This window comes from Burkholderia sp. TSV86 (genome assembly GCF_001522865.1).
GTDB lineage: Bacteria > Pseudomonadota > Gammaproteobacteria > Burkholderiales > Burkholderiaceae > Burkholderia.
In genome coordinates, this window is record NZ_LOWB01000132.1 from 1 (window position 1) to 57671 (window position 57671).

Genomic DNA, 57671 nt, shown 5'->3' on the forward strand with positions numbered 1-57671 from the left:
TCTCAAGGCCACCATCGAATTCGCGCTGCGGCACCCCGAAGTCAAGGACGAGTTCGCCGCTTATCTGCGCGAGCGCGTACCGCTTGCGCCACGAAATGCGCCGGTTGCGCCGGCCGCAGCGGAACGCTTGCCTGTCGAATCGGTTTGACGTCTAATCGGCATCAGCCGGAGCGCGGGGCCGCCGCGTCGCGGCCCCGCGCAGTTTATCCGCGCCCGCCGCGAGGCCGGCCGCGATGATCGCCGCGCCGACGATCACGCCGCCCGCGGCAAGACGGCCGAAAAATCGAAACGATCGCGTCAAATTTTCCAACATGATGATTCCATCCGCATCGATAATGGACCGGTGTCTCACGTCAAGCGCAGCGATCTCGAACCCGGCTCGACAGGCCGCTGCTGCGCTGCCTCCCGCCGCCGATACAGCCAATACCGCTGCCGACACCGCGGCGGGCCAATGCCGCATGCGCCCGCGCACGCGCTCGTTTGCGGGGCGAGGCAGGCTTGCGGCGCGTGTCGCCGCGCCGCTCGTGTTCGCGGCGACGCAGGTGCACGCGCAGCCGCCAGCATTCGCGCCGAACCAGCCGCTGCAAGTCGGCGTGCAAGTCAAGCTCGGCGAATTCAGCCCGACCGATGCGACGCGAATCCATGCGGCCGGCTTCGACTTCGTCCGCCTGGGCGTCTGGATCGACCGGCTAAGCGACGTAGCGTACCAGAGCCGGGTGAAGGCGGCATTCGCCAACGCGCGCGCGGCCAGTCTGCCGGTATTGATGACGGTGCGCGCGGTGGACTCCGTCTCGCCGGCCGCCGCCTCCACGCCGGCGGCGCTCGAACAGGCGGGCGCGAAATTCGGCGCCGCTGCGGCGGCGCTCGCGCGCACTTATGCGTCGCAGTTGCTAGCCGTCGAACTATGGAACGAGCCCGATCTCGGCAAGTACTGGCCGACCGGCAACGTCGAGCAAAACTTCGCGCCTTACATGCGCGCCGCGTGCCAGCAACTCGGCCCGCGCGGACAAAGACCGGCGCCTGTCATCGGCTTCGGCTTCGCGCACGCACCGTCGCCGGGCTCGCTTGCCGACGCGCTGCTCGGCCAGGTCGCCACGGCCGCGCCCGATTGCCTGGATGCGATCTCGTACCACGCCTACGGGATGACCGAGCAAGCGATCCGCACCGCCAGCAACGACGCGCATACGCGCTATCGCCTGCCCGCCGTAATCACCGAATGGGGCACGCCGTCGCTGCTCATCAACGGTGGCGACGACGCGCAAGCCGATCGGCTCAAGGCGTTTCTCGCCGAGCTTCCATCGGTCGGCACGCCCGTCGTGTCGATCTACGAATGGAAGAACACGGCCAACGGCGGCAATAGCCGGGAACGCAATTTCGGATTGGTGACGTCGAGCGGCACGGACAAGCCCGCGCTGAATGCCGCGCGCGGCGAATTGCGGATGCTGCTGCGCGATACCGGCGCGGCATCGGCCAGCAACGGCAACCGTTGACCTGCAGCGAAAGGCTCATGCACTGCTGACGGCGAGGCGCGCCGTTCACGCGCTGCCCCGCGCGCTGCCGCGCATTTTCGCCAGTGCCGCGCCTATGGCGGCTCGACGGCCGCATCCATCGCACCGCCAGTACTCCAACGGCGGGCTCCCCGGCACGCCAATCGGCAATCGATCCGAAAACCGCTCCAATGGGCGCTGGGCGGGCTCGCGCCGAGCGCCCGCAACTCGGCTTCACCGCCGTCCTGCATCAACATGCCCGCGAGCAGCCGAGCGCGACGGCCTACGGCATCCGCACTGCCGGCGAACGCCGCTCGCGCACTGATGGCCTGAATCGGGCGCATTTCAATGGGCGGTAAGCTATAGATCTTTAGTGTTCGACGAAACCGAAATATCAAAACCCTCCGCCAGCCCATCATTGCTGCCCTGGCGCAGGCCGTCAGAAACTCGTCTTTCGCACAGCCATATGCGGTTTCGCATTTAAAGAACCGTGGAAATCGGACTTGGGTATTCTGGCGACACCTATCGATCCTATTATTTTCAGGAACGGTAAAAGTCAACTCGAGGACCAATCGGCATGATTAATTTTCACGGAGTCAGCGCACACAATACGGCCGGCCCGCTTCCGGCGGGCTCGGCGCTCATCGGCAACTACAATTTCATCGGCTCGTATCTCAACAACAGCGCGTTTGCGGCCGATGTAAAAAACGCCGCCCAGTCTCCCTCCGCCACCGAGCGCGCAAAAATAATAAACGGCTATGCGAATATCGGCGCTGCGGGCCTGGTCGGAGACGGCGCCGGGCTTCACGGCGTGAAGTTGAGTACCGATCATGGATCGATCCAAGCGCAAATGGATCGCGACGGCACGCTTTTCAACAAGAAAGGCGTGAGTATCGGCAAAATGAACCCCGATGGCTCGATCGTTCTGAACAAGGCGAACAGCCGGGAATCCAGCATTCTTTCTGGAACCGAGGATCGGAACACACCGATTCATTCGGTCTTTCAGCTTCTCAGCCCCGCTTGGACGCTCGCCGGGCTGGCAAAATACGCCTTTCACAAATTGTTCGACAAAGAACCGCCTCCCGGACGGCGGATTTTCGATGCCGCGGAAATCACGGTGTCAGGCGGCGACCTGCAAGGCACTAGCGCAGACACCCGGGATACCTATGGAACCTTTGCCAATGCGCCGTGGATCGAACTGGTAGGGAACAACGATGCGTCGCGGGCATTTTAAAATCGCGCGTCGCGGGCAAAGATCGGGCGCCTTGCATTGACGTCCGGCTGGCCGGGATTCGAACCGCCGAGCGGCATTGCCAATACCGCGCCACATGCGGGCACTGCCCCGGCGGCCGGAGCCGACGCCAAAACCGAACTCAATGCCGACAACAACGCCAGCGCAGCACGCTGCCGGCGTCCGATGCTGCCGGTCAGCCAGCACCGGGCGCCGCCGCGGCAGGCGAGTTGCCCTCCCGCCGCCGCGCCACGCTCAACACGGTCATCGAATACAGCGCAACGCTCGACAAGTGGCGCGTATAACTGCCCAGATCGGGTTCGAACAACATCGACACCGCGACATGGCCGATCACGAAGCAGCCGAGCAGCGTCTGCGCGCGCGACGCCTGCGGCTTACCGAGCGCCGGGCCGACGGCCAGCACGATGAAGAGTTGCATCGCCAGTTCCTTGATGCCCGGCGAAAACAGCCAAGCGAGATTGAGCCGGCCGAGCGCGTATAGATAGTCGCCGACGAAGCCTGCGAACGACGACGGATCGAGCGGGTTGTAAAAGCTCGTGCGCGCACCGTAAGGCGATTGGTAGACGAGATAATCGACCGCCATGTCGCGCGAGTGAAGCAGCGCGACATAGATGTTGCCCGGCAACAGAAACACGGCGAGCAAAGCCGTCGCGGCCCCGGCCAGCCTCCATTGCAGCGGAAAATTCCGCCACGCATACGCGCCGAAGCCGATCGCGGCGATTAGCGCGAAATAGCTGCGCACGAGTGCGGCATAAGCGCCGTAGCAGAGGAGCGCCGTCAGCATCGCGCGCCGCGGATTGCCCCGGCGCGCCGCGTGGGCGACGAACAGCGAAATCAGCACGACGAGCGTGTCCTTGCTTGCGACGAACAGATTGAAAAACACGCAAGGCACCGATAGCACCACCGCCGCCGCCATCAGGCCGGGCCGGTTCGCGCGGCACAGCATCGCCCAGATGAAGCAGGCACCGATCCCGATCACGAGCGGATCGACGAGCGGACCGAACATCGCATAGAACCTGCCGACCGCGTCGAACGACGTGCCTGCGTAAGTGTCGGCGCCGCCCATCTGCGCCTGGATCTTGTCCGCGTCACGAAAGATGAATTCGGGCAGCAATGCGCCCGCCTTCGCATACACGAGCGCGTACATCAGCACGTACAGTGCCGTGACCGTGCGCACGACGCCGCGGCTCAATACCGGCCCGCCCATCAGCCATTTACGCAACATGCCGTCCCTCCTGTGCTTCGCGGCGCGCGGCATCCAGCGCGGCACGCCCGGTCTGCGCGTCACATGCGGTGCAACCGGCGCACGCCGCCGTTCCCGCCGTTCCCGCCGTTCCCGCCGTTCCCGCCGTTCCCGCCGTTCCCGCCGTTCCCGCCGTTCCCGCCGACGCGCGCGGCGCGCGGCGCCGGATCACCCAGGCCAGCCAACCCGCTATCGCCACGCTCGCGCATAGATGGGCGAGCGCCGCGCCCGTCGCACCGAAACGGCCGATCAGCAGGCAATCGTTCGCGATCGACAGCGCGCCCAGCACGGCCATCCCGGACGCGACCCGCCGCCCTTCGCGCAACGCGACCGCCGCGGCCCACGCGATATCCGCGATCGAGCGCACGACGAACGATGCGAGCAAAGCCGCGAGCACGAGCGCGCCGTCCGGCCCCGGCGTCTCGTGCGCGAGCCGGAAAATCGGCGCGCTGAGCGCGGCGATGGCCACGCTCAGCGCGAGCGCCAGCGCGCCGGTGCGGCCGACGAAGCGCACCACGAGCGGCATGAACTTCGCGGGCGCATCCGTTGCCGCGCGAGCCAGCACGGGCGCGGCCATCACGACGAGCACCGCATACGATACGGTCTGCACCGAATTGGCGATCGACCAGCCGAACACATAGCGACCGAGCGCGTCGTGTCCGAGCAGCCGGTCAGCGACGAAACGCTCGCCGTACTGCATCGCCGACAGCAGCACCGCACCGACGTAAAACGCCGCGCCGTCGCGCCACAGGCGCCCTGCCGCCGCCGCGCCGCGTTTCGTATGCCCGGCATGCCCAGCGCGCGAACCGCCCGGCTGCGCCGCGCGCGCGAGCCGCGCGATCGCGGCCCACGCCCAGACGATCACGACGGCGTTCGCCCCAGCCCACATCCACAACACCGTCTCGATGCGGCCGATCCAGCCCGCGGCGAGCGCCGCGATCGCGAACGCGGGCCATAGGCCAGTGCGCACGAACATCATCCGGGCGCCGGCGTCGGTTCGGTGCAGTGAGAACACGTAGGAATTCGCTTCGAACGCGTAATGCTCGGCGATCACCACCGCGAGCACGGCTGCGCCCGTCGACGCCGTCGAGGCGCCGAACCACGCATACGCATCGGTGCAAAGCGCGCCGGCGGCTGCGACGAGCGCATAAAACGCGGCGTACACGCCGCCGATGCGGCGCGCGTCGCGGATCGCCTCGCGCGGCTCGGCAGCGGCCAGACGCCGGTTGATCTCCGCGCTGAAGCCGAGCCCGAACAGTTTCGATGCGATCACGGACGCAGCCACCGCGAGCCCATAATCGGCAACCGCGCCGAAACCCAGCACTCGCGCGACGACCAGCGTCAGCGCGAACTTCGCGCCGAGCGCCGACACCCTGAGCAAAAGACGCGTCAACATGCAGCCGCGCGCTCCCGCGTGCGCGGCTGCGACACGCGCGCCGCATCGCGCAGTGCCGCGACGATGCGCTCGCGTTCAGCGCGGATCGCGCCCACGCGGCGCGCCGCGGCCGCCCAAAACCGCTCGATCGCCCCGGCCGCGAAGATGCGCGCGACCACCGGCATCGCCGCAAAATCCGCCGCGTTGACGACCCAGTCGTCGACGCCGAGATCGCCATACGCGCCGAACCCCTTGCGCTCATAGCTCAAATGGAACGCGGGCACGCCGTCGAGAATCGATTCGAGCGCGCCGTGCAGCCGCACCGAAATCACGACGTCCGGCCGGTCGTGCGTGAGCAGGTGCCGCAGCGACGGCGGCTGGTCGATGCCGAGCCGCCGGTAATAAGCCGCGTCGTCATTGCCGCGCCCGGTGCTCTGCACGGCGAAGCTCACGCGGCAGCGCGCCTGCAACGCCGCGATCAGCTCGGCACTGGAGCGCCGGTATCGATCGAGTTGCGCCGCGTTCCAGCTCGGCGCCTCGCGCAGCACCATCGCGACGTGGCCGACCGGCTCCGCCGCCGCGCGCGCGGCCCGCTGCTTCAGCGCGCCGCCGCGCGCGCCGAACTCCAGCACCGCGAGATCGGGCGCGCGGCGCGTGTTGGCATTGCCTTTCAAAAACTCGAACGAGCGATCGTCGCGCACGAACACGCTCGAGAACCCGCCGAGCAGGCCGGCCAGATGCTGGCCGAGCGCGCGCGACACGAACTCCGAGCCCGCGTGCGCCGGCCCGATGCTCTGCGGCAGATACACGGCCGGCTTGCCGGATGCGCGCGCGGCGCGCATTTGCAGGATATGCCCGGCCTCCAGCTTGAGCGCCTCGGTCGCGTTGCGCGCGCGCAGATAGCCGCCGCCCACGCCGACGATCAGATCGACCGAATCGAGCAGCCGCGCGAGCTGCCGCGCGCCGCGCGTGGACGCGCACGCCAGCAGGTTCGCCGACGCGACGACCCGCGTGAAGCCGCGATCGGCAATCACCGGCGCGCCGAGCACGGAGTCGTAATCGGCGAACGAAGCAGGATCGGCCGCGACGATCGTGACGCTGACGTCGTCGCCGAACGCCTCGCGCAGCAGCTTGACGGACAGGTCGACGAGCAGGCCGTCCCCCGAATTACGCCTGCTATATGCGTGCAGCAGCGCCACATGCTTGACTCGATTCATCGTGAACCTCCATTGAGAACGTCGTGATACAGCTCGAGGGTGCGCCGCACCATGCCCGAGGCGGAAAACCGCGCCATCGCGCGCGTGCAGTTCGCGGCCATCCGCGCGCGCGCCGTGCCGTCCTCGAACAGCGTGCCGAGCGCGCCCGCCAGCGCGGCCGGATCATCGACGTTGTCGACGACGATGCCCACGTCGTGGCGGCCGACCACTTCGTCCGCGCCCGCCACCCGCGTGGTGACCACCGGCAAGCGCGCCGCCATCGCTTCGAGATACACATAGGGAAAGCCTTCGTAACGGCTCGGCAGCACGAACGCATCGAACGCCGAGAAGTAGCGCCGCGCATCCTGCACGCGGCCGATCAGCTTGAGATTCGCGCTCATCGCCGCCGCGCCGCGCCCCGCTTGCGCGGCGAAATCGCCGATGCCGATCACCGCGATCTGCAAGCGCGCGCCATAGCGCTCATCGAGCAGCGCCGCCGCGGCGACGAGCCGGTCCACGCCCTTCTGGAACGAAAAGCGGCCGACGAAACCCACGATGAACGCATCGCCCGCGATGCCCAGCGACGCGCGCGCGGCATCGCGGCTCAACAGCGCGAACCCGGGCACGCCGTTGTGAATCGTGCGTACCGCGCGCGCCGGAATGCGCAGGCTGCCGGTGGCGTGACGCGCCTCGTCGTCGGACACGGCGATCACGCGATCCGTGCGCCACTTTCCGAACAGCGTCTCGATCGAGCCGTACAGCCAACGCGAGCCCGGCGACAGATACGGATTGAGCGTGTAGAACGCGTGCGGCGTATACACGTGCCGCCACGCGCCGAGGCATGCGCGCGCCAGCACGCCCGCCTTCGAGCTGTGGCTGTGAACGATATCGGGCTCGATGCGCGCGAGCGCGCGAAACACGCCGACATAGGCGCGCGCATCGCGCCACGACACCGCGCGCTGCATCGGCACGCGCACGACCGACGCGCAGCGCCGCAAGATTGCGTCATGGAGAATGCCCGTGTCGAAACGCGCGCCCGTCGGGCCAATCAAATGAACCTCGACGCCGGCGGCAGCCAGCCCATCGATCAAATCGGCGACATGCACGGCCACGCCACCGCCCGCCGCCTCGACGACGAGCGCCACGCGCAGCCGCCGCCCCGCGCGCTGCGCGACGCGCGCGGGCCCGCGCGCGGGCGCGGCCTTCGCCCGCGCGTCGGCCTGCTCGGCCGCCTCCACATGCAGCCGGCCGCTCATCGCGCGCCTCCGCCCGAAAGCTTGCGTGCGATACGCCGCAGGACGCCCGGCGCCGGCGCGTCGGCGGCGTAGCGATATTCGACATAGCGATAGTGCCCGTAGCGCCCGCCGTAGCGCCCCAACGATGGCGTGAGCCCGTTCATGACGACGCCGTGCGGCCGCAAGCCGCCGTGCGCGAGCCGTTTGAGCGCTTCGCGCAGGTCGCCCAGCCGGGTCTGCGCCGCACGCGCGACCAGCAGCACGGCCGACGCATGACGGGCGAGGATCGCCGCATCGGTGGCCGCGAGCATCGGCGGCGCGTCGATCAGCACATAGTCGTAACGCTCGCGCAGCGACGCGATCAATGCGCCGAGCCGCTCGCTGAGCAGCCATTCGCCCACGCGCGGCAGCAGCGCGCCCGTCGCGATGAAATCGACGTTCGGCACGACGCCGCGATGGATCACGTCGTCGCCGTCGAGCCGGCCTTGCAGCACGGTCGACAGGCCAGGCTCGCGGATCACGCCGAAATACTGGTTCAGATAGCCGCGCCGCAAGTCCGCGTCGACCACGATCACGCGCTGGCCGCCCGCGCCGAGCACCGCTGCCAGATTCGCGAGCACGAACGACTTGCCCGCGCCCGGCTCGGCGCCCGTCATCACGAGCGCGGTGCGCTCGCCGTTGAGTTTGGAGAAACGCAGCGCGGTACGCAGGCTGCGCAGGCTCTCGATGGTCGGATCGTCCGGCGCCGCGCTCGCAAGCAGATGCGTGCCGGCCAGCTTTGCCTGCGCCGCGCGGAATATCGAACGCTGCTCGGCCGATAACGGCACCGCCGCATAGACGTCCAGCCCGAGCGCGCGTTCGATCTCGTCGGGCGAATTCACGCCGCCGAACAGCAGATCGCGCGCGAAGGCCAGCACCACGCCGAGCACCAGCGCGCCAAGCGCCGCGCCCGCGATCACGAGCGGCCGGTTCGGCTTGACCGGCTCCTGCGGCACGATCGGCATATCGACTACCCGCACGCTGCCGACCTTGCCCGCCTTGACGAGCTGAAGCTGCTGCGTGTTGTTCAGCAGCGCCGTGTAGAGATCGGTGTTGACGCGCACGTCGAGCATCAGCCGCGCGGCTTCCTGCTGCAAATCCGGCAGGCGCTTGATTTGCGCGTCAAAGCCGCCCGCCTGTGCGTCGAGCGTCGCGATCTGCCGGTCGATCGCGACGAGACTCGGATGCGCGGAATTGAAACGCGTCGCAAGCTCGTCGCGCTTTTGCTGGAGCAGCAGCCGTTGCGTCTGCGCCTGCGCGCTCTGCTGCAGCGCGAGGCGCGCTTCTTCCGGCAGATCGACCGTGCCGTTCGCGTTGCGCAGCTTCGTGTAGCGCGCCTCCGAGCGGTCGAGCTGCGCCTTGAGCACCGGAAGCTGATCGTTCAGGAAGGCGAGCGACTGGGCCGCGTCGGCGGATTTGCGTTCGATGTTCTGCCGCACGTATTGCTCACCGATCTCGTGCAGCAGCGCGCTGACGCGCACCGGATCGTCGCCCGCGAGCGTCGCGATGACGACGCCGGATTGCTTGATCTTTTCCTGCACGTCCAAACGGGTCTGCACGTCGTCGATCGTCTGCGCGCGCGAGTTGCGAATCAGCATGAAGCGCGTGCCGGGCTGCGCATCGAAGCGTTCGACCTTCAGCACCGCGGCGCCGTAGCGCGTCGGCACGGCCGTCAGTTCACCGACGCGGCCGCGCACCGGCCGCGCCAGATCGTCGCCCGTGAGCATCCACGCGCCACCCGGCTCCACGCTCAGCGCGAACGTGTCGCCCTCGGCGTCCTTGGGCACGTCGAATCGCTCGATCGCCGCCTGCTCGCCGCCCCACGCGTAGCCGCCGAGCCCGAACACGCCCGGCGCCGTCACGCCGCTGTTCAGGCGCGACACGAAATCGCCGATCACCGGAAAGCGCTTCGGCTTGACGTCGATGTAAAAGCGCAGCCGGTCCACCGCGCGCGTGACCACGAGACGCGATCCGACGATCTGCGCTTCGGCCGCCGCCGACGATTTCACGTCGAACAGCGACGACACGTCGCCGAGCAGGCTCTTGGCGGCCGACGTATCGGGGCTGTCCTCGATCTGGATCATCATGTCGGCCTGATACTTGGGATGCGCGAGAAATGCATAGGCGGTGCCGAGCAGCAGGCCGAGCACGGTGATCGCGGCGATCGACCAGCGATGCGCGAGCAGGATGTCGAGCACGCCGACCAGATCGAGTTCGTCGCGCGCGTCGTGACTGTCGTGGCGGGTCTCTGGAATGGATGACATAAGTGGATCGATTAATCGGTTCGTTCGGTTCGTTCGATGCGAAAGCGTGACGATGAAAGGCGATGCCGGCGCGCGTCACGTGACGCGCAACGCGCCGGCATCGAGCGTGCCGATGCGCGCGCGCCATGCGTCGGCGCAGCGGCCGAGCCGCGCGAGGCAAGTGTCGAAGCCGCTGCGCGGGCCGCCGTGTGGATCGGCGATGTCGGGCGGCCCGCCGTCGAACAGCGCGAAGCGAAACGTGCGGCCACGTGCGTAGGGATAGCGCGATTCGATGAAGCGCTGCTGCTGCGCGTCCATCACCAGGATCAGATCCGCGCGCATGCATTGCAGCGAGCCGAGCTGCGTGGCGCGGTGCGCGGACAGATCGAGCCCGAGCACGCGCGCGGCCTCGCACATCTGCGGGTCGGCGCCCGCGCCGGCCATCGCGCGCACGCCCGCCGACGCGACGTCCACGTCCGGCAGCGCGCGCGCAAGCAGCGCGGCGGCGGCCGGGCTGCGGCAGATGTTCGCGTGACAGACGACGAGTACGGCTGCGATCATCGTCAGCCTCCCGATGCGCGCTGAATGTTGTACGCGGCTGCCGTGCCGCCGACGAGTTGCGAGATCACGCGGTTCCAGCGCACCACGCCGGCCGCGTCGACGAACACCACGTCGTCGGGTTCAAGCTCGACGCGTTGCGCCAGCGCCATCGCTTGCGGCGAGCGCGCGTCGAAATGGAAGACCTGGGCCTGCGCGCCCGGCTGCCCCACGCCGGCATTGCCGCGAGCCGCATCGGTGCCCGCACGTGCGGCCGCGGCCGCACGTGCCGGACGAACCAGATAGATGCGCGACGGATCGCTCGTCACCTGATTGATCTGCGCCGCGCCAAGCGCCTGCGACAACGTGAGCCGCCCGTCCGAGCGCAGCGGCAGCGGCCCCGGCTTGAGCACCTCACCCATCACGAACACGCTGTAATCGCGCGCGGGCGGCACGCGCAGCTCGTCGCCGTCCTGCAGCACGATGCGCGCCGCGTCGAGTCCGCTCTCGGCCAGGCGCGGCAAATCGATCCGGTAGCGACGGCCGCCGCGCGTGAGCGCGATATGGCTCGCGTCGCCGCTGTCGAGCACCCCCGACGCCTCGTTGAGTGCATTCGCGAGCGTCATCGGCACGTCGGTGATCGGTTTCACGCCCGGCGAGCGGACTTCGCCGTTGACGTACACCTTCTTGCTGCGAAAGCCGACCACGCGCAGGGAAACCTGCGCATCGCGGACATACGGCTGTAGCGCGCGCGCCAATCGCTGCTGGGCGTCCGCTTCGCTTAGGCCCGCGACCGCGAGCCGCTTCACATAGGGAAACTGAATGCAGCCGTCGGCGCTGACCAGGTAGCCTGGCACGCTCTGACCCGCCATCCCCGCGCTCGGCGGCTGCGCACCGGCCGTCGAGCCGACGTCGTAGGTCAGATTCGGCATCACGAGTTCCGGATGGTCCCAGACGATGATCGACAGCACGTCGGCCGGACCGATCCGGTATGCATCGCGCGCGCCCGCGCGGGCCAGCGCGGCGGTATCGGCGGTATCGGCAATCGCGCCGTCGGCGCGATGCTTGCGCGCATCGTTGAGCGCATCGATCTGCCGGCTATCCAGTTCGATCACGGGCACATCGGCCGCGGCGAGCGGTGCGCGCCCGACAAAACTCATGCCCGGCGCGAGCACGCTACAACCGGCAAGAAGGAACGCAAGCGACAGCAGGCACAACACGAATCGCCCGCGCGGGCGGGCAAGGACGAAAGACTGCATGGGCTCTTTTAAATCGGAGTCGACGAATATCCGCGCGGCCGGCAAACCGCACGGGGCATGAGATGCTGCACGGGCACGATCCGTGCGGATCGGCGCGCAACGGCCGATGCTCCGGCCGGCGCGGTCAATAGGCCGCCGGGCCGGTAAATCCCCGCAACAGCGTGAGAAACACGATCTTCAGGTCGAACCAGAAATTCCAGTGGCGGATGTAGTACAGGTCGAACTCGACGCGCCGCTCCATCTTGTCGACCCGGTCCGTCTCGCCGCGAAAACCGTTCACCTGCGCCCAGCCGGTAATGCCGGGCTTGATCCGGTAGCGATACATGTAGTTGCGCACCAGGTTCTTGTAGAGTTCGTCGTGCTCGGTCGCATGCGGCCTCGGGCCGACCACCGACATCTCGCCCTTGAGCACGTTGATGAACTGCGGCAGCTCGTCGAGGCTCGTGCGCCGCAGAAACGCGCCGATTTTCGTGATCCGCGGATCGCCCTTCGTCGCCTGCGTGACGGGGCCCGGCTCGTCCGCGTGCAGCCGCATCGAGCGGAACTTGTAGATACGGAAATCCCGGCCGTCGACGCCCATGCGGCGCTGCCGGAAGAACACCGGGCCCGGCGACGACAGCTTCACCGCGCACGCGATCGCGGCGAGCAGCGGCGAGCACGCGACGAGCACGGCGAGCGCGAACAGCCGGTCGAACACCGCCTTGGGCAGCCGCTGCCAGTCGCGCAGAGGCGACGTGACGACGTTGATCGCCGGCAGCCCGAGCAGCTCGGTCACGCCGCCGTTGGCGAACGGCAGGCGATCGAGTTCGGGAATGAAGCGGATATCGATGAAGTCATTGCGCAGCGCATCGACGAACGGCTCGATCAATTGCGTCTCGCCCGGCTGCGCGACGATCCACAGTTCGCGCACGCGCTGGCGGCGCAGCGTATCGATAAACGGTTCGAGCCGCCCTACCACCGGCACGCCGAACACCTCGGTACGCTCGACGCATTGCGCATCGAACACGACCACCGGGCGGAAACCCGGCTGCCCGCCAAGCGCGATGCGCTTCACGATGCGCCGCCCTTCGGCATGGCCGGCGGCAATCGCGATCGTCTTGCATTGGCGCCCGAACGCGCGCGCGCTCGACAAGCGGCGCACCGCGATGCGAGCCGCCACGAGTGCGAGCGCGGCGAGCGCCGACCAGCCGGCAAACCACTGCCGCGGCACCGCCGATGCGCCGCCGAGCGCGACGACCACCGCGAACGTCAGCGTCTGCGCGAGCGCCCAAGCGGCCAGCACGCGGACGGCGAGCGCCGCGAGCGGCTGCTCGCGCCAAGCGCGATAAACCGAAAACCACGGAAACACGGCGAGCACAAGCGCGGCATCGAGGCAGACGGTCGCAAACCGCATGTCGCCGACGGCGGCGAACGCATCGTTGCCGGACGGCGCGCCGAGCGCCGCCGTGACGACGAGCAACACGTCGATCAACTGAAAGAGCGAAGGCATCATCGCACCCTCCCGTCAGCTGTCGTGACAAACCGCGCGGCAACAGCCGCCCCTGCCCCACTGGCACTGATGACGTCGAACATCGAATCCTCGCTTGCGAAAGTGGCGAATGTCGTGGCGTTGGGGAGTGATTAGCCCGCTGCCAGCCAGCGTGCGGCGGCCCGGTATTCGGTGGGCGACATCGACAGGCGCCGCCGAAACACCTTGGCAAGGCGCTCGCCGTTGCCGAGGCCCGCGCGGCGCGCGATCTTGTCGACCGGCAGATCCGACTCGGTCAGCAACGAGCAAGCCCGTTCGATGCGGGCTTGCAGCAGGTATTCCGATGGCGTTACGCCCATTTCGAGCTTGAAGCGCCGCAGGAAATTGCGCTCGCTCATCGCGATGTCCTGCGCGACATCGGCAATCGAGATGGTCTGGTCGCATTGTTCGGCAAGCCGCTGCGCGACCTCGCGGATCAACTCGCCCGCACGCTTGATCGCGCGGTCGTGCGCGTCGGCGCGCGGCTCGGCCGGCGCGTCGGACGCGGAGCCGCGCGCAAGCGGCTGCAACGCCTCGGAAGAAAAACCGAATGCGCCGGACGCGAGGCTCGCCGACGACAAGCGCCGCAACGGCAAATTGGCGGGCGCCGGCTGCACGCGCGGCGGCAGCATGCATGCATCGGACCCGGCCGCGGCGATGATGTCGCCGCCGTCGCGACGCATCGAGTACACCTGCACTTCGCCGCTGCGTGCCGCATCGTGCAGCCATAGATGCAGCGCATCGTCGAGCGTCGCGGCCGGCGCGCCTGCGCCGCCCGCGACCAGCACCATGTGAAATTCGCCGCCGCTATGCAAGCCGATGCTTTCGGTCCAGATCTGCACGCCCGACATCGACGTCACGCAGCCGCCGGCACTCGACAGCATCGTGAGCGCATAGCGCTCGACACTTCCGACAAAAGCGGTCCGCCGCCGATTCACGCAATCGAGCCATTCCGTTATGCCGCTGACTTCAGTCAACGAAAACTGATCGAACAGCACGATCCCGATTTGCCGGACGGCCGGCACCGAGCCAACAGGGCGGCATGGGCGGCGTTGCTGATGACGGCACATATCGTTTAGGCGACTCATGTCGAAAGTCCAATAACCAAGGTTTTCAATTCAAATCAAAGTTTAGTCGCGCACATTATCTCGATTAAACAAAATGAAATGTAAGGACAATTGTAAGAATGTCTGAATTCACCATGAGATTGGCGGATTAAACCAAAACCGCACGCTTATTATTCGTCTCACAGGTCTAATCAATATATCGATCAAATGAATAACATAAGCTTCCGGTTTATCAATTATTCAGCCATGCGCCTGCCTGCGCCGAGTCAACGTCAGCTTGAATGCCGAAACCGTCATTTCACTTATTTATCATGCATTTTCCTGGGATGTGCGCTCGAATGCCGATGATCGTTTGGCGTGAAAGATTCGCGGCGCTCGCGGACTGGTTGCCTGCATGCGTTCGCGGGCAGCGCATCGCCGCGGGCGATCGGGTTCGCCTGCACTCCGGCGGCATGACGATGACGGCGACTTGGGCCGGACGCGTCGCCTTCGCGCCAGGACGCTGGGTTTGCGCTCAGTGGTTCAACGCAGACGGTGAACTGAAGCAGGAGTTTTTTCCGCAGCGCGCCCTTCGGCGCGCATCGCGCCGAGACGATGCTTAAGCGGCCGCCAACGCGCGCCGCGCGGATTCATGGATAGTCGGATTTCGATCACCCCATGACCAATGCCATTCGAATTGATCGAATGACATACCGGCATCGGTATTCGTTATTTCCGAAATCGCAATAGATTCGCTCATCCATCGAATGTGCCGTTATTGGCCCGAAGGCAAACTGCGATCTGATATTTCAGACGACCGACGGAACAGTGGATATATCAAAAGAAGATCGAAGGGGCGCCAGGAGTGTAACAATTAGTTTCGAGTTCCAATCGGCAAGCCGCATTCGGAAGATCGCATTGATGACGGCAGACCGGCATTCTCGTTACCGCATATTTTCAGATGCGTCGCGCAGCGGCAGCTATTACCCGGAAGCGGTTATTATTCGGCAATAAATACCTTCCGATATTGATCGGCATCACGAACTTTCGGCCCCAAAAAAGAAGACGGCCGGGTAGCGTTCCGGCCGTCTTCGTCTCGCCGCCGAACGCGGGCGATGACCCCGCATTCGATATGGCTGGCGCACCGCCCGCCGGCGGCGCGCGATGCGTCTACGCGATTTCGAACAGCCCCGCGGCGCCCTGCCCGCCGCCGATGCACATCGTCACGACGACATATTTCGCGCCGCGCCGCTTGCCTTCGATCAGCGCGTGGCCCGTCATCCGCGCGCCCGAGACGCCATACGGATGGCCCACCGCGATCGCGCCGCCGTTGACGTTGAGACGATCGTCGGGAATGCCGAGCGTGTCGCGGCAATACAGCACCTGCACCGCGAACGCCTCGTTCAGCTCCCACAGATCGATGTCGGACACCTTGAGGCCCGCTTGCTTCAACAGCTTGGGCACCGCGAACACCGGACCGACGCCCATCTCGTCGGGTTCGCAGCCCGCGACCGCGAAACCGCGGAAGATCCCGAGCGGCGCCAGCCCTTCGCGCTCGGCAACCTTCGCGTTCATCACGACGCACGCCGCCGCGCCGTCGGAGAACTGGCTCGCATTGCCCGCGGTGATCACGCCGCCCGGCAGCACCGAACGGATTTTCGATACGCCTTCGAGCGTCGTATCTGGCCGGATGCCCTCGTCGGCCGCGACCGTCACCTCCTTGGTGGCCAGACGCCCCGTCGCCTTGTCGGCAACGCCCGCGCGCACCGTGATCGGCACGATCTCGGCGTCGAAGCGGCCCGCATCGCGGGCAGCGCTCGCGCGCAACTGCGAATTCACGCCGTATTCGTCCTGACGCTCCTTCGCGATGTTGTAGCGCTTCGATACGTTCTCGGCCGTCTGCAGCATCGTCCAGTAGATCTCCGGCTTGTGCTCGGCAAGCCAGCCCTCCTGGATCATGTGCAGGTTCATCTCGTTCTGCACGCACGAGATCGATTCGACACCGCCCGCGACGAACACGTCGCCCTCGCCCGCGATCACCCGCTGCGCGGCTAGCGCAATCGTTTGCAATCCGGACGAACAGAAGCGGTTCACGGTCATGCCGGGCACGCTTACCGGCAGCCCCGCGCGCAGCGCGATTTGCCGCGCGATGTTTGCGCCGGTCGCGCCCTCGGGGTTGGCGCAGCCGATCAGCACGTCCTCGACGCGCGCGGGATCGAGCTTCGCGCGCGCCACGGCAGCCGCCACCACGTGGCCGCCGAGCGTTGCGCCATGCGTCATGTTGAATGCGCCGCGCCAGGATTTTGCAAGCCCGGTGCGGGCGGTCGATACGATAACGGCTTCAGTCATCCGAGTCTCCAGTGTCGGCGGGAGCCCGTGCTTCATCGCTTGGCCCCGCCCCATGCCGCGGCAGGCAACAGCTCGCACCCGCCCGGCTTACATTAAAAAAGTCTAAACATGCGCCCATCTGCGCCACCCCGCCGCGCTACGGCCGCACGTCGCCCGAGCACACCCGCGCGACGCCCGCCGACGCCAACGACGCCCATGCGCGATCGAGCGAGCCGTCGAGATCGATCGCGCGGCACGCGTCATCGATGACGAATGCGCCGAAGCCGGCCGCTCGCGCATCGAGCGCGGACCAGGCAACGCAATAATCGGTCGCGAGTCCGCAGCACCAGACACGCTTCGCGCCCAGCTCGCGCAAGAAGCCCGCAAGCCCCGTGCGCGACTGGCGATCCGCTTCGACGAACGCCGAGTAACTGTCGACGCGCGCGTCCGTGCCCTTGCGGATCACGAGCCGCGCATGCGGCACGTCCAGATCGCGATGCAAGGCCGCCCCTTCGGTGCCCTGCACGCAGTGCACGGGCCAGAGCGTCTGCTCGCCATACGGCAGCGCGATCGTCGAGAACGGCACCCGGCCCGGATGGTTCTGCGCGAACGACACATGATCGCGCGGATGCCAATCCTGCGTCAGCACGACCTGCTCGAAGCGCGCGGCGAGCTGGTTGATCACCGGCACGACTTCATCGCCGTGCGCGACCGCGAGCGGGCAGCCCGGCATGAAATCGTTCTGCACGTCGATCACGAGCAGCACATCGTCGGTAGGTTGCATCGTGGTGCTCCTTCGCGGCGCGCCGCCGGCCGGCGGCGCCGCGTGGCGTCATGCGTTGAAGCCGCGCCCGCTCTTGGCGAGTTCGACGATCGACGGCGCGATCTGCCAGGCGCTGCCATTCGGCCCTTGCGCATAACGGCGTATCGCGCGCTCGACGTTGTAGAGGCCGACCGTGTCGGCGTACAGCATCGGGCCGCCGCGCCACAGCGGAAAGCCGTATCCGGTCAGATAGACCATATCGATATCGGAAGCCTTCGACGCGATCTTCTCCTCGAGAATCTTCGCCCCTTCGTTGACGAGCGCATAGACGAGCCGCTCGACGATCTCGTCGTCGCCGATCTGGCGGCGCGCGGCGCCCTGCTCGGCCGAGAACGCGACGATCATGTCGTCGACCAGCTTCGACGGCTTGGCCTTGCGCTCACCCGGCGCGTAGTCGTACCAGCCCGCGCCCGTCTTCTGGCCGAAGCGGCCCTGCTCGCAAAGGCGGTCGGCGATTTTCGAGTAACGCAGATCCGGCTGCTCGACATAGCGGCGTTTGCGGATCGCCCAGCCGATGTCGTTGCCGGCCAGATCGCTCATCCGGAACGGGCCCATCGCGAAGCCGAATTGCTCGATCGCGCGATCGATCTGCGCGGGCAGCGCGCCTTCCTCGAGCATGAAAAGCGCTTGGCGCACGTATTGCTCGATCATCCGGTTGCCGATGAAACCGTCGCATACCCCCGCGACCACCGCCGTCTTGCGGATCTTCTTCGCGACCTGCATCACCGTGGCGAGCACGTCGTGCGCGCTCGCGTCGCCGCGCACGACTTCGAGCAGCTTCATCACGTTGGCCGGGCTGAAAAAATGCAGCCCGACAACGTCCTGCGGCCGCTTCGTGAAACCGGCGATCTTGTTGACGTCGAGCGTCGACGTGTTCGACGCGAGAATCGCCCCCGGCTTCGCGACTTCGTCGAGCTTGCGGAACACCTGCTCCTTCACGCCGAGTTCCTCGAACACCGCTTCGATCACCAAGTCGGCTTCCTTCAGATCGTCGTAAGACAGCGTCGGCCTGATGAGCGCCATGCGCGCTTCGAGCTTGTCCTGCGCGAGCTTGCCCTTCTTCACCTGCGCGTCGTAATTCCTGCGGATCGTCGCAAGCCCGCGATCGAGCGCTTCCTGCGTCGTTTCGAGCAGCGTGACGGGCACGCCCGCGTTCAGGAAATTCATCGTGATTCCGCCGCCCATCGTGCCCGCGCCGATCACCGCGACCGTCTTGACCTCCCGCGTCGGCGTATCGGCCGGCACGTCAGGAATCTTGCTCGCCGCGCGCTCGCCGAAGAACGCATGACGCAACGCGCGGCTCTCGGGCGTTTGCACGAGCGCGATGAAGCATTCGCGCTCGAATGCGAGCCCCTTGTCGAAGCCATGCAGCACGCCCGCCTCGATCGCGTCGATGCATTTGTGCGGCGCCGGGTAGTTCTGCGCGAGCGCCTTCACGCTGTTGCGCGCGAACTGAATGAAGCCTGCCGCGTTCTCGTGCGCGATCGCGCGATCGCGCACGCGCGGATGCGGGCCGCTTGCCGCGCCCACCTTGCGCGCGAATGCAAGCGCCGCGTCGAGCAAGTCGCCCTCGACAAGCTCGTCGAAAAGGCCGCTTTTCGCCAGCTGCTCGGACGGCACGCTCGCCCCCGACACGATCATGTTGAGCGCGGTTTCGAGCCCCACCGCGCGCGGCAGCCGCTGCGTGCCGCCCGCGCCCGGCAGCAACCCGAGCTTCACCTCGGGCAGCGCGATCTGTGCGCCGGGCGATGCGATCCGGTAATGCGCGCCGAGCGCGAGCTCGAGACCGCCGCCCATCGCGATGCTGTGAATCGCGACGACGACCGGCTTCGCGCTTGCCTCCACCGAGTCGATCACGGTATGCAGCGTCGGCTCCTGCAGCGCCTTCGGCGTACTGAATTCGGTGATGTCCGCGCCGCCGGAGAACGCGCGGCCCGCGCCCGTGAGCACGATCGCCGTCACCGACGGGTCGCGCTGCGCGCGCTCGAGCCCCTCGACGACGCCCAGCCGCGTCGCCAGCCCCAGCCCATTGACGGGCGGATGGTTAAGCGTGATGACGGCGACGCCGTCACGAATCGTATAGTCCACTGCCATCTGCATGCCTCCATGGGTATCTAACTGCGCGGTGGGCGCGGTGTTGGCCCGTTGTCCGCCGGCGGCCGGACGGCCGCGTCATCGATGCAAGCGGCGCAACCGGCGCGCCGTTCTCCGGAATACGGGAAATGCGCGAGCAGCATACATCAAAAAAGAACGATCGTTCAATTTAGTGCCGACCCTGCCATCCCGGCCTGGAACAGCAGGCAATGACGCGCCGATGGCCGCCGATCCGGCGACAACATGCGGTGCGCGCCGCCGCCAGCCGCGGGTTTCACGTGACCGCCCCAGCGCGGCCGTGGACTGGATTGTCTGCACTCTGCGCGTTGTCCGGGCTGGCCGAATTGCCAGAATCACCCATGCGGCCGCTCACGCGTCGCGCGCCGTCGGCAAGATGTAATCGCGGAATTGCTCGCGCAGCTTGAGCTTCTGCAGCTTGCCGGTGGCCGTATGCGGCAGCGCATCGACGAAGGCGACGTCATCGGGAATCCACCATTTCGCGACCTTATCCCGATAAAACGCGAGCAATTCGTCACGCGTGACGTCCATCCCGTCGCGCTTGACGGCGACAAGGAGCGGCCGCTCGGTCCATTTCGGATGCGCGCACGCGATGCACGCGGCCTCGGCGACGGCCGGGTGCGCGATCGCGACGTTTTCGATCTCGATCGAGCTGATCCATTCGCCGCCCGACTTGATCACGTCCTTGCTGCGATCGGTGATCTGCATGAAGCCGTCGGCGTCGATCGTCGCGACATCGCCCGTCGGAAACCAGCCGTCGACGAGCGGCGATGCGTCGCTGCCGAAATAGCGGTCGATCACCCACAGGCCGCGCACCTGCAGGTCGCCGAACGCCACGCCGTCCCACGGCAACTCGCGGCCGTCGTCGCCGACGATGCGCATGTCGACCCCGAAAATCGCCCGCCCCTGCTTGGCCAGCAGCCGCCGCTGCTCGTCGGCGCCGCGCCGCGACTGCGCCCAGTTCAGCGCCGCGAGCGTGCCGAGCGGCGACATCTCCGTCATGCCCCACGCGTGGATCACCCGCACGCCGTAGTCGTCCTCGAACGCACGCTGCATCGCCGGCGGGCAGGCGGAGCCGCCGATCACCGTGCGCCTGAGCGTCGAGAACCGCGCGTTCGCTTCACGCACGTGATTGAGCAAGCCTAGCCAGACCGTCGGCACGCCCGCGGAAAACGTCACGCGCTCGGCCTCCATCAGTTCGTACAGCGACTTGCCGTCGAGATCCTTGCCCGGCAGCACGAGCTTCGCGCCGACGAGCGGCGCCGAATACGGCAGGCCCCACGCGTTCACATGGAACATCGGCACGACGGGCAGCACCGCGTCATGCGCCGACATCGCCATCGAATCCGGCAACGCCGCGCCATACGCATGCAGCACCGTCGAACGATGCGAATAAAGCGCACCTTTCGGATGGCCCGTGGTGCCGGACGTATAGCAAAGCGACGACGCCTGCCGCTCGTCGAGCAGCGGCCAGGCGTAATCGCCGTCCTCGGCGCCGATGAGCGTTTCGTAGCAGAGATAATGCGTCGCGCCGCGCGGCAGATGCGCTTCGTCGGTCAACGCGATCCAGCCCTTCACGCGCGGGCAGTGCGGCGCGAGCTGATCGACGAGCGGCGCGAAATTCAGGTCGAACAGCACGTATTGATCGTCGGCGTGATCGATGATGTACGCGATCTGCTCGACGAACAGACGCGGATTGACCATGTGGCAGACCGCGCCCATCCCGCTGATGCCGTAGTACGCCTCGACGTGTCGATAGCCGTTCCACGCGAGCGTGCCGACCCGCTCGCCGCCGCCCACGCCGAGCCGGCCGAGCGCCTGCGCCAGCCGCTTCGCGCGCGCCTCGCAGGCGCGGTACGTATAGCGATGGATATCGCCCTCGATGCGCCGCGACACGATCTCGACATCGCCCGCATGCCGCGCCGCGTGGGCGATCAGCGACGATATCAGCAGCGGCATATCCATCATCCGGCCCGGCAGCGGCGTACTCATCGGGTTGCGTCTCCTGTCGCAGCAAGTGATCGGCACGCGCAGGCAGCCAGCGGCCCCGGCGGCGCCGACTTACAATATCGGCTAACTTCCGGATCAGCAATATGTCGTTTTCCACCAGCGAGGCCGCACCGGCCGCCTGCCTGCCCGATCTCGCCGCAACGCTCGCCGCCCCGCGCGACGGCGCGTTCGTCGCGCTCGGCGCCGAATTCCTCACGCGGCTGCCCGCCACGCCGCTGCCCGCGCCTTATGTCGTCGGCTTTTCCGACGATACCGCGCGCCTCGTCGGGCTCGATCCCGCGCTCGCCGGCGCGCCCGGCTTCGCCGAGCTGTTCTGCGGCAACCCGACGCGCGACTGGCCCGCCGCGTCGCTGCCCTACGCGTCCGTCTACTCGGGCCACCAGTTCGGCGTCTGGGCCGGCCAGCTCGGCGACGGGCGCGCGCTCACCATCGGCGAGCTCGCGCACGACGGCCGCCGCCACGAACTGCAACTGAAAGGCGCGGGCCGCACGCCGTATTCGCGCATGGGCGACGGCCGCGCGGTGCTGCGCTCGTCGATCCGTGAATTCCTGTGCTCGGAGGCGATGCATCATCTCGGCATTCCGACAACGCGCGCCCTCACCGTGGTCGGTTCCGACGCGCCGGTGGTCCGCGAGGAGATCGAAACGGCGGCGGTCGTCACGCGCGTAGCGGAAAGCTTCGTGCGCTTCGGCCACTTCGAGCACTTTTTCGCGAACGATCGCCCCGATTTACTGCGCGCCCTGGCCGATCACGTGATCGAGCGCTTCTACCCCGCGTGCCGCGACGCGCACGATCCGTATCTCGCGCTGCTCGCCGAAGCAACACGGCGCACGGCCGAGCTGGTCGCGCAATGGCAGGCGGTCGGCTTTTGCCACGGCGTGATGAATACCGACAATCTGTCGATCCTGGGCCTGACGATCGACTACGGCCCGTTCGGCTTCATCGACGGGTTCGACGCGAAGCACGTCTGCAATCATTCCGACACGCAAGGCCGCTACGCGTACCGGATGCAGCCGCGCATCGCGCACTGGAACTGCTTTTGCCTCGCGCAGGCGCTGCTGCCGCTCATCGGCCTGCATCGCGACGCGCCGAACGAGGATGCGCGCGCCGAGCGCGCGGCCGACGACGCGCACGCGGTGCTCAACCGCTTCCCCGAACAATTCGGCCCGGCGCTGGAGCGCGCGATGCGCGCGAAGCTCGGCCTCGAGCACGCGCACGACGACGATGCCGCGCTCGCCAACCAATTGCTCGAAATCATGGACGCGAACCGCGCCGACTTCACGCTGACGTTCCGCCGCCTCGCGCAGCTCTCGAAGCACGAGCCGCGCGCGACACACGGCGAGCACGCCGACGCGCCGGTGCGCGACCTGTTCGTCGAGCGCGACGCCTTCGACCGCTGGGCGCGCGCCTACCGCGCGCGCCTGGCCCTCGAGCCGCGCGACGACGCCGCGAGGGCGGCCGCGATGAACCGCGTGAATCCGAAATACGTGCTGCGCAATCATCTCGCGGAAACCGCGATCCGCCGCGCCAAGGAGAAGGACTTTTCCGAAGTCGAACGTCTCGCGGCCATACTGCGCCGCCCGTTCGACGAGCAGCCGGAACACGACGCCTATGCCGCGCTGCCGCCCGACTGGGCGAATACGCTATCGGTGAGCTGCTCGTCGTGACGGCCGCCGCCCGCCGGGCCGCGCGCCATGTCGCGCGCGATCCGCATGAATCCATCAGGAGAATCGACCCCATGCCAGGAGATCAAGACGATCGGCCCTTCCCGTACCCAAAGGACGATGCCGAGCTGCGCCGCCGGCTCACGCCGCTGCAATACGAGGTCACGCAGCATGCGGCGACCGAGCGAGCGTTCACCGGCGAATACACCGACACCGAAGACGACGGGATTTACCGCTGCATCGTCTGCGGCACCGCACTGTTCGAGTCCGGCGCGAAATACCACTCGGGCTGCGGCTGGCCGAGCTACTTCAAGCCGATCAACGGCGAGGTGATCGACGAGAAGATGGACTACACGCACGGGATGGTGCGCGTCGAGGTGCGCTGCAACCATTGCGGCGCGCATCTTGGCCACGTGTTCGAGGACGGCCCGCGCGACAAAACCGGTCTGCGGTACTGCATCAACTCGGCTGCGTTAAACTTCGAGCCTAAACCCGGGCGGAAATAATAAACCCGCGCGGGCGTCCCTGTAACGGTGGCGGGCCCCGCGCGCCCGCCACGCAGCCGCGAGCGCCATGAAATTCCTGTTCGACCTGTTCCCGATCATCCTGTTCTTCGCCGCCTTCAAGCTATGGGGCATCTTCACGGCAACCGCCGTCGCGATCGCCGCCACGCTTGCGCAGGTGGCATGGGTCGCGTTCCGCCACCGGAAAGTCGACACGATGCTGTGGGTGAGCCTCGGCGTGATCGTCGTGTTCGGCGGCGCGACGCTCGTGCTGCATGACGAGAAATTCATCCAATGGAAGCCGACCGTGCTGTACTGGCTGTTCGCCGTCGGCCTCGTCGTCGCGCGCTATGCGTTCGGCAACAACCTGATCGAGAAGATGATGGGCAAGCAGCTCACGCTGCCCTCGCCGGTCTGGGACAAGCTGAACCTCGCCTGGGCCGCGTTCTTCGCCGCGCTCGGCGTCACCAATTTGTACGTCGTGCGCAACTTCACCGAATCGCAGTGGGTCAACTTCAAGCTGTTCGGCACGACGGGCGCGATCGTCGTTTTCATCATCATGCAAAGCCTGTGGCTGGCCAAATATCTGAAGGACGAATGACGATGAGCGCCGCGTTCCTTCAAGCCGCCCCCGCCGAGCGCATCGCGCTGATCGAGGCGCGCCTCGCCACGGCGCTCGCGCCCGAATCGATCGACGTGCGCGACGACAGCGCGCGGCACGCCGGCCACGCAGGCGCCGCCGCGGGCGGCCACTACACGGTGACGATCGTCGCGGCCGCGTTCGAGGGCCGGTCGCGCATCGCCCGGCACCGGCTGGTGTATGATGCGCTCGCCGACGCGATGCAACGCGGAATTCACGCGCTCGCGATCGTCGCTTACACGCCAGAAGAATATAGAGAGTCTTCCCGTTCCCGTTAAGTCCGTTCGTTCTTTAGGAATTCCCGATGATCCTGAAATCTTCCCGACTGTGGGTCGCGGCAGCCGCTCTCGCAGCCGCTCCGGCCTTTGCCCAGAACATCGCCGTCGTCAATGGCACGCCGATCCCGAAATCGCGCGCGGACGCGATGGTCGCGCAGCTCGTCCGCCAAGGCCAGCAGGACTCGCCGCAGCTCGAGCAAGCCGTGCGCCAGGAACTCATCAACCGCGAAATCCTGATGCAAGAGGCGATCAAGCGCGGCATTCCGAATCGCCCCGACGTGAAGGCGCAAGTCGCCGTTGCGCAGCAAACCACGGTGCTGCGCGCGATGATCGAGGATTTCCTCAAGCAGAACCAGCCGAGCGACGCCGAGCTGATGGCGCGCTACGACGAACTCGTGAAGAGCGCGGCGGGCCATGAATATCATCTGCACCACATCCTCGTCGACAACGAACAGCAGGCAAAGGACCTGATCGCGAAGATCAAGGGCGGCGCGAAGTTCGAGGATCTCGCGAAGCAATACTCGAAGGATCCGGGTTCGGCTAAGAACGGCGGGGACCTCGACTGGTCCGATCCGAAGGCTTACGTGCCGGAATTCGCCGCGGCCGCGCAGCAGTTGCAGAAAGGCCAACTGACGGATGCGCCGGTGAAGACGCAGTTCGGCTGGCACATCATCCGCGTCGACGATATCCGCAATATCGCGCCGCCGCCGTTCGAACAGGTCAAGCCGCAGATCGCGCAGCAGATGGTGCAGCAGAAACTGCAGGCGTTCGAGGAAGGCTTGCGTCAGCAGGCGAAGATTCAGTAACGCGGCGATTGCTCGCCGCGGCAACGCGCCGCTTCAACAAAAATGCCGCTCGAATCGAGCGGCATTTTTTTCGCCGGCATGCGTCGCCAGATGGTCCGCCACGGTACGCGGACCTCGCGTCGCCGTACCGGGCCGCTTGACTTCGCGTCAACCGGCCCGGTTTGCTTCTCTCTCTATCCCAGCCCCGTTTTATCCGAGCCAGCGCCGCGCATTGCGGAACACGCGCAGCCACGGGCTCGCCTCGCCCCAGCCGTCCGGATGCCAGCTCATCTGCACGGTGCGCTGCACACGCTCCATGTGCGGCATCAGCACGGTGAACCGGCCGTCGGCCGTCGTCACCGACGTAATCCCGGCCGGCGAGCCGTTCGGATTGAATGGATAGCGCTCGGTCGCTTCGCCGCGATGATCGACGTAGCGCATTGCCACCGCGACGCGGCTCGCGTCGCCCTGTTGCGAGAAGTCCGCATAGCCTTCGCCGTGCGCGACCGCGACCGGAATCCGCGAGCCCTCCATTCCGGCGAAAAAGATCGACGGCGAGCGCTGCACCTCGACGAGCGAGAAACGCGACTCGAACTGCTCCGATTTGTTGCGCGTGAACTTCGGCCATGCGTCGGCGCCCGGAATCATCGACGCCAAGCTCGACAGCATCTGGCAACCGTTGCAAATGCCGAGCGCGAACGTGTCCGGGCGCGCGAAGAACGCGGAGAACATCTCGGCGAGTTGCTCGTTGAAGCGAATCGTTTTCGCCCAGCCTTCGCCCGCGCCGAGCACGTCGCCATACGAAAAGCCGCCGCATGCGACCGCGCCCGCGAAATCGGCGAGCGTCGCGCGGCCCGCGAGCAAATCGCTCATGTGGACGTCGTATGCGTCGAAGCCCGCGCGATCGAACGCATACGCGGTTTCGAGATGCGAGTTCACGCCCTGCTCACGCAGAATCGCGACGCGCGGCCGCGCGCCCTTCGCAATGAACGGCGCCGCGATGTCGTCGGCGGGATCGAATGTCAGCACCGGAGACAGGCCGGGGTCCTGCGCGTCGAGAATCGCGTCGTATTCGGCATCCGCGCACGCCGGATTGTCGCGCAGCCGCGCGATCCGCCAGCTCACCTCGTTCCACGCGCGCTGCAGCTCGACGCGCGGCGCCTCGTAGATCTTCTTCGCGTCCCGGTACACCTCGATCGCGTCATGCTCGTTGACCGTGCCGATCACATGCGAGCACGCGGCAAGCCCATGCTCGCGCAGCACGCCGAGCACCGTGTCGCGCTCGGCCGCGCGCGCCTGAACCACCGCGCCAAGCTCCTCGCAAAAGAGCGCGCGGATCGTGCGGTCGTCGCGGCGGCCGCTTGTCTGCTTGGCCCAATCCTTCGCGTCGCCGTAGTCGGATTCGTGCTGCGCGTCGAGCGTGAGCATGTCGACGTTCAGCGACACCCCCGCGTGCCCGGCGAACGCCATCTCGCAGACGGTCGCCCACAGGCCGCCGTCCGAGCGGTCGTGATAGGCAAGCAGCAAGCCCTGCGCATTCAGCGCCTGGATCGCCGCGAAAAAGCGCTTCAGGTCTTGCGGATCGTCGACGTCGGGCGTCTCGTCGCCGACTTGCTGCGTGACCTGCGCGAGTATGCTGCCGCCGAGGCGGTTCTTGCCGCGGCCGAGATCAATCGCGATCAGCACGCTCGCGCCGGCGTCGGCAACGCGGCGCAACTGCGGCGTCAAATGGCGGCGCACGTCGTCGACGGGCGCGAACGCCGAGATGATCAGCGACACCGGCGCGACGACTTCCTTCGCGACGCCGTTGTCGTCCCACTTCGTCTTCATCGACAGCGAATCCTTGCCAACCGGAATGCCGATGCCGAGCGCCGGGCACAGCTCCATGCCGATCGCCTTCACGGTGTCGAACAGCTTCGCGTCCTCGCCTTCGGTGCCGCACGAGGCCATCCAGTTCGCGGACAGCTTCAGCGTGTCGAGCGACGCGATCGGCGCGGCCGCGATGTTGGTGATCGCCTCGCCGATCGCCATGCGGCCCGACGCGGGCGCGTCGATCACCGCGAGCGGGGTGCGCTCGGCCATCGTCATCGCTTCGCCGGCAAAGCCCGCGTAATCGAGCGCGGTGATCGCGCAATCGGCCACGGGCACCTGCCACGGGCCGACCATCTGGTCACGCACCGACGTGCCGCCGACCGTGCGGTCGCCGATCGTGATCAGAAACGACTTGCTCGCAACCGTCGGATGCCTGAGCACGTCGACGCCGACGTCGGCAAGCGCCAGGCCCGTCACGTCGACCGGAGCGTGCGCGTCGTCGATGCGCGTCACGTCGCGGTGCATCCGCGGCGGCTTGCCGAGCAGCACGTCCATCGGCATGTCGACCGGATACGCTTGCTCGCCCGCCGCCTGCACGTCGACGAGTTGCAGTTGCCGCGCATCGGTCGCCACGCCGACGACCGCGAACGGGCAGCGCTCGCGCGCGCAAATCGCCTCGAAGCGCGGCAGATCGGCGGGCGCGATCGCGAGCACGTAGCGCTCCTGCGCTTCGTTCGACCAGATCTCGCGCGGCGATAGCCCGCTTTCCTCGAGAGGCACGCGGCGCAGCTCGAAGCGCGCGCCCTTGTGCGCGCCGTCGACGAGTTCGGGGAACGCGTTCGACAAGCCGCCCGCGCCGACGTCGTGGATGCTGAGAATCGGATTCGCGTCGCCGAGTTGCCAGCAGCCGTTGATCACCTCCTGCGCGCGCCGCTCGATCTCCGGGTTGCCGCGCTGGACGGAGTCGAAATCGAGTTCGGCCGTGTTCGCGCCGGTCGCCATCGAGCTGGCCGCGCCGCCGCCCATCCCGATCCGCATGCCGGGGCCGCCGATCTGGATCAGCAGCGAGCCGGCGGGCAGATCGTGCTTGTGCGTGTGCGCATCGGAAATGTTGCCGATGCCGCCCGCGATCATGATCGGCTTGTGATAGCCGCGCACCCGCCCGCCGACGTTCTGCTCGTAGACGCGGAAATAGCCGCCGAGGTTCGGCCGGCCGAATTCGTTGTTGAACGCCGCGCCGCCGAGCGGGCCGTCGATCATGATCGACAGCGGCGAGGCAATCCGGTCCGGGCGGCCGTAAGGCTCGGCGCTCGCGCCTGCGTCGCGTTGCGCGAGCGGCCGCGCGGCGTCGCGCGCGTTTTCCCATTTCTCGCGCGCCGCCGGCAAATCGAGGTTCGACACCGTGAAGCCCGTCAGGCCCGCCTTCGGCCGCGCGCCACGGCCCGTCGCCCCCTCGTCGCGAATCTCGCCGCCCGCGCCCGTCGCCGCGCCCGCGAACGGCGAGATCGCGGTCGGGTGATTGTGCGTCTCGACCTTCATCAGCGTATGCGTGAGTTCGGTGTGGCGGCCGTAGCGCTCGGCCGCGCCCGCCGCATCCGCGCCGCGCGGGAACCAGCGCTCGGCCGGCGCGCCCTGCATGATCGCCGAGTTGTCCGAATACGCGACGATCGTGCGCTGCCCATTGAGCTTCTCGGTATTGCGGATCATCTGGAACAGCGACAGATCCTGCGGCTCGCCGTCGATCGTCCATTGCGCGTTGAAGATCTTGTGCCGGCAGTGCTCGCTGTTCGCCTGCGCGAACATCATTAGCTCCACGTCGGTCGGGTTGCGCTCCAGCTTGACGAACGCATCGACCAGGTAGTCGATCTCGTCGGCGGCGAGCGCGAGACCCAGCTCGGCGTTCGCCGTCACGAGCGCGGCGCGGCCGTGCGCGAGCACGTCGACGGTCTCGAGCGGCTTGGCCGGCAGTTCGTCGAACAGGTGCCGTGCATCGTCACGCGACGCGACGACGCTCTCGGTCATCCGGTCATGCAGCGCGGCCGCGACCGCGGCGCGCGCGTCGGCCGACAGCGCCTTCTTGCCACCGACGCCGAGCAGCCCGCTTTTCAGCGTGAGCGTGAACTCGACGCCGCGCTCGATGCGCCGCACGCGGGCCAGCCCGCAGTGCTGCGCGATGTCGGTCGCCTTGCTTGCCCACGGCGACACCGTGCCCAGACGCGGCAGCACCACGAAGGTTTCGGTCGCGCCCTTGTCGGACGAGGGCTCGAACGGCTCGCCGTAGTGCATCAGCGCGTCGATGCGCGCGCTGTCGTCCGCGGTGAGCGGCTCATGCGCGTTGACGAAGTGCAGATACTGGCCGCGCAGCGCGACGATGTCGCCGTCGATTTGCTTGAGCGCGTCGAGCAGGCGGGTTTGACGAAAATCGGAAAGCGCCGAAGCACCGGGAAAACACGAGAAGTGAGCCATGGGCTGGACTGGACGTCGTCGATGAGTCGCGCAAGCTGGCGACGGGGGGCGTAAGGAAGGCCGTTATTATATACCCGCCGGCCGCTCGCCGAACGGCCTGCGCGACGGCAATTCGGCGCGGCGCGGGCGGGCGGCCGGCCGTCGGCCGCCCGCGCCAGGCGCCATCCGCCGCCGCCCGGCCACCCGTGCAACGCGCAAGCCGCGCCGGCCGATCCGCGGCATTTGGCGCTATCATGCGCGCTTCGCCGGGCCGACGCGGCCCGCAACGTCATCGCAACCGGGCCGCATCGGCCACCCGTCATCGAATCGAGCATGGATGTCATTGTCATCGGCGGCGGCCTCGCCGGCATCGCCACCGCCTACCAGTTGCGCGCGGCCGGCCATCGCGTGTGCGTCGTCGAGCGTCACGCGACAGTCGCGCAAGGCGCGACCTACGGCCAGGGCGGCGCCCTGCTGCCTACGCCCCTGGACGTCTGGTTCGGCCCGACCTTCATGCGCGAGCGGCGCGCGTCAAAGAGCGGCGTCGTCTACAAGCCCGGCCTCAACGGCGCGCTGCGGCGCTTCGTCGGCCGCCTCGACGCGCTGCGCGAGCCCGACGCGTTTCGCGCGCAGTATGGGGCGCTGCGCCCGCTCGTCGAGCTTTCGCGTGAAACGATCGCCGATATCGAAACGCGCTTTGCGCTCGAATTCGAGCAGAAAAGCGGCGTGCTGCACCTGGTACGCGAGCGCGCCGAATGGGACGACGTGCGCCCCGCGCTCGAGCTGATGCGCGATCTGGGCATGCCGTTCGAGACGCTCACGCCCGACGCGTGCGCGGCGCTCGAGCCGTCGGTGCGCGCCGAATCCGCATTCGCGGGCGGCGTGCTGTTCGCACACGAGCGCACCGCGAACTGCCCGCTATTCGTGAAACTCGTCAAGCAGGTGCTCGACACCCACGACGTCCAGTTCCGGCTGGGCCGCGCGGCGGCGGCGATCCGCGTGGACACGCAGCGCGCGGCAGTCGAACTCGCGCCGGACCCCACCGATCCGCGCGCGGCGAAATCGAAGCAGGTCGACGTGATCTCGGCCGATGCGCTCGTCATCGCTGCCGGCGTCGACAGCCTGGCGCTTGCGCAGCCGTTCGGCGTGCGCGCGCCACTGCATCCGGTGCGCGTTCATACGCTGACCGCGCCGCTCGCCTACGACGAGCACGCGCCGCATCTCGCGATCGTCGACACGGTCAGGCGGATCACGCTCACGCGGCTCGGTCAGCGGCTCAAGATCGGCGGCGGCGCGGTGCTGCAAAGCGCGAGGGACACGGCGCGGCCGCTGCCCGAGCCGCTTGCCGAGGCGGCGCTCGCGCTGCTCGGCCAGGCCGCGCACGACTGGCTGCCCGGCACCGCGAAAATTTCCGCCGCGCGCGCCTGGCAAGGCGCGAAGCTGCTGTCGCCGGACGGCCTGCCGGTGGTCGGGCCGACCGGCCATCCGCGCGTGTTCGTCAATTTCGGCCATGGCCCGGCCGGCTGGGGGCTCGCGCTCGGGTCTGCTAAAGTGGTGGCCGATGCCGTCGGCGGTGCCACGTGCAGCCTGCCCGCCGATACGCTCGCCGCGCTGCGCGCGCAGCGCTTTGCCACCTGAGGCCGCCGCCGGCGGCGCTTGACCGCGAGCCGTCCATGCCCTTGCCCGCCGATTCCGCCGCGCTTCATCCGCGTTCCGCTCAGCCTCATGCGCCGGCGCCGTCCGATCCGTTCGCCGAATGGCCCGCGCATACGGGCGAGCCGCTCCTTACCGTCGCCGAGCTGCGCGACATCGAGCACAACGCCGCCGCCGCGCTGCCACCGCATACGCTGATGGGCCGCGCGGGCGCCGCCGCCGCGCAATGGCTCGCCGCGCGGCTCGTCAGCGATCCGCGTCCGGTCTGGTTCGCGGCCGGCCCCGGCAACAACGGCGGCGACGCGCTCGTCGCGGCGACCGAACTGCATCGGCTCGGCTTCGCGGCCGACGTGTGGATGCCCGTCGGCGTGAAGCCCGACGACGCCCGCTGGGCGCTCGATCGCGCCCGCGCGGCGGGCGTACCGATCGACGCCGAGCCGCCCGCGTCGTTCGACGGCTACGGCTGGCTCGTCGACGGCCTGTTCGGCATTGGCCTCGCGCGGCCGCTCGACGGCGCGTTCGCGGTGCTCGCGGCCCGGCTGTCGGCGCGCGCGCGGCACACCGGCCGCGTGCTCGCGCTCGACGTGCCGAGCGGGCTCGACAGCGACACCGGCCTGCGCGTCGGCGCGGGCCCGGCGGTCGCGGCCACTCACACGCTGTCGTTCATCGCGGCCAAGCCCGGCCTCTACACCGGCGAAGGGCGCGATCTCGCGGGCGAGATTCACGTCGCCGCGCTCGGCCTCGACGAATGCGCGACGCCCGAGATCCGGCTCAACGCGCCCGATCTGTTCGGCGCGCACCTGCCCGAGCGCGCGTTCGCGTCGCACAAGGGCACCTACGGCAGCGTCGCGATCGTCGGCGGCGACACCGGCATGTGCGGCGCGCCGATTCTCGCCGCGCGCGCGGCGCTCTTCGCGGGCGCGGGCAAGGTGCATGTCGGCTTCGTCGGCACGGGCGCGCCGCCTTACGATGCGCCGCACCCAGAGCTGATGCTGCACCCGGCCGGCACGCTGCCCACGGCCGGCCTCACCGCGCTCGTGATCGGCTGTGGGCTCGGCGCGAGCGAGGCCGCCGCGCACGCGCTCACGGCCGCGCTGCCGCTCGATGCGCCGAAACTGATCGACGCCGACGCGCTGAACCTGATCGCCGCGACCCCCGCGCTCGCCGAGGCGCTCACCGCACGCGGCCGCGCCGGCGACGCCGCGATCCTCACGCCGCATCCGCTGGAGGCCGCGCGCCTGCTCGGCACCGACGCGGCCGGCATCCAGCGCGGGCGCGTCGCGGCCGCGCGCGCCCTGAGCGCGCGCTTTTGCGCCGTCGTCGCGTTGAAAGGCTCGGGCACCGTGATTGCGTCGCCCGACGGCCGCGTCGCGATCAACCCGACCGGCAACGCCGCGCTCGCCACGGGCGGCACCGGCGATGTGCTGGGCGGCTTGATCGGCGCGCTGCTCGCGCAACGCATGCCGCGCTTCGAGGCCGCGCTCGCGGGCGTCTACCTGCACGGGCTCGCCGCCGAGCGCCTGTGCGCGGCGGGCGCGGGGCCGGCCGGCCTCACCGCGGGCGAACTCGCGCCGGCCGTGCGCATGCTGCTCAACCGGCTCTTTTACGCGCGCGCCGGCACGCCGGGCCAAGCGCCGCTATACTGAGCGTCCCGCCGCGCGGCGCGCCCGCTTCGAGCCGTCATGCCACGCGCCGCCGGCGGGCTCCTCGTCCGCCCGCGTGCCTTGTGCCGGCAGCGGGCGCGGCCTTCCCGAATCACGCTGCCTCGCCTTAATCGCCATGACGCTGAATTCGCTCCCCGTTTGGCCCGCGCTGCAAGCGCACTATGAAGACATCCGCGACGCGCATCTGCGCGACTGGTTCGCGCCCGCCGCCGATCCCGCGCCGACGCGCGCCGAACGCTTCACGTTCGAAGGCGGCGGCCTCGCCGCCGATTTCTCGAAAAACCGCATCACCGATGCAACGCTCGCGCTGCTCGTCCAACTGGCTCGCGAAGCCGGCGTCGAAGCACGCCGCGACGCGATGTTCGCGGGCGGCATCGTCAACCCCACCGAAGGCCGCGCGGCGCTGCATACCGCGCTGCGCGCGAGTTCGCCCGACGCGCCGTTCCATGCGCAAATCGCCGCCGAGCGCACGAAGATGGCGCGCTTTGCCGACGCGGTGCGCAGCGGCGCATGGACTGGCTACACCGGCAAGCGCATCCGCCACGTCGTGAACATCGGCATCGGCGGCTCGGATCTCGGGCCGAAGATGGTCGTCCATGCGCTCCACCACGTCGCGACGCCCGACATCGCCACGCACTTCGTGTCGAACGTCGACGGCGCCGATCTCGCGCGCGTGCTCGAGCAGATCGATCCGCAGGAAACGCTCGCGATCATCGTGTCGAAAACCTTTACGACGCTCGAGACGATGACGAACGCGCGCTCGCTGCGCGACTGGTTCGTGGCGAAGGGCTGCCCGGAAAACGCGCTCGCGAAGCACTTCGTCGGCGTGTCGGCGAATCCGGCCGAAGTCGTCAAGTTCGGTATCGCCGAGGCGAACGTGTTCGAGATGTGGGACTGGGTCGGCGGCCGCTATTCGCTGTGGTCCGCGGTCGGTCTGTCGATCATGATCGCGGTCGGCCCCGAGCGCTTCGACGAACTGCTCGCCGGCGCGCACGACATGGACGAGCATTTCCGCCACGCGCCGCTCGAGCGCAACCTGCCGGCGCTGCTCGGCCTGATCGGCATCTGGTATCGGAATTTCTTCGGCGCGCAGAGCTATCTCGTCGCGCCGTATTCGGAGGCGCTGCACTATCTGCCGTCGTATCTGCAACAGCTCGAGATGGAAAGCAACGGCAAGTCCGCGCGCATCGACGGTGCGTTCGTCGATTACCCGACGTCGGCCGTCACGTGGGGCGAGCCCGGCACGAACGGCCAGCATGCGTTCTTCCAGATGCTGCATCAGGGCCCGACGCTCGTGCCGATCGATTTCATCGCGGTGCTCACGCCCGAGCATGCGCTCGCGAGCCATCATCCGAAGCTGCTCGCGAACTGCTTCGCGCAAAGCGAGGCGCTGATGCTTGGCCGCACGCTCGAGGAAGCGCGCAAGATCGCCGGGCCGGACCATCCCGAACTCGCGCCGCACCTGAGCTTCCCCGGCAACCGCCCGACCACGACGATTCTCGTCGACGCGCTGACGCCGCGCTCGCTCGGCGCGCTGATCGCACTGTACGAGCACAAGGTGCTCGTACAAGCCGCGGTGTGGAATATCAATCCGTTCGATCAGTGGGGCGTCGAGTTGGGCAAGATCCTCGGCAAGGTCGTCGAGGCCGATCTGTCGGCCGCGCAAGCCGATCCGGCCAAGCATGACTCGTCGACGTCGGCGCTGATCGCCCGGGCACGCAAGGCGCTATCGCGTTGAGTTGAGTCGATCGGCGGCGCGCAGGATCGCCGGGCACGCCTCGGGCGTGCGCGGGCAACAGGCAGCGGCCCGGCGCGCCGCCACGAAAAGCGCTGGCCGGACGCCCGCGCACCGAATGCACGGCCGCTGCCCGCACGGCCAGCCCCGCACACCGCGAGCGCCGCCCGATCGACGCAGCCGCGCCCGAATCAGCCCGCCATGTGCCGCTCGCGGCCCGCATCGCCCTGCAAGCGGCCCGCTTCGAGCACGACCGTCGTTTTGCAACGGCGCGCGAGTTCGGGATCGTGCGTGACGAGCACGAGCGTCGCGCCGTGCGCGCGGTTCAGCTCGAACATCAGATCGATCACCGCATGCCCCGTCGCCGCATCGAGACTGCCCGTGGGCTCGTCGGCAAAAAGCAGCGCCGGACGCGTGACGAACGCGCGGGCGAGCGCGACGCGCTGCTGCTCGCCGCCCGACAATAGTTTCGGATAGTGCCCAGTGCGCGCGCCGAGCCCCACTTGTTCGAGCAGCGCGCGCGAACGCTGCACCGCGTCGCGCGTGCCGACGCCGCCTTGCAGTTCAAGCGGCAGCATCACGTTTTCGAGCGCGGTCAGATGCGGCATCAACTGGAACGATTGAAAAACGAAGCCGACCGCACCGTTTCGGAGTGCCGCACGCGCATCCTCGTCCAGCTGACCGAGGTCTTTGCCGAACAGGCGAACCGTGCCGCTCGTCGCGCTGTCCAATCCGGCGAGCAAGCCGAGCAGCGTCGATTTTCCCGACCCGGACGCGCCGACGATCGCGACGCTCTCGCCCGCGCGCACCACCAGGTCGATACGCTCGAGAATCGTCAGCTCGCCCGTGGCATCCGCGACACGCTTGCATACATCCCGTACTTCGATAATCGGATCGGTAATCTTGAGCATGAAACGCACTTTCCCCTGGAGAACCGGCGCCGCGCTCGTGGCCGCCGCCACGCTCGCCGGCGCCGCCGATGCGGCCACGCCGGCCGCGGCGCCCGCCGGCATACAGCCCGACAAGCCGACGATCGTCGTGCTCGGCGACAGTCTGTCGGCCGAATACGGTCTGCCGCGCGACACTGGCTGGGTGGCGCTGATGCGCGCGCGTCTTGCGGCGGAGCGCATCGATTATAGCGTCGCGAATGCCAGCATCAGCGGCGACACGACGAGCGGCGGCCGCGCGCGGCTGCCGGCGCTGCTTGCGCGGCTCAAGCCGTCGGTCGTGGTCGTCGAGCTGGGCGCGAACGACGCGCTGCGCGGCGTGCCGCTCGACGCGACCGAGCGCAATCTACGCGAGATCGTCGCGCAGGCCAAACAGGCGCGCGCGCGGGTGCTGCTCGTCGGAATGTACGTGCCGGCCAATTACGGCCCCGACTATACGCAGCGGTTCCACGGCGTCTATACGGCGCTCGCGAAAGAACTGCGCGTGCCGCTCGTGCCGTTCCTGCTCGCGGGCCTGGAAAACAAGCCCGAAATGTTCCAGTCCGACCAGATCCATCCGGCCCAGGCCGCGCAGCGTCAGTTGCTCGACAACGTGTGGCCGACGCTCAAGCCGCTGCTGCGCACGGCATCGCACTGACGCGCGGCCGGAACCGCGCAACCCGAAAAGAAACAGCCCCGCGCAATGGCGGGGCTGCTGCCGGGTGCCGATGTTGCCGCTGCCGCGTATCAGCCAATCAAAAGCGCGGCCGCTTCGATCATTCGGACTTATCCTGCGAAGCCGTATCCGCGCTCGAGCCGTAAAGTTTCACGCTCGAACGCGCGCGCAGCGCGGCGAGGTACGCCTGCGTCTCGCCCTGCGCATAAACTTGCGCAAGCTGCTGCTGTGCAGCCGCAAGACGCTGATCGTCGGCCGGCGGCGCGTCGACGACCGCATTCACGCGGAAAATGGCATAGCCGTCGTTGCCGAGATCGACGCCGACATACGCGGGCAGCGCTTTCGGATCGGCCTTGTAGATCGCGCTCACCGCCGCGGGCGGCAATCCGTTCGATTGGGTGCGCGAGATCTTGGCCGCGGCCACGAAACCCGCCGTCGATTTCGATTTGCGCAACTCGGCAAGCTTGGCCTCGCCATCCTGCTTCGCGAGCTTCGCGGCCTCCTCGGCCACCACCTTCGCTCGCACCTGATCCTTGATCGCGGCGAGCGCCGGCACGGTCGATGGCTGATGGCTCGTCACGCGCGCGGCGATCAGCGTGTTGCCGCCGACGTCGATCGCTTGCGTGTTATTGCCGTTTTTCACCGAATCGGCCGCGAACACGGCTGCGAGGAACTTCGGATTGTTCAGCGGGCTATCGGGCGGCAGCGCCGGATTCGGCTGCGGCGACACCGTCGCGGTCTGAAGCGACAGCTTGTACTTGTCGGCGGCCGGCTGCAGGCTCTTCGCCTTTTCATAGACCGTCGACGAGAAGCCTTCCGCATTGTCGGCGAACGCCTTGGCCGCGAACTGCTGCTTCAGATCCGCGACGATCGAATCCTTCACGTCCGCGAGCGGCTTCACGACAGCCGGCTTCACGTCCGTCGCCTTCAGGATGTGAAAGCCGTAATCGCCTTGCACGACACCGCTGATTCCGTCCTTCTTCAGCGCGAACGCGGCGTCGTCGAACGCGGCGCCACCCGCGGTCGAGCCGCGCGTGATGAAGCCGAGGTCGCCGCCCTTCGCCGCCGACGGCGCGTCCTGCGAGTTCTTCTCGGCAATCTGCGCGAACTGTTCCGGATGCGCGTTCACTTCGGCAAGCAACTGCTCCGCCTTCGCTTTCGCCGCGGCCTTGTCGGCCGCGCTCGCATCCTTCGCCGCGGCGACGAAGATGTGGCTCACGCGCACCTGCGCATCGGTGCGATAGCGCGCGATGTTGTCGTCGTAATACTTCTTGATGTCGGCGTCGCTCGGCTGCGCCGCCGCAGCAGCGGCCGACGGTGAATAGACGAGATATTGGATCGCCGCCGCCTCTCGCGTCGCGAAAGCTTGCTTATGCGCGTCGTAATAGGCGGTAATCTGCGCATCGGTCGGTTGAACCTTCGATGCGAAGTCCGCCACCTTCAGCATCAGCGGCTGCACTTCCCGCTGCTGTTCGGCAAGGCTGGTCAGGCGCTGCGCAACGCTCTTCGGCGTAAACGCGCTCGAAATCAGGCTTTGCGGAATTTGCTGCATCGCGAGGTTGTACCGCACGCGCTCCTGGTATTGATCGGGCGTCATGCCCTGCATCGCCAGCAATTGCGTGTAGCGCTCGGCGTCGATCGAGCCGTCCGGCTTCTTCAGCGAGCCGATCACCGGGTCGCTCAACAGCGCGTTGCGCACCGCGCCATCCGACGCCGTCAGATGCAGGCGCTGCGTCTCGTCGGCCAGCACGCGCTGCTGGATCAGCCCGTCGAGCAATTGCTGGCGGCGCTCGGGCGTATCGAACATCTTCGCATCGAACTTCGCGCCAAGCACCTGGCGCGCCTGATCGATCTGCTGGCGCAGCATGCCGTCGAACTCGGCGCGCGCGATCTTGTGCCCGTTGACGGACGCGACGTTCGCGCTATCGTCGAAGAACCCACGGAAACCCTGAATGCCAACGATTCCCAGCCCCGGCAATACGATCAGGAGCAGCAGGAACATCATCAAGCGCTGGTGATTGCGGAAAAAATCGAGCATGCGTGACGGCGTGATTTGGACAAAACGCCCGATATTACAACAATGGGCCGGAAAAAAGGCGATCCGGCGCTCGTCCGGCGAAACGCCTGCGTGCCAATGGCTGACCCAGTGGCGAGGGCGGGCGCGCGGACGCGCGGCCGGCATGCGTCACCGGCGGCACGGCTCGCGTTCCGGCCACGTGCTCGCCGCCGATCCTTTCGTCGGATGCGCGATAAGCACGCCTATACGTGCGTCCGGTGGCATTGTTTGCATCATCGATAGAGGCGGCATAATTCGCGCCACATCAAAATACGGCCTGGGCTTCAATTTCCAATCGGTACGTTCTCTTGCTTGCGCTCGATCGGAGGACATGCGGTTCGGCGTTCGGTTGCACGGGTTGAAGTCGAGATCAATCCGACTCAAACCAACCATTCAGAATCGCCGTCGCTGGCGCAAATGCATTTGCCGAACAGCACAATCCGCATGGTCACGGATTGCGCTATCCATTCGCGCGATGCCGTGCACCGTGCGGGCAGGAGGGTGCGGGCCGATCACCGATGACGAAGCCCGCCGATATCCCGCGCCCCCCTGGCCTCAGATCACAGCACTGCCTCTTTCGTGGCAATCCTTCGCGGAATCACCTTGAGTTCATAGAACGTATCGGCGATGCGCTGCTGCTCGTCGAGCACGGCGACGTCGATCGGCCGGTATCTATGCGCGTAATGCGCGAGGCCCGCGCGGATGGTCGCGGCATCGAGCCCCTGCAGCGGCGCCAGCCGTTCGGCGGCAGCGGCGAGATTCTGCGTCACCCACTGCCCTTCGTTGCCGAGTTCGTCCAGCGTCAGCGCGATGACATCCTTGCGCTTCTGCGCGAATTCGCGTTGGCTGACGAAGAATTGGTGGTGGCTGGCCACGCCCTGCGCATCGGCAACGAGGCGCGCGCCGCTTTGCGTCTGGACCGCCGACAGAAACGGATCCCAGATCGCCCATGCGTCGATCGCGCCGCGTTCGAGTGCCGCGCGGGCGTCGGCGGGCGCGAGAAAAACCGGCTGGATATCGCCGTAATCGAGGCCGTTCTTGCGCAGCAGCGCGATGACGAACCAATGCACGTCCGAGCCGCGATTGAAACCGATCTTCGCTCCTTTGAGTTCGGCGACACGCCGGACCGGCGATTGACGCGCGACGACGACGCCTTCGGCGCGCGGCGTCGGCACTTCATAAGCCGTATAGACGAAATCCGCCCCCGCGGCCTGCGCGAATACCGGCGGCGCCTCGCCGACATAGCCGAAATCGATCGCCCCGACGTTGAGTCCCTCGAGCAATTGCGGGCCGGCCGGAAATTCGGCCCATGTCACCTTGACGCCAAGCGGCGCCAGCCGCTTTTCGAGCGTGCCTTTCGCCTTCAACAGCACCAGTGTGCTGGCGGCTTTTTGATAACCGATGCGAAATTGGCCGCTGTCGAATTTCGCCCAAGCCGGCGTTGCAATGCCGGCCAGCGCCGCAGTCGCGGTAACGAGGAAAGCTCTGCGATCTCGCGAGGTCGAGCGATTCATGATCGGATGTCCGTGATGAGTGTCAATGATCCGTAGCGGCCGGTCGGGCGAGCGCGGCGGCCGAACCTGCCATGCCGGTCACGGCGGCCGCGGCCGAACGCACGCGCGCATGCGGCTGGCCTCGATCGGCCAACGCCCGTGCCGGTTCGAAAAAAAGCGTCGAAAAAAGAGCCTCCGCGCAAGCGGCCGCCCGATCGCAACGCGTGCGCGCACTCCAGCCTCCGCGCAGGCGGCACCCCGCGCCGGCCGTCCGCAATGCCGGCACACGCACGGCCGGCAAACCGCGCGAAGCGTGGCCATGGCCTATCGCGCGCAGCGGATGCCAAGCGTCATGCGAGCCCGCGAGGCGCCGCATCGGTAATCTCGACGCGCTTCGGCAGCAGTTTCAACTCGAGAAATGCATCGGCTATACGCTGCTGATCGGCGAGCGCGTCGCGGGAAATCGGCGCGATGCCGTATCGCAAGCGTCCGAGCGCCACGTCGACAACTTCGCGCGGCAAGTTCCAGAGCCGCGCATACTCGTCAGCCGCCTGCTTGCGATTCGCTTCGGTCCATTTGTCGAGCGCGCTGAGTTCCGCCAACACCGCGCGCAACACGTCGCCGTTCTGCTGCGCGTAGGCGCGCGAGGTGAAATAGAACGCGCGGTTGCTCACCACGCCTGTTCCGTCCGCGACGATGCGCGCGTTCACCGTCTTCTGGGCAACGGCGAGAAACGGGTCCCAGATCGCCCAGGCATCGACCGATCGGCGCTCGAATGCCGCGCGCGCATCCGACGGCGGCAGCCAGACCGGCGTGACGTCGCGATAGTCGATGCCGGCGGCCGCGAGCAATTTGACGATCAGAAAATGCGCGCTGGACCCTTTCACGAGCGCGATGCGCTTGCCCTTCAAGCTCGCCACCGATCGAATCGGCGAATCGTTCGGCACGACGAGCGCCTCGCTCGCCGGGCGCTTCGCGGTTTGCCCGTAATAGACGAACGGCGCGCCCGCTGCTTGCGCGAAGATCGGCGGCGCCTCGCCGACGTCGCCAAAATCGATTGCTCCGACGTTGAGCGCCTCGAGCTGCGGCGGCCCGGATGGAAACTCCGTCCATTCGACACGGGTGCCGGATGCGCCGAGCCGCTTTTCCAGCGTGCCACGCGCCTTCAACAGGCTCAACGGCCCCTTCTGATAACCGATGCGCAGCGTGTGCGCGTGCGCAATGCGCGCGCCTTGCGCACGAACGCCGGGCGCAGCCGCCGACCATGCCAGCGCCACGCTCGCGCCGATGAAGCCGCGGCGGCTCGTCCGTGGGGAACGCGTCATGAATGCTCTCTCGTCGATGAACGGGCGCGCGATGCGCACCTAAAACCCGACGCCGATACTAAGGGAGATCGCGCGGCGGCCAAACCAATTCATTTCGAATTGCTTATCTATCGGTTGGCGCGCGTTGCGTTCGACGGGGCTCAGCAACAGCAGAGCGATCAAACGCGCGGATCGAGGCCGCGGATGGGACGGTGGGCGCGAGATTCAGCCGGCCCGCTGCGCCACATGCGGCAGTAATGCGCGCAGCCAGCATGCGACGGCAACCGCCCCGCCATCGGGCGAGCCGACGGCGCGCTCGCCCAGATAACTGGCCCGCCCCGCTCGCGGCGTCATGCCCGCGGTTTCCTGCGCGCCTTGCTGCGCGGCGTCGACTGCCGCCGCCCACGCATCGGCGGCGCTCTTGCCCGCCGACAGTTCGCGATCGAAAGCGTCGGCGGCAGGCACGAGCGCATCGAGCATGGTCCGGTCCCCAGGCTTCGCGCCGCCCAAATCGCCGATTGCCTCGACACCCCGCCTGAACGCGCTTGCCCAATCACGCGCGCTCGGCTCGGACACGCCGGCAAGCTGCCGGGCGGCCCTCAAGAGCGCCGTCGCGTAAAACGGCCCGGAGCTGCCGGCGATCGCGCGGCGCAACGCCGCGCCCAGCGCGGCAAGCGCGGTTGCCGGCGCGCCATAAGCTTCGAGCGGCAATTCGAGTATCGCGCTTGCCGCCCGCCGCATGCTGGCGCCCAGATCGCCGTCGCCGGCCAGGGAATCGAGTTCGGTCAATCTCGGCTCGTTGTCGATCAGCGTGCCGGCAACCGCATGCAGCGCGGGGCGAAGCCGGCCGGCCCATGCATGGCCATCGGCTGTCAACGGCGGCAGCGCGTCGCTGGCGCCCGTCGTGGCGGGGGCGAGCCGGATATTGCGGTTCACCGCGCCGCCGCCCGGCCATGCGCGCGCTTGCGTCGAAGCGTCCAGCCCTTCGAGCATGCCGTCATACAGCTTGAGCACGGAGACCGAGCAGCCGGGCATGTCGAGCGCGGACAAGAAGGTGCCGGCCCACGCACGCTCGACGATCACGCCGCGCCGGCTCAGGCTATCGTAAGCGGCGCGCAGCACGATGCTCAGCTCCATGTCCGGCGTTGCGCCGAGGCCGTTCACCAGCAACGCCACCCGGTCGCCGCCGCGAATCGATTGATCCTCGACGATGTTCGCAACGAGCGTTTCAGCCAATGCGTCCGCCGGCATCGGCGACGCGCGCTTCACCCCTTTCTCGCCGTGAATACCCAATCCAAGTTCGATCTCGTGATCGGCCAGGCTGAAGCTGGACTGCTCGACGCCGGGCATCGTGCAGCCGTCGAGCGCCACGCCCATCGTGCCGAGATGGGATGCCGCTTCATTTGCGATGGCAGCCACGTCGGCCAGCGCCAGCCCCCGCTCGGCCGCCGCGCCGGCCAGTTTGTGCACGAGCACGGTGCCGGCGATACCGCGGCGCCGTTCGCGCGGCGTGATACCGCGCAGCGATACATCGTCCGCGACAATCACGACCTCGACCGGAATGCCTTCGGCACGCGCCAGTTCAGCCGCCAGGCCGAAATTGAGGCGATCTCCGGTGTAGTTCTTCACGATCAGCACCGCGCCGTTCGGCCCCGACGTCGCTTGAATCGCGGCCAGAACCGCGTCGGTGGACGGCGACGTGAAGACCTCGCCGCAAACGGCCGCGCTCAACATGCCCGCGCCCACATAACCGCCGTGCGCCGGCTCGTGACCGCTGCCGCCTCCGGAGATGATCGCGACCGGACGCTGCGCCGGCTGCGGCAAATCCCGTCGAATCAGGACATTCTCGTCGCCGAGAATGGCGACATGCGGCATCTGCCGCGCGATTCCCTCCAGCATTTCGCATACGACGTCGGCTGGACGATTGATGAGCTTTTTCATCGCAACGATTCCCGGACAATGGGTGAAGGCGGCGCTTCGCGTGGGCATGGCGCGCGCGCCGCATCCCCGCTCCGGCCGCAGGATCGATTCGTTGCCTGGATTGTGCCATCACGGGCAAGCCGCCGGTAGTGCGCCGCCCCGCCGCCCGGTTACCAGCGGCGGCCGGCGGCCGGCTGCCGCCGGCCGAGCGCGAGGCCTGCGCCGCCTTCTGCGTGACATCGCATTTTTGGGCGCCGCCCTCGCGCGAATTCGTGACGAACCCGCTGATTCGGCAAGCGCCCATCGCCGGCTTCGTCCTGAGCGGGCTCAATTGACCGCACGCAGCAGCGACGTCACATAGTCCGCATCAGGGTCCGAAACCGGCGATTGAATGACCGCATGCGGGTACCCGAACGCAGCGACAAGCATATCGGCGTAATGAACGAGCCGTTCGCACAAACGATCTATCGACGCGCCGATCGACCGGTATTCCTGGTCGCTCAGCAGCGCCTCGCTCATTAGCCAAGCCGCATGACGATCGGTTTGATCAAGGATGAACAATGCGCTCAGATCCCGGAGGATCGCGCGCCCTTGCGCATCGTCAACGGTTTCGGCCATCGTTATCGCGGTTTGCATCGCCATGCACAAGCCATGTGCTTGCGCAGCATCTCGTGCGATAGGCAGAAGCGGATTCCAGATGTCCAGCAGATCGAAACCCTCGGCTGTTCGAGCCGCCACGTCTTCGGTCAGCCGGCGAGTCAACCGGTATTCGCGCGTTCGCAGCCGGTTGAACGCACTCGCCGCATTTTCCGGCAGCGGCACATCGACGGGGGCAGGCGGCGCGTCGGGCAGCGGGGTCGATACCAAGGTACGCGCCATATCGAGGAGAATCAGGAAATTGTTTCCGCCCGCATCGTTAAAGGCGTGTGCCAAGCCCTCATATTCAATATACCGGTTGACCGTGAGCTGGCCCGCCACGCCACAGTGCAACCGGCATTCGGCGATCACTTCCTCAGTGGCCCAGGTGGTCAACGCCTTGACCAGCGACAGTCTCTTATTGGTCGCGCTCCATGGCGCCCATACGATGTGTTGCGTTTCCTCCCCTTTCGGCGTGGCCCGGCGATGCAGCGTGTCGCCCCATTGCCGAGCCGCATCCTTCGCAAAGCAGGTAATGACATAGGACGTCGCCAACGCGCGGAATACGGCCCGGCGCTGGCTGTAGTAGCTCAGCAGCGGAACTTCCACCGCGATACGCGCCGCGCTCGAACGGCGCATCGAATAAGACAGCGTCTGCGCGGCGCTCGCGCGGGCAACGGCGCACAACGCTGAGCCGCTCATCGCCCATATATTGTCCGGCGCGATGAGCGAGCGGACCATCCGTGCATTGGCGCTATCCAGCGGGTCGTGGAACCGGCCGGCGGCGTCGATCGTCGCGCCGTCGGACAACCACGCTTCGAACGGCACCCTGACGTTGTCAAAGCCCGCGAAACCATAATCCAGCGGCAGATAGGCAATTTCGGCCGGAGAAGATAAACGGACGCCCGGACGCGGCCCATGGCGGTCGCTGATATCCAGAACGAACGCAAAGACGCCGCAGTCCTTTTCATCGACGAAAAGACGCGCGCATACGATTCCGATCTTATCCAGATTGTTGATGCCGACGTTGGTGAACTTCAGCGCTCCGTCATCTGGAGTATGGAGCACGAACTCCCGAGCCTGCGCGTCGTAGCGCGCTTCGACACGCACCGCGATCTGGCTGTTGCTATTACCGATTTCGGTGATCATGTATGCGCCGGCTTTCGTCCCTTGCGCCAGCTCAAGCGCATACTTCCGGGCGTAAACATTATCCTTGCCCAACTCCACCAACGTTCCAATGCAAAGTGCATATTGAATTAGAAACAGAAAGCAAACGGAAGGATCATTCACCGCCGCCCACTCCGCGACGCCCAATAACAGGGACGGGTCCGAGAGATCGCCGGCGCCCCGTGGCAGCTTGCCAGCCAGGCCGAGCATCCGCTCGTATGTCGAATAATGCTGCGCGTGTGCGCTCCATCCAACCCGGTGGCGGCATCGTTGATCCATCATGAGGCCGGCCAGCATATCGTGCATCGCCGGCTGAATCGGGCTGGTGAGAATCCGGCGAATCCTGGCCGCCAGCGCCGCTGCCTCATGGTTGTCCAGCTTCATACTTTCATCTTCGAATTTCACGTTGCGATGCGCGTTTTCCGAAAAATGCATGATTTTCCTCGAATGAATAGAAATTCGCGTACTCGGAATAATCGATTTGATGCAGCGCCTCATTACCCTAATGCATTTCGAAATCAATGATGCTCTCCATGGGATGTCTCGAAGGTGGAACGATTGCTTCGATGCAGGCCCGTGGCGATACATCTTTCCGGTCGCGCTTGCACAGCCCTCCGGCACGGCTCGCGCCCTGGGAAAGAAAAACGTAAATTCATCGTAATTTCGAATTGTTTATCGATTCAATCATTTTTCTACTTTTTATTGGAATGCCGGCCGGCTTGAAACGCGGTTCCGACCGATTGAATGAAAGGCGCTGTAAGCGTCAATGCAAAAATTTTCCCGGCTGCGTCGCTCGACGCGTTTCGCTCAGGCAGCGGCGACGTATTCGGCAATGCTCAGGTAGCGATAGTCGTCCAGTTGATCAGGAGCCGGGAAATTTTGCGGATAGACCCGACCGTATACCGTATCGCGCGGCTGGAGCCCTGCCAGGCATGCCGTCAGCATGAATTCGTGAAATGGCATCAAGTACTGGCGCGACACGAAATGCATTGCCCACGTAAAAATGGAAGGCAACTGGGCGATGCACGTCGAACGCGCTTGCGCGGCCCGCCAGTCGGCCGGCTCACTCGCCGCCCAAGGACAATGCGCTTCAGCAATCAGAAAACCGTGCCCTACATACGGCTTCCAGCGCGCAAAGAAATCAAGCAGATCGGCAGCCGCGACATAGCCTGGAACAAACCCATCGGCATCGCTGTATCCGACGCGAAATGCCGCCTTTAAATCGGCATGCGCAATGGGTTCCAGCGCCTGTATGGAAACCGTCAACCGGCCTGGAAAATATCGGTCGACGACGCGGCGCAGTTGTGCGCGGTCGACACTGCGCAGGTGACGCACGAGAATCTCGTCCGCCGTATCGCGGCATCGCGCGTCCAACCGCCGGTTGTGCACCAGGAACATGAACGTATGGAGCAGATCGCCAAGTTGCGCCGGACGAAAACCACCATCGGCGTTTTTCACGGTCAGGCCGCTTGCCGCGATCGTATCGTTATAGCGCTCGGGCTGCGACACATCCGCTGCGACGACCCGCACTTGCACGCCGGGCACGCCAGCGAGCGCCGCCAGCGTGTCGGCGGCGCGACGGCGGGCCGATTCGTTGTAGTCTGCGCCGACGACGAGCAACGGATAATCGGCAAGCATTCGGCCGCGTCGCGTCGAGTGCACGACATACTCGGCAAGCCGCCTGAGTGCGTTGCCGTCGCCACATCCGATGTCGGCAATGCCTGACGGCTGCTGTTCCAGCGGGGTTTCGTCGAAGAGCCGGTGAACGATCTTCGTCGCGGCCTCCTGCAACGCAGCCCCCGAGCTGATCTCTTTCATTGCGTACACATTCATCACGCGATCGATATGGCCATCGCGCTCGATATCGAGCGGATCGGGATCGCCGAACAACAATTCGTTCAGCATGGCATACGAACGCAGATACGATGCGGCCAACCCCGCATACGAAGCGGCAATGGGACGATGCATCCTGCCGAGCGCATTCAACCGCACGCATTCGCGATCAGTATCGATATCGACCATTCCGGCGTAGTGCAACAACCGCCATGCGGCGTCCAGCACCACGCGATTCGCGTGCGGCCAACCGTCACGCATCGAAACCCAATCGGACGAAGCGTCGCATGCTTCGAAAATGCCGTCCATCACTTTGCTGGATTGTCCGTCATGCGTTTCGAACACCGGCATGTCGAGCGCAACCCAAGTCGGCCCCAGGAGAAAGCCATCGAGCGCGCCACGAAGCCTCTCGTCGACACGCTGATCAAGCGCATCCGCTATAGGCGGCAACGGCCAACCGGCGATGCACTGGTCAACGAATGCGACATAAGCAGCACTTTCGCCGTGATTGACACGCTTGCCGTGACAAAGCGCGTGCAGATGCTGCAGCATCGCCGTTGCGTCAGCGGCGCGCCGGAACAGGACGCCGGCCGCTTCCACGCATGCGGCCGCAGACGATCCTTCCGGCGTCAGCGCATAGTGGGCATCCGTGTCCGCGCCGTCGATGACGACCCAGCCGGCCAGCGCGAGCAAATGGAACGCTCCCCACAATAAGCCGAGGTTGCGGCTCGGATCGGCTTTGCGCGTCTGCGCGAACGCACGTATCGAGCGCCGCGCCCCCACGTCGAGCCCGGCAAACGCCCCCGCTGCCGCCAGCCGCGTCAACGTCGGTATGAGCGTAATGCCGTTCGCCCACCCCGCACAACGCGCGTAGGCCATCGCACGTTGTGCATCGTCGCCGCTGATGCGCAGCGTTGCGTGCCGCTCACCCGTGTATGTGATTCCGACCGATTCGTCGGCTCCGCTCAGTTCAACGCTCAATTGCGCATCTTTAGGCACGCCGATCAATCGGCGGGCCTCGTCGGCATATAAAAAGTTTTTTTCGATCTGTGTTGCCAATTCACCCGCGGAATGAGAAATTGAAAAAATAGATCTCATATAGACCACCTTATTTAATTAGTCTCGACTCGGGATCGTGAAAGCAATTCAATTGATGCTAGCCAAAAAATTGGAATTTACAAAACAAAATGACCGACGTAGCTTTCGCATAAAAGAAGATTAAAGCAGTATTTTTTTGAATTTATTCATAAAATAAACTCTATTAAACAAATCAATACCTTCAAACAAAAACACCGGGCAATGCCATTTAAAAATTTTTTTGAAATGCCGGCATTCATACGCAACGGCCCGCGGCTTCGGCTCGGCATGGCCAGGCAGGCGATCCCGCCAGTTCAGATTGACCTGGCCCACGACAGCCGATTCTCTACCGGCACATCATCCGGCCGGTACGCCGAATGAAGATGAGGTTGTGGCCTCAAGAGGCGGCGCAACGCGCCGACGGACGCATACCGGCACCCGAGCGGCCCCGGTTCCAGCCGGATATCGCGAGCTTGGCCCGAGCGGCGCGGCGCGCGCGCCCGGCTTCTGGGTCAATCATTCGAGCGAACTGAAAAGGAATATCGCGCGACAGTCAGGTTGACGTCGAACGCGCGATGTTGCCGCCGTCTAAGGCATACGCATGAGCGAGCCTGAGAGGCATGATTGAAATGGCCGACACGGCATCGCGGCCCATTGATCGATTCGTTCGCGGCGCGGCGGCGCGAGCGAATCGGCGCTGTCAGCGCCGGGCGGACCATCCGCGGCCGGATTGGCCCGCGCAAGCCGCGCCCGCGCGCCTTATCGCGTGATCGGCTCCGCCCCGCCCTCGTCTGCGGCGCGCACGTTCGCCAATTGTGCATCGAGCCGCCGGCTCAAAGCCGCAACCGTCGGCGCGGCAAACAGGTCGCGAATCGTCAGCTCGACGCCAAAGGTCTGGCGCAGCTTGTTGATCGCACGCATCGCGAGCAATGAATCACCGCCGAGTTCGAAGAAACTGTCGTCGACGCCGAGTGTTTGCGCATCGAGCAACTCCGCGAACAGCGCGCACACCTGCTGCTCGAGCCGGTCGCCGGGCTGGCGGCGGCTCGCCCCCACGACGACGGGCGCAGGCAATGCGGCACGGTCCAGCTTGCCGTTCGGCGTCAACGGCATCGCATCGAGCGCGACGATCGCGGCAGGCACCATGTGCTCCGGCATATCGGCGGCCACGAAACCGCGCAGCGCCGCCGGATCGACCGTCTCGCCGCTGCGTGGCACCACGTATGCGATCAGGCGGCCGTCGCCAGCCTCGTCATGCCGCACGAGCACTGCCGCCTGCGCGACCGACGCATGCCGCATCAGCCGCGCAACGATCTCGCCCGGCTCGATCCGGAAGCCGCGCACTTTCACTTGATTGTCGGCGCGGCCGATGAAATCCAGCGCGCCGTCGGGCCGCCATCTCGCCACGTCGCCGGTGCGATACATGCGCGAGCCCGGCTCGCCAAACGGATCGGCGACGAAGCGCTGCGCGCTCAGCGACGCGCGCGACAAATATCCGCGCGCCAAGCCTGCCCCGGCGACGTACAGCTCGCCCGGCACGCCTGCCGGCACGGGGCGCAACGCCGCGTCGAGCACATACACGCGCAAGTCCGGTATCGGCTGCCCGATCAGGCTGCTGGCCGGCATGGCCGCCACCGCGCGGCTCAGCGCCAGATAGCTGACGTGAACGGTCGTCTCGGTAATGCCGTACATATTGACGAGTCGCGGCGCGGTTTCCGAATGGCGCGCATACCAGCCCGCGAGGCAGCGCGCATCGAGCGCCTCGCCGCCGAACACGACATAGCGCAACGCGAGCCGCGCGCTCAGATCGGGACGTGCTTCGTCCGCCTGCATCAACTGCTGGAACGCGGACGGCGTTTGATTGAGCACGGTCACGCGCTCGTCGGCCAGCAGCGCGAGGAACTCCGCGGGCGAGCGGCTGACCTCGTAGGGCACGACGACGAGCCGGCAGCCGTTGAGCAGCGCGCCCCAGCACTCCCAGACGGAAAAATCGAAAGCGAACGAATGGAACAACGTCCACGCATCCGCCGCGCCGACGTCGAACCACGCGCGCGTGTTGTCCAGCAGGCGTATGACATTGCGGTGCGTAATCACCACGCCCTTGGGCTGACCGGTCGAGCCGGACGTGTAGATCACGTAAGCGGCATTTTCCTGATGCAGCGGCGGACTCGGCACGGGATCGCAAGCGGGCGCGGCCTGCAATGCCGATTGCAGTGCAGGATCGTCGAGCAGCATCGCCGGCGTTCGCGCCGGCAATTGCGCCGCGTGGGCGTGCGTGGTCAGCGTCAGCGTCGGGCGGGCATCGGCGAGCATGAATGCCAGCCGCGAGGCCGGATAAGCGGGATCGAGCGGGACGTATGCGCCACCCGCCTTCAGTATCGCGAGCATGCAGACGATCAGTTCGGCCGAGCGCGCCATGTGCAACCCGACCAACGCTTCCGGCCCGACGCCCGAGCCGATCAGCAGATGCGCCAGCCGATTCGCGCGCGCGTTCAACTCGGCATAGCTGATCCGCCGGCCGCCGTCCACCAGCGCGATCGCGGCCGGGCTCGCGGCGGCTTGCGCCGCGAAGCGCTCGACGATGGTATCGGCGGATGAAATCGGGCCCGGCGCATCCCGCGCGCCGGTCAGCATGTGGCGCTCCGCCGGCGTCAGCAGCGGCGCCTCGGCGACGGGGCGCTGCGCAGCCGTCACGAGCGCGCTGCCCAGCCGCAGGAAGCGCTCGCGATGCGCGGCCAGATCGCCGCTTGTGTACAACGATTCGTTCGCATCGAATGCGATGCGAATGGGCCGGCCCGCGCCGCCGTCATACACGGTGATCGAAAAATCGTCGACAGGCCCGTTCGACAAATTGTGCGTCTGCGCAAGCTGCTCGCCGAACCGAAGCGCGGGCTCGAACGCCATCAGGTTCACGTTCTGCGCATGCAGGCGCTCGCCCGGCGCAAACTGCTGCGCATCGCGCAGCATCGCCTCGCCGCGATAGCGCTGGTGCCGCAGCGATGCGCGCATCTCGGCGGCGCATTGCGCGTAAAGCGCGGCGAAGCTCGTCGCCGCGTCGCACGTGAAGCGCAACGGCAACACGTTCGCCACCATGCCCGGCGTGTTGCGCAACAGGCGGCTCTGGCGCGCGGTGACGGGCAAGCCGAGCACGACGTCGCGCTGGCCCGTCATTCGATGCAGATAAGCGGCCATCAGCGCGACCAGCAACGGCGGCATGCCCTGCGCGCTGTCGCGCGCCATCGCGCGCATCCGGTCGCTGGTCGCGGCGTCGAATTCGTCCCATTGCCGGTGGAACCCGCCTGCCGGCGCGAACTGCCCCGGCAACGCCACCGGCGACAGGCTCTGCGGCTGCGGCCGCTCGATCAATCGCGCGCGCCAATAAGCCTGATCAGCGGCGAACGCGTCCGAGTCCCGATAAGCGCGGTCGTCGTCGATCAAGTCGTCCAGCGTGCCGAACCACGCCACGGCGGCGGCCCCGCGCTGCACGCACGCGCTGTAGATCTGCGCCGTGCGCCGCACGAGCAATGTCATGCCATAGGCGTCCGTGACGATATGGTGCGCACACAGATACCAGAAGAAGCGCTGCGCGCCGATCCGCAACAGCGCGCTATTGCACAAGGGGCCCGTTGCATGGTCCGGCGGCGTGCGCATGTCGCGCATCATCCACGCGAGCGCCGCGTCGGGTGGAGACGCGTCGCCGCTCACGTCGACGAACGGCATGTCGAATTGCCGTGGGCGGCCCGGCATTTGCCACGTATCGTCGCCATCGGCCGAAAACGTCACGCGCAGGCTGTCCGCTTCATTCATGGCCTGACTGAACGCTTGCTGCAACAGGCCGTGATCGACCGGGCCGCCGATGTCGGCATAGCCCGCCGTGTTGTAGACGCATGTGTCCGGGCGAAGCTGCTCGGCCAGCCAGATTTCCCGCTGCGCGGGCAGCAACGCGCGAAACGATGGGTGTCGCATGTTCATGGCGAAATCGATGTCCTGTGTCGAGGGAAAGCGGGCGCGCCGCGCATGCCCGCAAGCCGGTGAAGCGCCGCGCTCATGCGCCATTCACGGCGATGCCGCGCGGCCGCAGATCGGTCCATCGCGCCTCGATGTAATCGAGGCAGGCTTGGCGCGTATCGTCGCCGAACGCCTTGTGCCAACCCTGGGGTATCGGCAGTTCAGCCGGCCAAAGCGAATGCTGCCCAGCGCCGTTGATCAGCACCTGAAACACACCGTCGGGATCGTCGAGTAAAGAGGTCATGCGCAAATCCTCCAAGCATCAGTCAACAAGAAGTGAATCATTCGCGCACTGCCCGCGCATGGCCGCGCATCGCGCGCCAGACCACCCGCATGGCGAGCGCGTAAAGCAACGCGGCAAAAATGAACGGCACGCCAGGAAAGAACAGCACCGCGCCGGGGCGAGCGAAGTAATCGAACAGCTTGCCGCCCAGCAGCGGTGCAATCGACGACGCCAGCCCAGTCAGGCATACCAGCGCGCCCTGGTACTCCCCCTGACGCTGCGCGCCGGCATGCACCGAAATCAGGCTGCGCACGCTCGGATCGCTGATCAGCGACAGCGAATGCAAAACCAGCGCCACGACGATCAGCGCGACGGAATCGGCTTGGCTGTAGACGCCGTAAGCCAGCACGAACAAGCCGAAGCCGAGCAATGCGGTGCGGTGCTCGCCCAATCGAACCACCAGGCGCGGCAGCAGCAGCGTCTGCGTCAACGTGATGCCGAGCCCGAGGCCCGCCAGCGCGAAGCCGTTCTCACGCGGCCCCCAGCCCAGGCGCGTTGCGTTGGCGAGCACGAAGCACGACAGATAGATTCCATACGCGATCATCCCGAAGCACACCGCGGCGAGCAGGCCGCGGAACACGCGATCGCGCCGCACGAGACGCAGGCTGCCGACCAGGCTCGCACGCGCCCACGAGAACGGCACGCGCCGTTGTGCCGGCAGGCTTTCGCGTAGAAAGAACGCCGCGCTGACGAAATTCAGCAACGCGACCGCCCCGGCTGCGATGAACGGCACGCGCGGCCCCAGCGCGCCCAGCAGCCCGCCGAAGGCCGGCCCGGCGATCAGGCCGAGCCCGAGCACGCTGCTCGCGAGCGCGAAACGGCGTGAGCGCAGCGCGGGCGGCGTCACGTCGGCCAGGTACGCGGTGGCCACGGCGGCGCTCGACGCCGTGACGCCGGCAAGCACGTGGCCCGCGAGCAGCCAGCCGTAGCCGCGCGCGGTCGCGCCGATCGCATAGCTCGCCGCGCAGCCGCCGAGCGCGACCAGCAGAACCGGACGGCGGCCCCACGAATCGCTGACCGAGCCGACCAGCGGCCCGAATACGAATTGCATGAAGTAGAAGCACGCGATCAGGCTTCCGAGCATCACCGGCACCTGCGCCGGCCGCGCGCCGACGGCCGCGAGCAGATCCGGCAACACCGGAATCGCGACGCCGAGCCCGACGGCGTCGACGGCCAGCGTGGCGAGAATGATCCACACGTCCCGCGAAATGCCGGGGCGGGCGGGCGCCGTTGCGGCCGCGTCCACGCAGGCGGCGCCGATCGTCTGTTCGCGGCTATCCATGACCGTCATGCCTCCACGGTGCGCCGCGCCGCAGACAACGCGTGCCGCAGCGCATCGGCGATCTGCCCGACATGCTCGCTCATCAGGCAGCTATAGTGATTGCCGCGAACCTCGCACGTCCGCACGGGCAGCCGCGTGAAATTCTCCCAGCCCCACGCCGGCGTCTCGCGGATTTCGGGCAGATTGATGCCGTCGGGCAAAGGCTGAGTCGCCTTGAACAACATCACCGGAATCGGCAACGGTTCGTGCGGCGGATCGTAAAGCGCGGAGAAATCCGCCGCGGCCCGATACACGTTGAACAGCCCGCGAATCGCGCTCGTGTCGCTTTGCGACTGCACCACGCCGAACCGCGCGAGCCGTTCGCTCATGAACGCCAGCAGCCGTTCGCGCGACGCGGCGCGCAGCGCGGCCTCGTCGATGCCCGTCATCATCTCCATCTTGCCCGAGTAATACGCAAAGACGCCGAGAATCATGCTGGCGATCTCAAAGTCGTCCTGATGCGGCACGAACGAATACGGCGGCGCGGCCGAATCAAACATCGCGACGAGTCCGATCGCATCGCCCGCCGCATGCAACTGACGCGCGATCTCGTATGCGATCTTGCCGCCGAGCGAATGCCCGCCGAGGTAGTAAGGCCCTTCGGGCTGCACGCTGCGCATGCAGCTCACATAGTGCGACGCGATCTGCTCGACCGACGTATGCGGCTCGTGCACGCCGTCGAGGCCGAGATATTGCAGGCCGATCACCGGCCGGTCCGCATCGAGCGCGTTCGCGAGCGGCAGCAACTGCGTGATGTTGCCGCCCATGCCCGGAATGCAGAAGAACGGCGCCTGCGCGCCGGCCTTGTGCATCGGCACCAGGCAATAGCGCACCGTTTCGTCGGCGCGCGCCGTTTGGCCGGCATCGTCGCCGAGCGAGCGCAGGATGCGCGCGATCGTCGGTTCCTCGAGAAACTCGCCGAGCGTCGGGCAACGCGCGTATTGGTCGCGCACGCGGGAAATCAGTTGCGTCGCGAGTAGCGAGTGACCGCCCAGATCGAAGAAATCATCGTCGACTTCGACGTGATCGACGCCCAGCAACTCCTGCCACAACGCAACGAGCGCCTGCCGGAGCGAGCCGGGCTCGGGTGCGGCTGCCTGCCCGGCGCTTCGCGGCATGCGCGCCGCCGGCCCTTCCGCGAAGCCGGCCTTGCTGACGATGAGTTGCGGCATGTCGTGCGCAAGCGCCAGCTCGAAAATCGCACAGCCCTCATGATTGCTCAGCCCCCGCAGCGCCGGCCCGTGCCCGCTTGGACGGCGGCTGCGCTCGGCGTGCGCGACGGCCATCCCGGTCTGTGCCCAGGTGTCCCAATTGACCGCGATGGCCGGCATGCCGCGCTGCCGCCAATATCGCGCGAGCGCGTCCATATAGCCGTTCGCCGCGGCGTAGTCCGCCTGACCCAGGCCGCCGACCACCGCGGCAAGCGACGAGCACAACAGCACGAAGTCGGGCTGCTCGTGCGCGAACTGGTCGAACAGGTGCCGCGCGCCATCCACTTTCGCGGCCAGCACGCGCCGCCACGCATCGGGCGTGCCGGTCTCGATCAGCCCGCTCGCTTCGACGCCGGCCGCATGGATCACCCCGTCGATGCGCCCGAATCGCGCACGCGCCGCCCGCACCGCGCCGGCAAGCTGCCCAGCGTCGGCCACGTCGGCGGCAAGCCGCAGCACGCGCGCGCCCGCCGCTTCCAACGCCGCGAACCGCGCGGCATTTTCGTCGTGCGGGGAACGGCTGAGCAGCGCCAGCCCGACATCGCGCCGCCGGCTCGCGATATGCATCGCCAATTCGAGGCCAACACCGGTCGCGCCGCCGGTGATCAGATAAACGCCGCCATCGCGCAGCACATCTTCTCGCGAAGCCGTGGCCAGCGGCACGTGGCTGGCCGCTTCCCGCCGTCCGTCGACCAGCGTGACGCTGCTCGGCAAATCGGGCGATGCGCCGGGCAGCACCGCAGGCTCGGACGACAGCTCCCTTTTCAACGCCGCGAGGGTGGCATCGTTCATGTCGTCGAGATCGATATGGCGGCAGACGATATGCGGGTATTCCCAGTGCACTGCGTTGAGCAATCCGGCCAAGGCCGCGCCCGCGCAAGCGTCGAGCGTGCGCGCCGCGCGCACGCCTTGCGTGACGAGCGACACGCGCCAATCCCGCTGTCGAGCGCCCAGCGCCTGGAGCAACGTGATCAGACCGATGAACGCGCCATCGACATCGGCCGCCGACGCGGCGCAGCAGCCGTACACCACGTGCAGCGGGGTGTCTGGATGCGTGGCAAGTTCCGCCACCAGGCGCTCGCAATCAGCCTTGTTACCCGCGCGCAAGCCGTAGCGGTTTTCGCCGAGCGGGCGAAACGCGTCGTCGTGGCGGATCAGCACGCTGTTCGCGGGTGCGAACGCGGCCCATTCGTCGCTGAACACGAGCCAACGCGCCGCAGGCAGCGCACGGCCCGCGGGCGCATCGACCCATTTGACCGTGCGGCACCATTGCATGACGTCGCGGGCACGGCGCACCGGCTCGCGGCGGCCGAAGCCGCGAATCGTGACGAGTACGTCCGCGCGCGACGCCGCCTCGTCCCATGCGAACAGCGTGACGTCGAACACGTTCGGCGCAGTCTCCACCGCCAGGCTGTAGCACTCGGCGCACAACGGCCGATGCATCTCGATCAACTCATAACGGAACGGGACCGACTCGTCATGCGGCCGCAAGCAGACAGGCAGGAACGCACTCGCCACATCGAGCAGCGCCGGATGCAGCGCGAAGGCCGGCAGATCGCCGTGGCCCCCGGCCGGCAGTCTCAGCCGCGCCAGCCCTGCGTTGCCGCCCAGCCAAACCGCGTCGATACTGCGCCAGCGCGGCCCGTACTCCGCGAACGCCTGCGCGAACCGCGCGCGGGCATCGTCCACTTCGGCCAAGTGCCACTGCTCGCAAAGCGCGGCCGGCGATTCCAGCGCGGCCGGTGCGGGGACAGCGCGGCCGATGCGGCCGTTCGCGTGCGCGATCCCGTCGCCTTGTTCATCGAGCGATTCGAGCACGAAATCCGCTCCGTCGTCGCACGGCTCGAATCTCACGCGCATGCGGCGACGCTCGCCGTCCGCCAAGATCAGTGCGGACGGAAAATAGACGTCGCACATCGCAATGGCGATATCCGGCCGCCTCAAAGCAAACGCGCGCCGCACGAGTTCGATACACGCCGTGCCGGGCAACACGCTCGCGCCGTCGAAGATCCGGTGCTCGTCGACGAACCAGAGCCGCTCATGCAGCGTGAACGATACCGTGATGCGCCCGCCACCGCCGTCTTCTTCGCATTGCATCGGCACCTCACCGATATCGTGCGACGCGCTGCCTGCCTGCGCCGCCGACGATGCGCTCGCCGCCGCGCTTGCCGGCCGATCGATCCAGAAACGCTTGCGCTCGAACGCATAGGTGGGCAGCGCGATTCGCCGCGCCGTCCCCGGCGCATGCATTCGCGGCCAATCAACTTCCACGCCTTGCGCCCACAGCGTGCCGACGCCTTGCAGCAGCTCGGCCAGGTCGGGACGCTTGTCGCGCGCGTGCGGCAGTGTCGCGACGATACGCTGCGCGCCAAGCTTGCTCCAGCCACCGATCAGGTTGCCCAATGCGCGGCCCGGCCCCACTTCGACGAATATCGGCTGATCGAGCGCGTCGAGCAGCGTGCCGACGCCCGTATGAAACTGCACGGGTTGGCGCAGATGCGCGCCCCAGTAGCCGGGGTCTGCCAGATCTTGCTGATTCAGCCAGCGGCCGCTGCGATTCGAGATCACCGGAATGCGCCCGGTGCTGCAAGCGATGCGCGCGCTCGCGCGATTGACCTCGGACTCGGCGCCGGCCATCAGCGACGAATGAAACGCATGCGACGTCGCCAGACGCTGGCACGCGACTCCCGCCGCGATGCACGCATCCTCGAGCGCAATGATCTGATCGACGGCCCCCGCCAGCACGTATTGCCGCGGTCCGTTGATCGCCGCGATTTCACAGCCGGAACGATTCAGCTCCGCCAATTCGTCGGGGCCCGCGAGCACCGCCAGCATCGCGCCCGCCGGCTGGCGCTGCATCGCCGCGGCGCGCGTCGCGACCAGCATCAA

37 protein-coding genes and 2 pseudogenes (1 of these 39 running past the window's edge) are annotated in these 57671 nt (G+C 67.0%); 13 read left to right on the forward strand and 26 right to left on the reverse strand.

Annotated features, from left to right (window positions below; translation table 11 throughout):
• Positions 1-148: pseudogene (locus WS68_RS28135) on the forward strand (UTP--glucose-1-phosphate uridylyltransferase GalU); the annotation flags it as partial.
• Between the two features lie 3 nt (positions 149-151).
• On the opposite strand, the gene WS68_RS28570 reads toward WS68_RS28135, so the two are convergent.
• The gene (locus WS68_RS28570) at positions 152-313 is read right to left on the reverse strand and encodes a hypothetical protein (protein WP_006407761.1); all 162 of its coding nucleotides are present in this window, start codon (positions 311-313) and stop codon (positions 152-154) included.
• 22 nt (positions 314-335) lie between these two features.
• Between WS68_RS28570 and WS68_RS24370 the strand changes: the two genes are divergently transcribed.
• A complete protein-coding gene (locus WS68_RS24370) occupies positions 336-1490 on the forward strand; it encodes a glycoside hydrolase family protein (protein ID WP_231753111.1) in 1155 nt (384 codons plus the stop codon).
• Between the two features lie 574 nt (positions 1491-2064).
• Entirely contained in the window at positions 2065-2721 is a 657-nt protein-coding gene (locus WS68_RS24375) for a hypothetical protein (RefSeq protein WP_059573291.1), read from the forward strand.
• Positions 2722-2914: 193 nt separating this feature from the next.
• Here the strand turns inward: WS68_RS24375 and WS68_RS24380 are convergent, their stop codons facing one another.
• From WS68_RS24380 to WS68_RS24420, 9 genes are all read right to left on the reverse strand, one after another.
• Positions 2915-3964, reverse strand: coding sequence for a hypothetical protein (locus WS68_RS24380; protein WP_006407758.1), 1050 nt, complete (start codon positions 3962-3964; stop codon positions 2915-2917).
• Positions 3954-5378, reverse strand: a complete 1425-nt coding sequence (locus WS68_RS24385; protein WP_231753112.1) for an oligosaccharide flippase family protein — start codon at positions 5376-5378, stop codon at positions 3954-3956. Before WS68_RS24385 ends, WS68_RS24380 begins: the two co-directional genes overlap by 11 nt.
• Positions 5372-6574, reverse strand: a complete 1203-nt coding sequence (locus tag WS68_RS24390; RefSeq protein WP_059573293.1) for a polysaccharide pyruvyl transferase family protein — start codon at positions 6572-6574, stop codon at positions 5372-5374. The genes WS68_RS24385 and WS68_RS24390 overlap by 7 nt, the downstream gene beginning before the upstream one ends.
• Positions 6571-7809, reverse strand: a complete 1239-nt coding sequence (locus tag WS68_RS24395) for a glycosyltransferase (protein WP_059573294.1) — start codon at positions 7807-7809, stop codon at positions 6571-6573. The genes WS68_RS24390 and WS68_RS24395 overlap by 4 nt, the downstream gene beginning before the upstream one ends.
• Positions 7806-10091: a polysaccharide biosynthesis tyrosine autokinase gene (locus WS68_RS24400; protein WP_059573295.1), complete on the reverse strand. Its 2286-nt coding sequence runs from the start codon at positions 10089-10091 to the stop codon at positions 7806-7808. The genes WS68_RS24395 and WS68_RS24400 overlap by 4 nt, the downstream gene beginning before the upstream one ends.
• Before the next feature lie 75 nt (positions 10092-10166).
• Complete coding sequence (locus tag WS68_RS24405) at positions 10167-10631, reverse strand: arsenate reductase/protein-tyrosine-phosphatase family protein (RefSeq protein ID WP_006407753.1); 465 nt, start codon at positions 10629-10631, stop codon at positions 10167-10169.
• 2 nt (positions 10632-10633) lie between these two features.
• Positions 10634-11866: a polysaccharide biosynthesis/export family protein gene (locus WS68_RS24410; protein WP_059573296.1), complete on the reverse strand. Its 1233-nt coding sequence runs from the start codon at positions 11864-11866 to the stop codon at positions 10634-10636.
• Positions 11867-11990: 124 nt separating this feature from the next.
• Positions 11991-13358, reverse strand: a complete 1368-nt coding sequence (locus WS68_RS24415) for an undecaprenyl-phosphate glucose phosphotransferase (protein ID WP_059573297.1) — start codon at positions 13356-13358, stop codon at positions 11991-11993.
• A gap of 128 nt (positions 13359-13486) precedes the next feature.
• A complete protein-coding gene (locus WS68_RS24420) occupies positions 13487-14398 on the reverse strand; it encodes a helix-turn-helix domain-containing protein (RefSeq protein ID WP_059573346.1) in 912 nt (303 codons plus the stop codon).
• A gap of 386 nt (positions 14399-14784) precedes the next feature.
• Between WS68_RS24420 and WS68_RS29330 the strand changes: the two genes are divergently transcribed.
• Positions 14785-15042, forward strand: coding sequence for a DUF2158 domain-containing protein (locus WS68_RS29330; protein ID WP_269147902.1), 258 nt, complete (start codon positions 14785-14787; stop codon positions 15040-15042).
• A gap of 547 nt (positions 15043-15589) precedes the next feature.
• Here the strand turns inward: WS68_RS29330 and WS68_RS24430 are convergent.
• The 4 genes from WS68_RS24430 to WS68_RS24445 all read right to left on the reverse strand — a co-directional run bounded on the left by WS68_RS24430 (position 15590) and on the right by WS68_RS24445 (position 21674).
• The gene (locus tag WS68_RS24430) at positions 15590-16768 is read right to left on the reverse strand and encodes an acetyl-CoA C-acyltransferase (protein WP_059573298.1); all 1179 of its coding nucleotides are present in this window, start codon (positions 16766-16768) and stop codon (positions 15590-15592) included.
• Between the two features lie 136 nt (positions 16769-16904).
• Positions 16905-17531: a bifunctional nicotinamidase/pyrazinamidase gene (gene pncA, locus WS68_RS24435; RefSeq protein WP_059573299.1), complete on the reverse strand. Its 627-nt coding sequence runs from the start codon at positions 17529-17531 to the stop codon at positions 16905-16907.
• Between the two features lie 48 nt (positions 17532-17579).
• Positions 17580-19664, reverse strand: coding sequence for a 3-hydroxyacyl-CoA dehydrogenase NAD-binding domain-containing protein (locus tag WS68_RS24440; protein WP_059573347.1), 2085 nt, complete (start codon positions 19662-19664; stop codon positions 17580-17582).
• A gap of 369 nt (positions 19665-20033) precedes the next feature.
• Positions 20034-21674 (reverse strand): 3-(methylthio)propionyl-CoA ligase, encoded by a 1641-nt coding sequence (locus tag WS68_RS24445; protein ID WP_059573300.1) that lies wholly within the window; start codon positions 21672-21674, stop codon positions 20034-20036.
• Between the two features lie 101 nt (positions 21675-21775).
• On the opposite strand from WS68_RS24445, the gene WS68_RS24450 reads away from it, so the two are divergent.
• The 5 genes from WS68_RS24450 to WS68_RS24470 all read left to right on the forward strand — a co-directional run bounded on the left by WS68_RS24450 (position 21776) and on the right by WS68_RS24470 (position 25583).
• On the forward strand, positions 21776-23359 hold the full coding sequence (locus WS68_RS24450) for a protein adenylyltransferase SelO (protein WP_059573301.1): 1584 nt from the start codon (positions 21776-21778) through the stop codon (positions 23357-23359).
• Positions 23360-23430: 71 nt separating this feature from the next.
• A complete protein-coding gene (msrB, locus tag WS68_RS24455; RefSeq protein WP_059573302.1) occupies positions 23431-23862 on the forward strand; it encodes a peptide-methionine (R)-S-oxide reductase MsrB in 432 nt (143 codons plus the stop codon).
• A gap of 67 nt (positions 23863-23929) precedes the next feature.
• Positions 23930-24460 carry a septation protein A gene (locus tag WS68_RS24460; RefSeq protein ID WP_059573303.1) on the forward strand — a complete coding sequence of 177 codons (531 nt, stop codon included), beginning with the start codon at positions 23930-23932 and terminating at the stop codon, positions 24458-24460.
• Positions 24457-24777 carry a BolA family protein gene (locus WS68_RS24465; protein WP_082710287.1) on the forward strand — a complete coding sequence of 107 codons (321 nt, stop codon included), beginning with the start codon at positions 24457-24459 and terminating at the stop codon, positions 24775-24777. Before WS68_RS24460 ends, WS68_RS24465 begins: the two co-directional genes overlap by 4 nt.
• 26 nt (positions 24778-24803) lie before the next feature.
• Entirely contained in the window at positions 24804-25583 is a 780-nt protein-coding gene (locus WS68_RS24470) for a peptidylprolyl isomerase (protein ID WP_059573304.1), read from the forward strand.
• Between the two features lie 189 nt (positions 25584-25772).
• On the opposite strand, the gene purL is transcribed toward WS68_RS24470, so the two are convergent.
• Positions 25773-29840, reverse strand: a complete 4068-nt coding sequence (gene purL, locus WS68_RS24475) for a phosphoribosylformylglycinamidine synthase (protein ID WP_059573305.1) — start codon at positions 29838-29840, stop codon at positions 25773-25775.
• Between the two features lie 312 nt (positions 29841-30152).
• Between purL and WS68_RS24480 the strand changes: the two genes are divergently transcribed.
• The 3 genes from WS68_RS24480 to pgi all read left to right on the forward strand — a co-directional run bounded on the left by WS68_RS24480 (position 30153) and on the right by pgi (position 34874).
• Entirely contained in the window at positions 30153-31457 is a 1305-nt protein-coding gene (locus WS68_RS24480; protein ID WP_059573306.1) for an FAD-dependent oxidoreductase, read from the forward strand.
• A 35-nt stretch (positions 31458-31492) separates the two neighbouring features.
• Positions 31493-33118, forward strand: coding sequence for an NAD(P)H-hydrate dehydratase (locus WS68_RS24485; protein WP_059573307.1), 1626 nt, complete (start codon positions 31493-31495; stop codon positions 33116-33118).
• Between the two features lie 133 nt (positions 33119-33251).
• Positions 33252-34874: a glucose-6-phosphate isomerase gene (pgi, locus tag WS68_RS24490; RefSeq protein WP_059573308.1), complete on the forward strand. Its 1623-nt coding sequence runs from the start codon at positions 33252-33254 to the stop codon at positions 34872-34874.
• A gap of 188 nt (positions 34875-35062) precedes the next feature.
• Here pgi and WS68_RS24495 read toward each other — a convergent pair whose 3' ends face one another.
• Positions 35063-35782 carry an ABC transporter ATP-binding protein gene (locus tag WS68_RS24495; RefSeq protein ID WP_059573309.1) on the reverse strand — a complete coding sequence of 240 codons (720 nt, stop codon included), beginning with the start codon at positions 35780-35782 and terminating at the stop codon, positions 35063-35065.
• Between WS68_RS24495 and WS68_RS24500 the strand changes: the two genes are divergently transcribed.
• Positions 35781-36455 (forward strand): arylesterase, encoded by a 675-nt coding sequence (locus WS68_RS24500; protein WP_059573310.1) that lies wholly within the window; start codon positions 35781-35783, stop codon positions 36453-36455. The two genes, WS68_RS24495 and WS68_RS24500, sit on opposite strands and share 2 nt — an antisense overlap.
• A 118-nt stretch (positions 36456-36573) precedes the next feature.
• On the opposite strand, the gene WS68_RS24505 is transcribed toward WS68_RS24500, so the two are convergent.
• The 10 genes and pseudogenes from WS68_RS24505 to WS68_RS24560 form a co-directional block, all read right to left on the reverse strand.
• Complete coding sequence (locus tag WS68_RS24505) at positions 36574-38511, reverse strand: SurA N-terminal domain-containing protein (protein WP_059573311.1); 1938 nt, start codon at positions 38509-38511, stop codon at positions 36574-36576.
• Between the two features lie 578 nt (positions 38512-39089).
• Complete coding sequence (locus WS68_RS24510) at positions 39090-40043, reverse strand: sulfonate ABC transporter substrate-binding protein (protein ID WP_059573312.1); 954 nt, start codon at positions 40041-40043, stop codon at positions 39090-39092.
• A 329-nt stretch (positions 40044-40372) separates the two neighbouring features.
• Positions 40373-41347, reverse strand: a complete 975-nt coding sequence (locus tag WS68_RS24520; protein ID WP_059573349.1) for a sulfonate ABC transporter substrate-binding protein — start codon at positions 41345-41347, stop codon at positions 40373-40375.
• A gap of 204 nt (positions 41348-41551) precedes the next feature.
• Positions 41552-43267: a dihydroxyacetone kinase family protein gene (locus WS68_RS24525; RefSeq protein WP_059573314.1), complete on the reverse strand. Its 1716-nt coding sequence runs from the start codon at positions 43265-43267 to the stop codon at positions 41552-41554.
• A gap of 306 nt (positions 43268-43573) precedes the next feature.
• Positions 43574-45484 (reverse strand): acyl-CoA dehydrogenase family protein, encoded by a 1911-nt coding sequence (locus WS68_RS24535; protein ID WP_059573316.1) that lies wholly within the window; start codon positions 45482-45484, stop codon positions 43574-43576.
• Between the two features lie 372 nt (positions 45485-45856).
• Complete coding sequence (locus WS68_RS24540; RefSeq protein WP_059573317.1) at positions 45857-47980, reverse strand: class I SAM-dependent methyltransferase; 2124 nt, start codon at positions 47978-47980, stop codon at positions 45857-45859.
• Between the two features lie 738 nt (positions 47981-48718).
• Positions 48719-51931, reverse strand: a complete 3213-nt coding sequence (locus WS68_RS24545; RefSeq protein WP_059573318.1) for a non-ribosomal peptide synthetase — start codon at positions 51929-51931, stop codon at positions 48719-48721.
• A gap of 73 nt (positions 51932-52004) precedes the next feature.
• A complete protein-coding gene (locus tag WS68_RS24550; RefSeq protein WP_059573319.1) occupies positions 52005-52211 on the reverse strand; it encodes an MbtH family protein in 207 nt (68 codons plus the stop codon).
• 37 nt (positions 52212-52248) lie between these two features.
• Positions 52249-53532 carry an MFS transporter gene (locus tag WS68_RS24555; RefSeq protein ID WP_059573350.1) on the reverse strand — a complete coding sequence of 428 codons (1284 nt, stop codon included), beginning with the start codon at positions 53530-53532 and terminating at the stop codon, positions 52249-52251.
• 5 nt (positions 53533-53537) lie between these two features.
• Positions 53538-57671, reverse strand: a pseudogene (locus tag WS68_RS24560) (amino acid adenylation domain-containing protein) (it continues 8365 nt past the right edge of the window).

What these genes read in the sequence shown, in the direction of transcription:
- WS68_RS28570 (WP_006407761.1), bottom strand. Translation starts at nt 313, where the DNA reads ATGTTGGAAAATTTGACGCGATCGTTTCGATTTTTCGGCCGTCTTGCC.
- WS68_RS24370 (WP_231753111.1), top strand. Translation starts at nt 336, where the DNA reads ATGGACCGGTGTCTCACGTCAAGCGCAGCGATCTCGAACCCGGCTCGA.
- WS68_RS24375 (WP_059573291.1), top strand. Translation starts at nt 2,065, where the DNA reads ATGATTAATTTTCACGGAGTCAGCGCACACAATACGGCCGGCCCGCTT.
- WS68_RS24380 (WP_006407758.1), bottom strand. Translation starts at nt 3,964, where the DNA reads ATGTTGCGTAAATGGCTGATGGGCGGGCCGGTATTGAGCCGCGGCGTC.
- WS68_RS24385 (WP_231753112.1), bottom strand. Translation starts at nt 5,378, where the DNA reads ATGTTGACGCGTCTTTTGCTCAGGGTGTCGGCGCTCGGCGCGAAGTTC.
- WS68_RS24390 (WP_059573293.1), bottom strand. Translation starts at nt 6,574, where the DNA reads ATGAATCGAGTCAAGCATGTGGCGCTGCTGCACGCATATAGCAGGCGT.
- WS68_RS24395 (WP_059573294.1), bottom strand. Translation starts at nt 7,809, where the DNA reads ATGAGCGGCCGGCTGCATGTGGAGGCGGCCGAGCAGGCCGACGCGCGG.
- WS68_RS24400 (WP_059573295.1), bottom strand. Translation starts at nt 10,091, where the DNA reads ATGTCATCCATTCCAGAGACCCGCCACGACAGTCACGACGCGCGCGAC.
- WS68_RS24405 (WP_006407753.1), bottom strand. Translation starts at nt 10,631, where the DNA reads ATGATCGCAGCCGTACTCGTCGTCTGTCACGCGAACATCTGCCGCAGC.
- WS68_RS24410 (WP_059573296.1), bottom strand. Translation starts at nt 11,866, where the DNA reads ATGCAGTCTTTCGTCCTTGCCCGCCCGCGCGGGCGATTCGTGTTGTGC.
- WS68_RS24415 (WP_059573297.1), bottom strand. Translation starts at nt 13,358, where the DNA reads ATGATGCCTTCGCTCTTTCAGTTGATCGACGTGTTGCTCGTCGTCACG.
- WS68_RS29330 (WP_269147902.1), top strand. Translation starts at nt 14,785, where the DNA reads ATGATCGTTTGGCGTGAAAGATTCGCGGCGCTCGCGGACTGGTTGCCT.
- WS68_RS24430 (WP_059573298.1), bottom strand. Translation starts at nt 16,768, where the DNA reads ATGACTGAAGCCGTTATCGTATCGACCGCCCGCACCGGGCTTGCAAAA.
- pncA (WP_059573299.1), bottom strand. Translation starts at nt 17,531, where the DNA reads ATGCAACCTACCGACGATGTGCTGCTCGTGATCGACGTGCAGAACGAT.
- WS68_RS24440 (WP_059573347.1), bottom strand. Translation starts at nt 19,664, where the DNA reads ATGGCAGTGGACTATACGATTCGTGACGGCGTCGCCGTCATCACGCTT.
- WS68_RS24445 (WP_059573300.1), bottom strand. Translation starts at nt 21,674, where the DNA reads ATGAGTACGCCGCTGCCGGGCCGGATGATGGATATGCCGCTGCTGATA.
- WS68_RS24450 (WP_059573301.1), top strand. Translation starts at nt 21,776, where the DNA reads ATGTCGTTTTCCACCAGCGAGGCCGCACCGGCCGCCTGCCTGCCCGAT.
- msrB (WP_059573302.1), top strand. Translation starts at nt 23,431, where the DNA reads ATGCCAGGAGATCAAGACGATCGGCCCTTCCCGTACCCAAAGGACGAT.
- WS68_RS24460 (WP_059573303.1), top strand. Translation starts at nt 23,930, where the DNA reads ATGAAATTCCTGTTCGACCTGTTCCCGATCATCCTGTTCTTCGCCGCC.
- WS68_RS24465 (WP_082710287.1), top strand. Translation starts at nt 24,457, where the DNA reads ATGACGATGAGCGCCGCGTTCCTTCAAGCCGCCCCCGCCGAGCGCATC.
- WS68_RS24470 (WP_059573304.1), top strand. Translation starts at nt 24,804, where the DNA reads ATGATCCTGAAATCTTCCCGACTGTGGGTCGCGGCAGCCGCTCTCGCA.
- purL (WP_059573305.1), bottom strand. Translation starts at nt 29,840, where the DNA reads ATGGCTCACTTCTCGTGTTTTCCCGGTGCTTCGGCGCTTTCCGATTTT.
- WS68_RS24480 (WP_059573306.1), top strand. Translation starts at nt 30,153, where the DNA reads ATGGATGTCATTGTCATCGGCGGCGGCCTCGCCGGCATCGCCACCGCC.
- WS68_RS24485 (WP_059573307.1), top strand. Translation starts at nt 31,493, where the DNA reads ATGCCCTTGCCCGCCGATTCCGCCGCGCTTCATCCGCGTTCCGCTCAG.
- pgi (WP_059573308.1), top strand. Translation starts at nt 33,252, where the DNA reads ATGACGCTGAATTCGCTCCCCGTTTGGCCCGCGCTGCAAGCGCACTAT.
- WS68_RS24500 (WP_059573310.1), top strand. Translation starts at nt 35,781, where the DNA reads ATGAAACGCACTTTCCCCTGGAGAACCGGCGCCGCGCTCGTGGCCGCC.
- WS68_RS24495 (WP_059573309.1), bottom strand. Translation starts at nt 35,782, where the DNA reads ATGCTCAAGATTACCGATCCGATTATCGAAGTACGGGATGTATGCAAG.
- WS68_RS24505 (WP_059573311.1), bottom strand. Translation starts at nt 38,511, where the DNA reads ATGCTCGATTTTTTCCGCAATCACCAGCGCTTGATGATGTTCCTGCTG.
- WS68_RS24510 (WP_059573312.1), bottom strand. Translation starts at nt 40,043, where the DNA reads ATGAATCGCTCGACCTCGCGAGATCGCAGAGCTTTCCTCGTTACCGCG.
- WS68_RS24520 (WP_059573349.1), bottom strand. Translation starts at nt 41,347, where the DNA reads ATGACGCGTTCCCCACGGACGAGCCGCCGCGGCTTCATCGGCGCGAGC.
- WS68_RS24525 (WP_059573314.1), bottom strand. Translation starts at nt 43,267, where the DNA reads ATGAAAAAGCTCATCAATCGTCCAGCCGACGTCGTATGCGAAATGCTG.
- WS68_RS24535 (WP_059573316.1), bottom strand. Translation starts at nt 45,484, where the DNA reads ATGCATTTTTCGGAAAACGCGCATCGCAACGTGAAATTCGAAGATGAA.
- WS68_RS24540 (WP_059573317.1), bottom strand. Translation starts at nt 47,980, where the DNA reads ATGAGATCTATTTTTTCAATTTCTCATTCCGCGGGTGAATTGGCAACA.
- WS68_RS24545 (WP_059573318.1), bottom strand. Translation starts at nt 51,931, where the DNA reads ATGAACATGCGACACCCATCGTTTCGCGCGTTGCTGCCCGCGCAGCGG.
- WS68_RS24550 (WP_059573319.1), bottom strand. Translation starts at nt 52,211, where the DNA reads ATGACCTCTTTACTCGACGATCCCGACGGTGTGTTTCAGGTGCTGATC.
- WS68_RS24555 (WP_059573350.1), bottom strand. Translation starts at nt 53,532, where the DNA reads ATGGATAGCCGCGAACAGACGATCGGCGCCGCCTGCGTGGACGCGGCC.